Origin of the sequence: Corynebacterium coyleae, from assembly GCF_030408635.1 — a bacterium.
GTDB classification, from domain to species: Bacteria; Actinomycetota; Actinomycetes; order Mycobacteriales; family Mycobacteriaceae; genus Corynebacterium; species Corynebacterium coyleae.
This window is the reverse complement of the sequence record NZ_CP047198.1, coordinates 287,611-342,621: the sequence shown is the minus strand read 5'-3', so window position 1 is coordinate 342,621 and position 55,011 is coordinate 287,611. Positions and strand designations below refer to the sequence as shown.

The 55,011-nt window shown below is 60.9% G+C and carries 58 protein-coding genes and 5 pseudogenes (1 of these 63 only partly in view); 25 read left to right on the top strand and 38 right to left on the bottom strand.

What is annotated here, in order from left to right; translation table 11 throughout:
- The 3 genes from CCOY_RS01620 to CCOY_RS01610 all read left to right on the top strand — a co-directional run.
- A protein-coding gene (locus CCOY_RS01620) for an ABC transporter ATP-binding protein/permease (RefSeq protein ID WP_070510587.1) crosses the window boundary here: on the top strand, positions 1 to 2,386 show its 3' portion. The gene continues 161 nt to the left of window position 1, outside the view; the window shows 2,386 of its 2,547 coding nt (coding positions 162–2,547); its start codon lies off the left edge, out of view; it ends in the stop codon at positions 2,384 to 2,386.
- Positions 2,383 to 4,116, top strand: coding sequence for an ABC transporter ATP-binding protein (locus CCOY_RS01615; RefSeq protein ID WP_049157408.1), 1,734 nt, complete (start codon positions 2,383 to 2,385; stop codon positions 4,114 to 4,116). The genes CCOY_RS01620 and CCOY_RS01615 overlap by 4 nt, the downstream gene beginning before the upstream one ends.
- Before the next feature lie 779 nt (positions 4,117 to 4,895).
- The gene (locus CCOY_RS01610; protein WP_244268669.1) at positions 4,896 to 5,324 is read left to right on the top strand and encodes a GmrSD restriction endonuclease domain-containing protein; all 429 of its coding nucleotides are present in this window, start codon (positions 4,896 to 4,898) and stop codon (positions 5,322 to 5,324) included.
- Here the strand turns inward: CCOY_RS01610 and CCOY_RS01605 are convergent.
- The 3 genes from CCOY_RS01605 to CCOY_RS01595 are packed head-to-tail and all read right to left on the bottom strand — an operon-like array spanning position 5,321 to position 8,600.
- Positions 5,321 to 6,934 carry a recombinase family protein gene (locus CCOY_RS01605; protein ID WP_049157410.1) on the bottom strand — a complete coding sequence of 538 codons (1,614 nt, stop codon included), beginning with the start codon at positions 6,932 to 6,934 and terminating at the stop codon, positions 5,321 to 5,323. The genes CCOY_RS01610 and CCOY_RS01605 overlap by 4 nt on opposite strands.
- A complete protein-coding gene (locus tag CCOY_RS01600; protein WP_092101388.1) occupies positions 6,935 to 8,371 on the bottom strand; it encodes a recombinase family protein in 1,437 nt (478 codons plus the stop codon). It abuts the gene before it with no gap.
- 19 nt (positions 8,372 to 8,390) lie between these two features.
- Positions 8,391 to 8,600 carry a dihydroorotase gene (locus CCOY_RS01595; RefSeq protein ID WP_244268668.1) on the bottom strand — a complete coding sequence of 70 codons (210 nt, stop codon included), beginning with the start codon at positions 8,598 to 8,600 and terminating at the stop codon, positions 8,391 to 8,393.
- Between the two features lie 50 nt (positions 8,601 to 8,650).
- Here CCOY_RS01595 and CCOY_RS01590 point away from each other — a divergent pair, with 50 nt between their 5' ends.
- A complete protein-coding gene (locus CCOY_RS01590; RefSeq protein ID WP_143028449.1) occupies positions 8,651 to 9,202 on the top strand; it encodes a hypothetical protein in 552 nt (183 codons plus the stop codon).
- A 292-nt stretch (positions 9,203 to 9,494) separates the two neighbouring features.
- On the opposite strand, the gene CCOY_RS01585 is transcribed toward CCOY_RS01590, so the two are convergent.
- The 4 genes from CCOY_RS01585 to CCOY_RS01570 all read right to left on the bottom strand — a co-directional run bounded on the left by CCOY_RS01585 (position 9,495) and on the right by CCOY_RS01570 (position 12,045).
- A complete protein-coding gene (locus CCOY_RS01585) occupies positions 9,495 to 9,869 on the bottom strand; it encodes a hypothetical protein (protein ID WP_244268667.1) in 375 nt (124 codons plus the stop codon).
- Between the two features lie 136 nt (positions 9,870 to 10,005).
- A complete protein-coding gene (locus CCOY_RS01580) occupies positions 10,006 to 10,170 on the bottom strand; it encodes a hypothetical protein (RefSeq protein ID WP_167594494.1) in 165 nt (54 codons plus the stop codon).
- Between the two features lie 183 nt (positions 10,171 to 10,353).
- A complete protein-coding gene (locus CCOY_RS01575) occupies positions 10,354 to 11,214 on the bottom strand; it encodes an alpha/beta fold hydrolase (RefSeq protein ID WP_280137910.1) in 861 nt (286 codons plus the stop codon).
- Between the two features lie 390 nt (positions 11,215 to 11,604).
- Complete coding sequence (locus CCOY_RS01570) at positions 11,605 to 12,045, bottom strand: hypothetical protein (protein WP_100086743.1); 441 nt, start codon at positions 12,043 to 12,045, stop codon at positions 11,605 to 11,607.
- A gap of 304 nt (positions 12,046 to 12,349) precedes the next feature.
- Here CCOY_RS01570 and CCOY_RS01565 point away from each other — a divergent pair, with 304 nt between their 5' ends.
- Positions 12,350 to 13,243: a GIY-YIG nuclease family protein gene (locus CCOY_RS01565; protein WP_290181247.1), complete on the top strand. Its 894-nt coding sequence runs from the start codon at positions 12,350 to 12,352 to the stop codon at positions 13,241 to 13,243.
- Positions 13,244 to 13,320: 77 nt separating this feature from the next.
- Here CCOY_RS01565 and CCOY_RS01560 read toward each other — a convergent pair whose 3' ends face one another.
- The 9 genes and pseudogenes from CCOY_RS01560 to CCOY_RS01520 form a co-directional block, all read right to left on the bottom strand.
- The gene (locus CCOY_RS01560) at positions 13,321 to 14,127 is read right to left on the bottom strand and encodes an N-acetylmuramoyl-L-alanine amidase (protein WP_092101380.1); all 807 of its coding nucleotides are present in this window, start codon (positions 14,125 to 14,127) and stop codon (positions 13,321 to 13,323) included.
- Positions 14,124 to 14,507, bottom strand: coding sequence for a phage holin family protein (locus CCOY_RS01555; RefSeq protein WP_425284124.1), 384 nt, complete (start codon positions 14,505 to 14,507; stop codon positions 14,124 to 14,126). The genes CCOY_RS01560 and CCOY_RS01555 overlap by 4 nt, the downstream gene beginning before the upstream one ends.
- Positions 14,508 to 14,682: 175 nt before the next feature.
- Positions 14,683 to 14,886 carry a hypothetical protein gene (locus CCOY_RS01550; protein WP_092101378.1) on the bottom strand — a complete coding sequence of 68 codons (204 nt, stop codon included), beginning with the start codon at positions 14,884 to 14,886 and terminating at the stop codon, positions 14,683 to 14,685.
- Positions 14,887 to 14,891: 5 nt separating this feature from the next.
- A complete protein-coding gene (locus CCOY_RS01545) occupies positions 14,892 to 15,323 on the bottom strand; it encodes a DUF1617 family protein (protein WP_092101376.1) in 432 nt (143 codons plus the stop codon).
- Between the two features lie 20 nt (positions 15,324 to 15,343).
- Positions 15,344 to 18,265, bottom strand: a complete 2,922-nt coding sequence (locus CCOY_RS01540; RefSeq protein WP_092101374.1) for a phage tail spike protein — start codon at positions 18,263 to 18,265, stop codon at positions 15,344 to 15,346.
- Between the two features lie 82 nt (positions 18,266 to 18,347).
- A complete protein-coding gene (locus tag CCOY_RS01535) occupies positions 18,348 to 19,034 on the bottom strand; it encodes a hypothetical protein (RefSeq protein WP_092101372.1) in 687 nt (228 codons plus the stop codon).
- Positions 19,034 to 19,156, bottom strand: coding sequence for a hypothetical protein (locus CCOY_RS01530; RefSeq protein ID WP_280137895.1), 123 nt, complete (start codon positions 19,154 to 19,156; stop codon positions 19,034 to 19,036). The genes CCOY_RS01535 and CCOY_RS01530 overlap by 1 nt, the downstream gene beginning before the upstream one ends.
- A 171-nt stretch (positions 19,157 to 19,327) precedes the next feature.
- Positions 19,328 to 20,242: pseudogene (locus CCOY_RS01525) on the bottom strand (IS3 family transposase); the annotation flags it as partial.
- The gene (locus CCOY_RS01520) at positions 20,236 to 20,490 is read right to left on the bottom strand and encodes a transposase (protein ID WP_244268753.1); all 255 of its coding nucleotides are present in this window, start codon (positions 20,488 to 20,490) and stop codon (positions 20,236 to 20,238) included. The gene CCOY_RS01520 and the pseudogene CCOY_RS01525, both read right to left, overlap by 7 nt.
- Before the next feature lie 216 nt (positions 20,491 to 20,706).
- Between CCOY_RS01520 and CCOY_RS01515 the strand changes: the two genes are divergently transcribed.
- On the top strand, positions 20,707 to 20,922 hold the full coding sequence (locus CCOY_RS01515; protein ID WP_082661262.1) for a DUF4411 family protein: 216 nt from the start codon (positions 20,707 to 20,709) through the stop codon (positions 20,920 to 20,922).
- A gap of 151 nt (positions 20,923 to 21,073) precedes the next feature.
- Here the strand turns inward: CCOY_RS01515 and CCOY_RS01510 are convergent, their stop codons facing one another.
- A complete protein-coding gene (locus tag CCOY_RS01510; protein ID WP_092101370.1) occupies positions 21,074 to 21,412 on the bottom strand; it encodes a cupin domain-containing protein in 339 nt (112 codons plus the stop codon).
- A 16-nt stretch (positions 21,413 to 21,428) separates the two neighbouring features.
- Positions 21,429 to 22,241 (bottom strand): class I SAM-dependent methyltransferase, encoded by an 813-nt coding sequence (locus CCOY_RS01505; protein WP_062614292.1) that lies wholly within the window; start codon positions 22,239 to 22,241, stop codon positions 21,429 to 21,431.
- Between the two features lie 230 nt (positions 22,242 to 22,471).
- Between CCOY_RS01505 and CCOY_RS01500 the strand changes: the two are divergent.
- Positions 22,472 to 23,590: pseudogene (locus tag CCOY_RS01500) on the top strand (IS256 family transposase); the annotation flags it as partial.
- Positions 23,591 to 24,011: 421 nt separating this feature from the next.
- Positions 24,012 to 26,180: a type ISP restriction/modification enzyme gene (locus tag CCOY_RS01495; protein WP_224213107.1), complete on the top strand. Its 2,169-nt coding sequence runs from the start codon at positions 24,012 to 24,014 to the stop codon at positions 26,178 to 26,180.
- An 11-nt stretch (positions 26,181 to 26,191) separates the two neighbouring features.
- Here the strand turns inward: CCOY_RS01495 and CCOY_RS01490 are convergent, their stop codons facing one another.
- The gene (locus CCOY_RS01490) at positions 26,192 to 26,323 is read right to left on the bottom strand and encodes a hypothetical protein (RefSeq protein WP_256366010.1); all 132 of its coding nucleotides are present in this window, start codon (positions 26,321 to 26,323) and stop codon (positions 26,192 to 26,194) included.
- Positions 26,324 to 26,486: 163 nt separating this feature from the next.
- Between CCOY_RS01490 and CCOY_RS01485 the strand changes: the two genes are divergently transcribed.
- Both CCOY_RS01485 and CCOY_RS01480 read left to right on the top strand, forming a co-directional pair.
- A complete protein-coding gene (locus CCOY_RS01485; RefSeq protein ID WP_070482101.1) occupies positions 26,487 to 26,795 on the top strand; it encodes a type II toxin-antitoxin system RelE/ParE family toxin in 309 nt (102 codons plus the stop codon).
- On the top strand, positions 26,792 to 27,085 hold the full coding sequence (locus CCOY_RS01480) for an addiction module antidote protein (protein WP_070362126.1): 294 nt from the start codon (positions 26,792 to 26,794) through the stop codon (positions 27,083 to 27,085). The genes CCOY_RS01485 and CCOY_RS01480 overlap by 4 nt, the downstream gene beginning before the upstream one ends.
- Positions 27,086 to 27,189: 104 nt before the next feature.
- On the opposite strand, the pseudogene CCOY_RS12180 reads toward CCOY_RS01480, so the two are convergent.
- Positions 27,190 to 27,387: pseudogene (locus CCOY_RS12180) on the bottom strand (IS3 family transposase); the annotation flags it as partial.
- A 932-nt stretch (positions 27,388 to 28,319) separates the two neighbouring features.
- Here CCOY_RS12180 and CCOY_RS01470 point away from each other — a divergent pair.
- The 3 genes and pseudogenes from CCOY_RS01470 to CCOY_RS01460 all read left to right on the top strand — a co-directional run bounded on the left by CCOY_RS01470 (position 28,320) and on the right by CCOY_RS01460 (position 30,908).
- A pseudogene (locus CCOY_RS01470) lies at positions 28,320 to 29,559 on the top strand (IS256 family transposase).
- Positions 29,560 to 29,875: 316 nt separating this feature from the next.
- Positions 29,876 to 30,652: an ATP-binding protein gene (locus CCOY_RS01465; RefSeq protein ID WP_208856578.1), complete on the top strand. Its 777-nt coding sequence runs from the start codon at positions 29,876 to 29,878 to the stop codon at positions 30,650 to 30,652.
- Positions 30,653 to 30,767: 115 nt separating this feature from the next.
- The gene (locus CCOY_RS01460) at positions 30,768 to 30,908 is read left to right on the top strand and encodes a hypothetical protein (RefSeq protein ID WP_232745367.1); all 141 of its coding nucleotides are present in this window, start codon (positions 30,768 to 30,770) and stop codon (positions 30,906 to 30,908) included.
- On the opposite strand, the gene CCOY_RS01455 is transcribed toward CCOY_RS01460, so the two are convergent.
- Positions 30,909 to 32,138: an MFS transporter gene (locus CCOY_RS01455; RefSeq protein ID WP_092101364.1), complete on the bottom strand. Its 1,230-nt coding sequence runs from the start codon at positions 32,136 to 32,138 to the stop codon at positions 30,909 to 30,911.
- A 91-nt stretch (positions 32,139 to 32,229) separates the two neighbouring features.
- Here CCOY_RS01455 and CCOY_RS01450 point away from each other — a divergent pair, with 91 nt between their 5' ends.
- Positions 32,230 to 32,907, top strand: a complete 678-nt coding sequence (locus CCOY_RS01450; RefSeq protein WP_070462451.1) for a TetR/AcrR family transcriptional regulator — start codon at positions 32,230 to 32,232, stop codon at positions 32,905 to 32,907.
- Positions 32,908 to 33,155: 248 nt separating this feature from the next.
- On the opposite strand, the gene CCOY_RS01445 is transcribed toward CCOY_RS01450, so the two are convergent.
- The 4 genes and pseudogenes from CCOY_RS01445 to CCOY_RS01430 all read right to left on the bottom strand — a co-directional run.
- On the bottom strand, positions 33,156 to 33,335 hold the full coding sequence (locus CCOY_RS01445; RefSeq protein WP_052205466.1) for a hypothetical protein: 180 nt from the start codon (positions 33,333 to 33,335) through the stop codon (positions 33,156 to 33,158).
- A 440-nt stretch (positions 33,336 to 33,775) separates the two neighbouring features.
- Positions 33,776 to 33,913 carry a type II toxin-antitoxin system VapC family toxin gene (locus tag CCOY_RS01440; RefSeq protein ID WP_141758925.1) on the bottom strand — a complete coding sequence of 46 codons (138 nt, stop codon included), beginning with the start codon at positions 33,911 to 33,913 and terminating at the stop codon, positions 33,776 to 33,778.
- Positions 33,914 to 35,059: an ImmA/IrrE family metallo-endopeptidase gene (locus CCOY_RS01435; RefSeq protein ID WP_092101362.1), complete on the bottom strand. Its 1,146-nt coding sequence runs from the start codon at positions 35,057 to 35,059 to the stop codon at positions 33,914 to 33,916.
- A gap of 385 nt (positions 35,060 to 35,444) precedes the next feature.
- Positions 35,445 to 35,672, bottom strand: a pseudogene (locus CCOY_RS01430) (glutaredoxin family protein); the annotation flags it as partial.
- Between the two features lie 85 nt (positions 35,673 to 35,757).
- Between CCOY_RS01430 and CCOY_RS01425 the strand changes: the two are divergent.
- Both CCOY_RS01425 and CCOY_RS01420 read left to right on the top strand, forming a co-directional pair.
- A complete protein-coding gene (locus tag CCOY_RS01425) occupies positions 35,758 to 36,099 on the top strand; it encodes an HAD family hydrolase (protein ID WP_308313697.1) in 342 nt (113 codons plus the stop codon).
- A complete protein-coding gene (locus CCOY_RS01420) occupies positions 36,092 to 36,598 on the top strand; it encodes a GNAT family N-acetyltransferase (protein WP_092101360.1) in 507 nt (168 codons plus the stop codon). The genes CCOY_RS01425 and CCOY_RS01420 overlap by 8 nt, the downstream gene beginning before the upstream one ends.
- Positions 36,599 to 36,948: 350 nt before the next feature.
- Here CCOY_RS01420 and CCOY_RS01415 read toward each other — a convergent pair whose 3' ends face one another.
- Positions 36,949 to 37,806 carry a class I SAM-dependent methyltransferase gene (locus tag CCOY_RS01415; RefSeq protein WP_092101358.1) on the bottom strand — a complete coding sequence of 286 codons (858 nt, stop codon included), beginning with the start codon at positions 37,804 to 37,806 and terminating at the stop codon, positions 36,949 to 36,951.
- A gap of 255 nt (positions 37,807 to 38,061) precedes the next feature.
- Between CCOY_RS01415 and CCOY_RS01410 the strand changes: the two genes are divergently transcribed.
- A complete protein-coding gene (locus tag CCOY_RS01410; protein ID WP_167594490.1) occupies positions 38,062 to 38,217 on the top strand; it encodes a hypothetical protein in 156 nt (51 codons plus the stop codon).
- Positions 38,218 to 38,221: 4 nt separating this feature from the next.
- Here CCOY_RS01410 and CCOY_RS01405 read toward each other — a convergent pair whose 3' ends face one another.
- Positions 38,222 to 38,629, bottom strand: a complete 408-nt coding sequence (locus CCOY_RS01405; protein WP_070421734.1) for an arsenate-mycothiol transferase ArsC — start codon at positions 38,627 to 38,629, stop codon at positions 38,222 to 38,224.
- 9 nt (positions 38,630 to 38,638) lie between these two features.
- Complete coding sequence (gene arsB / locus CCOY_RS01400) at positions 38,639 to 39,718, bottom strand: ACR3 family arsenite efflux transporter (RefSeq protein ID WP_092101356.1); 1,080 nt, start codon at positions 39,716 to 39,718, stop codon at positions 38,639 to 38,641.
- Positions 39,719 to 39,800: 82 nt separating this feature from the next.
- On the opposite strand from arsB, the gene CCOY_RS01395 reads away from it, so the two are divergent.
- Entirely contained in the window at positions 39,801 to 40,148 is a 348-nt protein-coding gene (locus tag CCOY_RS01395; protein WP_070421732.1) for an ArsR/SmtB family transcription factor, read from the top strand.
- Positions 40,149 to 40,169: 21 nt separating this feature from the next.
- Here CCOY_RS01395 and CCOY_RS01390 read toward each other — a convergent pair whose 3' ends face one another.
- Positions 40,170 to 41,009 carry a glycosyltransferase gene (locus tag CCOY_RS01390; RefSeq protein WP_092101354.1) on the bottom strand — a complete coding sequence of 280 codons (840 nt, stop codon included), beginning with the start codon at positions 41,007 to 41,009 and terminating at the stop codon, positions 40,170 to 40,172.
- A 48-nt stretch (positions 41,010 to 41,057) separates the two neighbouring features.
- On the opposite strand from CCOY_RS01390, the gene CCOY_RS01385 reads away from it, so the two are divergent.
- From CCOY_RS01385 to CCOY_RS01365, 5 genes are all read left to right on the top strand, one after another.
- Positions 41,058 to 42,044 (top strand): 1,4-dihydroxy-2-naphthoate polyprenyltransferase, encoded by a 987-nt coding sequence (locus CCOY_RS01385; protein WP_092102931.1) that lies wholly within the window; start codon positions 41,058 to 41,060, stop codon positions 42,042 to 42,044.
- A gap of 9 nt (positions 42,045 to 42,053) precedes the next feature.
- A complete protein-coding gene (locus CCOY_RS01380; RefSeq protein WP_092101352.1) occupies positions 42,054 to 42,956 on the top strand; it encodes an AEC family transporter in 903 nt (300 codons plus the stop codon).
- A 73-nt stretch (positions 42,957 to 43,029) separates the two neighbouring features.
- Positions 43,030 to 44,019: a substrate-binding domain-containing protein gene (locus CCOY_RS01375; protein WP_070840335.1), complete on the top strand. Its 990-nt coding sequence runs from the start codon at positions 43,030 to 43,032 to the stop codon at positions 44,017 to 44,019.
- Positions 44,016 to 45,077: an ABC transporter permease gene (locus CCOY_RS01370; protein ID WP_070569721.1), complete on the top strand. Its 1,062-nt coding sequence runs from the start codon at positions 44,016 to 44,018 to the stop codon at positions 45,075 to 45,077. The genes CCOY_RS01375 and CCOY_RS01370 overlap by 4 nt, the downstream gene beginning before the upstream one ends.
- Entirely contained in the window at positions 45,078 to 45,836 is a 759-nt protein-coding gene (locus CCOY_RS01365) for an ATP-binding cassette domain-containing protein (RefSeq protein ID WP_070421724.1), read from the top strand.
- A 72-nt stretch (positions 45,837 to 45,908) separates the two neighbouring features.
- Here the strand turns inward: CCOY_RS01365 and CCOY_RS01360 are convergent, their stop codons facing one another.
- Entirely contained in the window at positions 45,909 to 46,220 is a 312-nt protein-coding gene (locus CCOY_RS01360) for a DUF4229 domain-containing protein (RefSeq protein ID WP_092101350.1), read from the bottom strand.
- Between the two features lie 39 nt (positions 46,221 to 46,259).
- On the opposite strand from CCOY_RS01360, the gene CCOY_RS01355 reads away from it, so the two are divergent.
- The gene (locus CCOY_RS01355) at positions 46,260 to 46,526 is read left to right on the top strand and encodes a hypothetical protein (protein WP_070421775.1); all 267 of its coding nucleotides are present in this window, start codon (positions 46,260 to 46,262) and stop codon (positions 46,524 to 46,526) included.
- Positions 46,527 to 46,748: 222 nt separating this feature from the next.
- Here the strand turns inward: CCOY_RS01355 and CCOY_RS01350 are convergent, their stop codons facing one another.
- From CCOY_RS01350 to hemL, 8 genes are read right to left on the bottom strand one after another with little or no spacing between them, the layout of a single operon-like run.
- Positions 46,749 to 46,997, bottom strand: a complete 249-nt coding sequence (locus CCOY_RS01350) for a helix-turn-helix domain-containing protein (RefSeq protein ID WP_070421722.1) — start codon at positions 46,995 to 46,997, stop codon at positions 46,749 to 46,751.
- Entirely contained in the window at positions 46,994 to 47,992 is a 999-nt protein-coding gene (galE, locus tag CCOY_RS01345) for a UDP-glucose 4-epimerase GalE (protein ID WP_092101348.1), read from the bottom strand. Before galE ends, CCOY_RS01350 begins: the two co-directional genes overlap by 4 nt.
- Positions 47,992 to 49,002: a c-type cytochrome biogenesis protein CcsB gene (gene ccsB, locus CCOY_RS01340; protein ID WP_092101346.1), complete on the bottom strand. Its 1,011-nt coding sequence runs from the start codon at positions 49,000 to 49,002 to the stop codon at positions 47,992 to 47,994. The genes galE and ccsB overlap by 1 nt, the downstream gene beginning before the upstream one ends.
- A 26-nt stretch (positions 49,003 to 49,028) precedes the next feature.
- Positions 49,029 to 50,690, bottom strand: a complete 1,662-nt coding sequence (locus CCOY_RS01335) for a cytochrome c biogenesis protein ResB (RefSeq protein WP_092101344.1) — start codon at positions 50,688 to 50,690, stop codon at positions 49,029 to 49,031.
- Entirely contained in the window at positions 50,691 to 51,464 is a 774-nt protein-coding gene (locus CCOY_RS01330) for a cytochrome c biogenesis CcdA family protein (RefSeq protein ID WP_092101342.1), read from the bottom strand. It lies immediately after the preceding gene.
- A complete protein-coding gene (locus CCOY_RS01325) occupies positions 51,465 to 52,052 on the bottom strand; it encodes a TlpA family protein disulfide reductase (protein WP_070482082.1) in 588 nt (195 codons plus the stop codon).
- A gap of 9 nt (positions 52,053 to 52,061) precedes the next feature.
- Positions 52,062 to 52,691, bottom strand: a complete 630-nt coding sequence (locus tag CCOY_RS01320; protein WP_224213124.1) for a histidine phosphatase family protein — start codon at positions 52,689 to 52,691, stop codon at positions 52,062 to 52,064.
- Entirely contained in the window at positions 52,688 to 54,010 is a 1,323-nt protein-coding gene (gene hemL / locus CCOY_RS01315) for a glutamate-1-semialdehyde 2,1-aminomutase (RefSeq protein ID WP_092101340.1), read from the bottom strand. The genes CCOY_RS01320 and hemL overlap by 4 nt, the downstream gene beginning before the upstream one ends.
- Before the next feature lie 20 nt (positions 54,011 to 54,030).
- Here hemL and CCOY_RS01310 point away from each other — a divergent pair, with 20 nt between their 5' ends.
- A complete protein-coding gene (locus CCOY_RS01310) occupies positions 54,031 to 54,867 on the top strand; it encodes an NAD(P)-dependent oxidoreductase (protein ID WP_092101338.1) in 837 nt (278 codons plus the stop codon).
- Positions 54,868 to 55,011: the final 144 nt, after the last annotated feature.

The window sequence follows — 55,011 nt, the reverse complement described above, 5'->3', positions numbered from 1 at the left end:
GCTGCGGTTCTGGTTCCCCGATCCGGACGGCAGCGACCAGGAACATCAGCGCGGCTACACCATCGTCGAGGCCGACCCGGATACCGGTGAGTTCGCGATCGACGTGGTGCTGCACGAACCTGCCGGGCCGGCCTCCAGCTGGGCAAGCCAGGCACAGCCGGGCGATACCATCGCGGTCACTACGCTCGGCTCGACGGGTTTCGTCCTGCCCGAGGAACTACCCGACGGATACCTCGTCATTGGTGACGCCGCGTCGCTGCCCGCCATCAATTCAATCCTCGAGGTGCTTCCATCCGAGCTGCCGGTCGAACTGTACCTGGAAGAGCACACGCTCGATGACCACATGCTGGAAATCCGCACGCATCCGCGCGCGCGAGTGCATTGGGTGCCGCGCGTCGATGAGGCGAGCCTGGCGGCGGGACTGGCTGCGCGGGACTGGTCGAACTGGAGCGCGTGGGTGGCGTGTGAGTCCGACAGCTTGAAATATGTGCGTCGCCGCCTGATGAACGATTTTGGCTTCCCGAAGTCCGAAATCCAAGCCCGCGCCTACTGGTGTTATGGGCGGGCATTCGGCAAAAAACGCCCCAAGGATCTGCCCGAGGCTGCCGCCGCGCAGGTACCTGCGGCCGGCGAGGCTGCGCCTATCAGCGGGACGTGGCGGGCTGAGGCCGGTCGGCGCCTGCTCGCCCCGCTGCGCACAACCTTCATCCTGGCGGCGATCGTGCAAGCGCTGGCCACACTCGCGCAGCTGGCCCCCTACGTCCTGCTCGTCGAACTCGCCCGGCTGCTGCTCGTCGGCGCCGGCACCGACGCGCTCATCCGCCTGGGCTGGTGGGCCGGCCTGGTCCTTATCGCGGGCGCGCTACTCACGACCGGGCTGATGACCTGGCTGCACATCGTCGATGCGCGCGTCAGTCAGGACCTGCGCACCCGACTGCTGATGACGCTCGGACGCGTGCCCCTCGGGTTTTTCGATACCCGCAGCGCGGCGCACATCAAGCAGCTGGTGCACGATGATCCGCTGGCGATGCACTACCTCATCACGCATGCGGTGCCCGATGCGGTCGGCGCCATCGTCGCGCCTGTGGCCGTCTTGGGCTACCTGTTCGTGATCGACTGGCGGGTGGCGCTCACCCTGCTGCTGCCGGTGCTCGCCTACCTGATCGGCATGTACATCATGATGACGCAGTCGGGCCCGCGCGTAGTGCAGGCGCCGCAGTGGCGCCAGCAGATGGCCAGCGCTGCTGACGCCTACCTGCAGGGGCAGGCCGTCGTACGCGTCTTCGGGGGTGCAGCCGCCGCGCCCTTCACCCGGAGCCTGCGAGACTACCTCGATTTCCTGCGATCCTGGCAGCAGCCGCTCAGCGGCCGCAAAACCTTCATCGATCTGGTCACGCGCCCCGCGACGTTCCTGTTCCTCAGCTGCGTGGTGGGCACCGCGCTCATCACCGCGGGCATGATGGATCCGATCTCGCTGCTGCCCTTCCTCTTTCTTGGCACGACGTTCGGTGCGCGGCTACTGGGCGTCGGCTACGGTCTGCAGGCGCTGCGCGACGGTATGCTCGCGGCACGCCGAATCCAGGTCATGCTCGACCAGGAGCAGCTGTCCACGCTGCCTGAGGTCGAGCATGCGGCGAGCGCGCCGAGGCCCGCTGGTCTCGTCGAGTTCGATGATGTGAGCTTTGGCTACGACGCGTCTACCCCCGTGCTGTCGGGCGTCTCGCTGCGCCTGGCGCCCGGTACCATCACTGCGCTCGTGGGCCCGTCCGGTGCGGGTAAATCCACCCTGGCGAGCCTGCTTGCCCGGTTCTACGACGTGACCGACGGCGCAATCCGCATCGGCGGCCACGATCTTCGTACGCTCGAGGCATCACAGCTGTATTCGCGGGTTGGCTTCGTCTTCCAGAATCCGCAACTGGTGCGCGCCAGCGCCCACGAGAACATCGCGCTCGCCCGCCCGGATGCCAGTCGGCACGAGGTGGAGCAGGCTGCCCGCGCCGCTCACATTCACGAGCGCATCCTCGCCCTACCGGACGGCTATGACACGATCCTGGGCGCTGACATCGCCCTATCCGGCGGTGAACGCCAGCGCATCACCATCGCCCGTGCGCTGCTGGCCGACTGCCCAATCCTCGTGCTGGACGAGGCGACGGCATTTTCCGACCCCGAATCCGAATACCTCGTCCAGCAGGCGGTCAGCCGCCTGACCGCCGGACGCACCGTGCTGCTCATCGCTCACCGCCTGCACACCATCACTGGCGTCGATACCATCGTTGTGCTCGATGGCGGCCAGATCATCGAGCAGGGTCGGCACGAGGAACTGCTCGCACGCGGCGGTCGCTACGCCGAACTCTGGGCAGCCGCCGAGACGAAGGCCACCTCATGATCCGCACGCTCATTAACCTGCTGCCACCGGCCCAGCGCCGCCATATCACCCCCTACCTGGCGCTCACGGCGCTAAGTATCGCGCTACGCGCCGCAGCGGCGCTCGCCCTCATTCCGCTCATCTCGGCCCTGTTCAGCTCGCAGCCGGGTGATGCCTGGCGCCCTCTGGCCATGATCGCGATCGCTACGGCGCTTGGCTGGGGGTGCGATAGCGCCGCGGCCCGCCACGCCTACGCTGTTGGCTTCGTGCTGCTGGATCACGCTCAGCACACCGTCGCCGAGCGCATCACCACCATCCGATTGCAGTGGCTGACCGGCGATAACCTGGCCACCACGCGTCAGGCGGTCGCTGCCACCGGTCCCGAACTCGTCGGGTTGATCGCCTACCTGGTGACGCCGCTGCTGAACGCCCTTATTCTTCCGGCCGCGATCGGCATCGGCCTGCTGTGGTTTTCTCCGACGCTCGGCGCTGCAGCGCTGGCGTTCCTGCCGCTGCTGCTTGGCGCCCTCGTCCTCTCGATGCGCCTGGCGCGCAGCGCCGACGCCGCCGCGGATCGCGCCCACGCCCAGCTGTCCGAGCGCCTCCTGGAGTTCGCCCGCACCCAGCAGGCGTTGCGCTCCGCCCGCCGCGTCGATACCGAGAGCAGCCATGTCGGCCAGGCACTTGCCGCGCGCACTCATGCGATGAGTCGACTGCTCGCCTACCGCGCGCCCGAGCAGCTGGTTTTCACTCTGCTGACCCAGCTCGCCCTCATTGCGCTCGGCGCCCTCGCGGTCAGCCGCGCCGTCACCGGCGAGGTTTCCCCCGCCGCCGCGATCGCGCTCATCGTCGTCATCGTCCGCTTCTTGGAGCCCCTGGCGCTCGTGGCCGATATCACCGCCGGCTTGCAACTGACCACGAACGCACTGCGCACCATCCACACCGTGCTTGCCGCACCGCGCGAGCACCCCGGAACCGCGACACCAACCCTCTCAACCGCTCCCCAGATCGAGGTCGCCGACGTCACCTTCGGTTATGACGCCACGCGCGAGCGCCCCGTGCTTGACGGCCTGAACCTCACCTTCCAGCCGGGCACCACAACCGCGATCGTCGGGCCTTCTGGCTCGGGCAAATCCACCCTGCTGTTCCTGCTGGCCGGGCTCCACCAGCCCACCTCCGGAAGCATCCGTATCCAGGGCACGGACCTCGCCGAGCTCACTCCCGCCGCCCGCCGCGCCCTCATCGCCGTCATCTTCCAAGACCCGTACCTGTTTGACGGCACACTGCTGGACAACATCTCCATCGGTAATCCCCACGCCACCGGCGAGCAGATCGAGCGCGCCACCGCACTCGCGCGCGTGGATGCCGTTGCCGCGCAACTCACCGACGGCATGGCCACAATGGTCGGCGACGGTGGCACGCTGCTATCGGGCGGGCAGCGCCAGCGCGTCTCGATCGCCCGCGCCCTGCTCAGCTGCGCCCCCGTGCTGCTAGTCGATGAGGCCACCAGCGCGCTCGATACCGAAAACGAACGCGCCGTCGCCGCTGCCCTGAGCTCGGAGACCACGCCCCGCACCCGCATCATCGTCGCGCACCGCCTGTCCTCCATCCGCCAGGCCGACCGCGTCATCTTCTTCGATGCCGGCCGCGTCATCGAGGACGGCAGCATCGAGGACCTGCTCGCCCTTGATGGCCGCTTCGCCGCATACTGGCGCCAGCAGCAGGCCGCCAGCGCTTGGCGCGTGCGCTAGTGCTCCCGCCAAGCCCTACGGTAGATTCAACGCCCTAGCCTACGTGACCCAGCTCACCGCCGGGTTGAAAGGATGGCATCAAGAAACGCTGTGCAGCAATGGCTCTGGTTTTTGCAGCTACGCTCGCCGGTTGTGGCGACGAGACCGCACCTGAGAGTTCGGCCTCGCCTGCCACGAGATCACCCCCCGACCACCTCAGCTCCTTCCATCAGCGCAAAGCTCAGCGTTGACAGCACGGATAAGCCCCTGACATCTGCCGCGTGCGCCACGATCGACGGGGAATCAACGATGTCATTCGAAACACCGGATCAGCCGCAGTCGTTGCTCACCGTCAAGGTTGCCGATGGCGCCGTCAAGGATGTGATATGGCAAGCCGGCAACACCCTGCACTCCTGGGGAGGCGACTACTTTGGACGTGACCCGCTCGTGAGTGTTGACGCAGACCGCTGGCGGATCGAGGCCTCCGTGCGTGAAATCAGCGGCGACGGTGCGGCCGAACTCAAGGCTATGGAAATCCAAGCGGAGATCGACTGCACGTCTGACGAGAGCCATCATCGCGACGACCCGTATCAGTCGGTAGCCAACGGCCAGTACGCACCGAGCCCTGAGCGCAAAGCTCAGCTCGAGCCACTCGATGCTCTATTCGCCAAGACTCAAAGCGAGGTGATAATCGACGGGCAGGCAGCGACCGTCACGAAAACGTCATGTGACCCCAGCTTCGTCGCTAAAACCAATGTGAGGGCCGATCTTGAGATCGGCGGAGAATCAGCATCCCTATCGTGGGACTTCACCGATCCCGCCGTGCCAAAAGCCGTGGAGTTGCGTCTAACGGGCAACCAGCTTGGCTGGCAGCACGAAAAAACGTCCTACCCGCACACCGGGTCGAGGGCAAAGCCCACGCACTGCGCGGCACGGTCTATTCCGATGACCTGTCCAAAACCAGCACCATCGAGCCCGTCATTTTCTGCGAAGCAAAATTATGGACACATCGTCTTGGGAACCTACTGCTGCTCAATCGCCGGAAAAACTCCAGTGCTTGCAATTATGACTTCGATGTTAAGAAGGAGAGGTACTTCAAGTCGGGGAAAGGCGTGGCGGTGTTCGCACTCACCACGCAGGTACTTGGAGAACCGGTGTGGACTCCGAGTGTTATCGAGCGACGTCAGAAAGAGCTTTTGGAGATCTTGATTAAGGAGTGGCAACTCTAATCACACCCTGGCGCCTGCCCAATGTCCGCCTTGATGGCTACTACTTGGGTGCTGCCGTCGCGGAAGTGGAAAGTCACCGTACCGTCGATGTTAACGGTGCCTTTGTCGAGCAAAGCTACGCAGAGGTATGGGTTGAAGGCCAACTGTTCAAGTTCAAGGTTGGCGGTCTCTTGCCTGTAGTAGTGGTAGGCGGCTAGTCGGTTGTGCTTGTTGTGGATTTCGTCGACCACGGCAGCGTGCTCAGCTAACAGCGCCTGGTGCTGTTCGTGGCTAGCGTTGAACGCCTTCTCGTAAACCTGTTGGTCTTGCGCGACGCGTGCGTTGTGGGTGATTAGTGATTCGAGCTTTTTCGCTACCTGGTCGATCTGGGCGATCAGTCCGGCTGCTTCGACTTCGAGGTCGCTGGTGTCGAGCGCGTCGAGTACGGCGTGGTTGACGGTGTCATCGGCAGGTGAGCCGAAGCGGAGGCGGATAGCCTCGAGGAACATGTACTTGAGTCGTTGATCGCTGATGTGCCCGGTGGCGCATTTTTCCTGGCCTGCGTATTTGTGGCCGCACCGCCAGATGACCTTTTCGTACTTACTGCCCGCGTGCCAGGTTTTCGAGCCGAAGAAGTGCCCGCACTGGCTGCACTCCAAGGTCGATGAGAAGGGCCTGGTGCGATGCTGGGTTCGCTGATCTCTAGCCCCTTTAGCTATTTCGGCTTGGACGAAGTCCCACACTGCCGGGCTGATGATCGCCTCATGGCTGGCGGTGACGTAGTACTGGGGTACTTCGCCTTGGTTGATGACTTGACGTTTCGTCAGGTAGTCAGCGACGTACGACTTCTGCAGGAGAGCGTCACCCTTGTATTTCTCGTTGGTGAGAATCGCTCGTATGGATCGGTAATACCAGGTCTTGTTGCCTGCGGCGGTGAAGGTCTCTGGTTCGTCGGTGAGGGTGCGGGCGATCGTTCCGATGGACATGCCACCTAAGTACATGTTGTAGATCCGGCGCACGAGTTTGGCTTGCTCGGGGTTGATGACGAGGCTGCCGTCTTCGCCTTTGTCGTATCCGAGGAACCGAGAATATGGGACGGTGACCTTGCCGTCGGCGAAGCGTTTGCGGTGCCCCCAGGTGACGTTTTCGGAGATGGAGCGGGCTTCTTCTTGCGCCAGCGAGCTCATGATGGTGATGAGGAGCTCGCCTTTTGCGTCGAAGGTCCAGATGCCTTCTTTCTCGAAGAAGACCTCCACGCCTTTGTCTTTGAGGGCTCGAACGGTGGTGAGCGAGTCGACGGTGTTGCGGGCGAACCGGGACACACTCTTGGTGATGATCAGGTCGATCTTGCCGTCGAGCGCGTCGATCACCATCTGCTGGAACCCAGCGCGGTGTTTGGTTGAGGTGCCTGTGATGCCTTCATCGGTATAGACCTTCACGAACTGCCAGCCCGCGTGATCGCTAATGTAGCGGGTGTAGTAGTCGACCTGGGCTTCGTAGGACGTCACCTGATCGTCGTGGTCGGTGGACACGCGGGCATACCCGGCGACCCTGCGCAGGGTTGTCTGTCCAAGTGGAGCACCAGTGTGGAGCGCTCGGGTGGCGGGGATTGCTGTGACGGTGCGGGCCATTTAGCGTTCGCCTCGCTCGGCGCGCAGGCGCTCAGCCTCTGCCTTGGCCACGGCCCGGTACTTCACCAATGCTTCTGGTGGTGTTGGTGCTTGCCGTGGGTTGTCCAACCCGAGCCTTTTGGCTTCGGCCCAGCGGGCACGCACGAGTTCGCCCCAGGCGGCTTTTCTTGCTGGGGTCCACGAGCTCTTCTTCAGGTTTGGTCGCCACGTGTGCGAGCTGCTGGTGCCATCGGTGTAATGAAACGTGTAATGGTCTTTTCCCTGCACTTCGATGTGGTCGATACGCTCGTTGAACACCTCTTGGTCGAAGGTATCGATACCCAGGACTCGCGCGATGAAGCCTTTGAGTGCCGTGTCAGAGATCTCGCAGGTGTCGCATCCGGTTTTGCGGCCTTTCTTGCGTTCGGTGCAGATCCAGTGCTCGGTGGAGATCGAGTTTTGGGTTTTCGGATTGCGTACGTTGCGCACAAACGAGCAATCGCAGGACACGCATTTGATCTTCGACGTCAACGCCACAGTTTCGATGGACCAATTCGCGCGGGCACCGAGCTCGCGACGTCGAGCGATCTCGGTTTGTACAGCGGTGAAGGTGTCGCGGTCGATGATCGCGGGGATCGCGTTTTCCACCAGGTATTGCGGCAACTGGCCGGTGTTGCGTACTGCTCGTCCAGGCCTGCCTTCCGGAGTCGACCAACGGCCCAACAGGAGGTCGCCGGTGTAGTGCGGGTTCTTCAGGATGTGACGGACCCATTCGCCGGGCATCTTGTTATCAGCCAGGTGCGGAACCCTACCGTCAGCGATGAGCTGCGCGGCCATCTTTTCGCACGAGGTCTTCTTCATGTACTGGGCGAAGATCCAACGCACCACGGCTGCTTCTTCTTCGATGATCTGCACGTCGGTGCCGTCAGCGGAGTCGGTATAACCGTACAAGTGGAAGCCGTTCGCTTTGCCTTCTTCGAAGCCTTTCCAAATGCGCCACTTCACGTTTTGGCTGATTTGCTCTGATTCTGCCTGCGCGAAAGAGGCCAGCAGGGTGAGCATGAGTTCTCCGTCAGCGCTGGTTGAGGAGATGTTCTCTTTTTCGAAGCGCACCTCCACCCCGAGGTCTTTGAGTTCGCGAACGGTTTCGAGCAGGTCGACGGTGTTGCGAGCGAAGCGCGAGATCGACTTGGTGAGGATCAGGTCGATTGCCCCTTTCCGGGCGAGGGTCAGCAGTTCTTGGAACTGGGGGCGATGCGTGGTGGTTCCAGAGATTCCAGAATCGGCGAACACTCCGGCGAACGTCCAGCCAGGAGTGTCGTGAATGAGTTGCTGGTAGTAGGAAACTTGGGTGGACAAACTCAGCGGTGTGCGCTCGGTTTCCATGCTGATGCGGGCATACGCTGCCACTTTCACAAGCGGAGAAGTGCTGATCGGTGGCGGGGTGATTTGCTCCATTCTCTTCAAGGTATTTCTCCTAGTCAGACAGGGTTTCAGGTTGTATCCATACATCACTCAAACCCTCGAGATAGTCAACGAAACAGGCTCTTTGTAGGGCGGCCAGCGGCGCATCGGGGGCGTCGAGGCGCTGGCAGACGGTGATGGCTTCGCGTGGGGTGAGGATGCCGCGTTCGAGAAGCTTCTTGACCTGCGTGAGCTGGTGATGAGCCGTCAGCTCGGCTGCCATGTTCATCGTTTACCGCCACGTGTGTTGAAGCGGTGCTGGATGTAGCACGGGTGGCAGCAGTACTTGCGTTTCACCTGGCTCGTGCGAGTAACAGTGACCTGTCGGTGGCAGTTCGCGCAGACCAGTTCTTCGGTGACCACGGTTCGGTGGGTGGCCCACCAGGCTCGTCGACAGGCAGTGGAGCAGAACTTCGATCCTTGCCGGAGCTCGATTGGCTTGCAGCAGTGCAAGCACCACACTCCAACTGGGTCCGTGACCTGCTCAACGGCAGGATCGACGGTGATGCCGTGTCGCAGACAATAGGTCTTGACACTGTTGGCGGTGAGATCCAGGTGCGCGGCGATACGAGAGTAGGCAACTCCTGCAGCGCGCATCATCTGGATGTGATGGCGATCAGTCTGGTTCAGAGCCATGAGCAGGCCCTCCTGGCAACGAGGCGAAAGGTGGTCGCCTATACGCCGGTTGCACCAGACGAAACCGGACAGCAGAAACAATGCTCCCTGCCGCGTTCGCACCCGTGGCTGGGTTTGCGCCTCTATTCGGATAAGGCGGCTATTCTTTGCTCAATTCACAATGTGGAGCGATCGACGTGTGAACCGTGACAGAGCAAGGGCGGGTGAGGATGACTGACGACGACGGTGAACTCCCGGTGTTTGTCGACGACCAGTCGTACTGAACCTGTTCAGAATGCGGCTCAGATTGTGTCCCTGACCCGTTTATTGCGGGCGAAGGTGAAGGCATCCGTATCGCGTTCATCTGCCCGAGCTGTGGAGTGCAGTCCGTCATCGACCCGTTCGAAGACACGCGGTAAACACCAGCTGCGCAAACGCAGAAAAGGCCCCGCCACCACCTCGATGAAGGTGATGACGGGGCCAAGGGTTGATTTCGCGTGGGTTAGCTGATGCCGAGCTTGTCGTTGACGCGTTTTTGCACGGCCGCGTAGTTGGCTCCGAGGCGACGCTTGCGTTCCTCACCGTTGCCATAGTCTCCACGGATCACCGCATCAGCCAGGGCATCGATGTTGACGGAGGGCTTGGCGGGGCTACCACCGGTGAGCTTTTCGTTGACGCGCTTTTGCACGGCAGTGTAGTTGGCTCCGAGTCGGCGCTTGCGCTCGTCCCCGTTGCCGTACTCGCCTCGGATCACCGCATCAGCCAGAGCGTCGATGTTGACGGAGGGCTTGGGTGCGGGCGGTGTGGGCTTTGCCGGTGGTGTCGGGGCGGGCTTGGTGCCGCTCATGCGGTCGTACCAGTACTGGGCGCGTGCCATGTAGGCCGCATGCTGGGAGCCTGCGAGCGAGGCCGGGCATTCGGTGGAAGCGATACAATGAGTGGAACCATGACGACGGCGTACATTGCCCAACGGCGATTCTGGTTGAAAGGAATCTTCGCGTCGTTACGGAACACTACGGTGTAAAGTACGGTGGCCGTCGCCAACCCGAGCAGGATCCAGAAAAATGTTCCAGGAACCCAGGGTCGGAGTACCCCACGCCCTTGACGTTTTTGACGTAGGCCTTCCCTGCACCCATCACCGCGGTGTATAGCACGGCAAGCCAAATTGCCTTCTTCATTAGCTCTCCTTGAGTGGGCCAGGCCCGTTAGATTAGATGTTTCCTCGGGGCATTGGCCCCGGGATATCTGGTGGCTGAACGATAGCGGAGGATACCAGTGTGGCGTCCACCGTGGCCACGATGTGACGATGAGGGACGCCGGCTCGTGCTTCCTGTAATAGACGTGCCAAGGTTGCGATGAGCTCAACGGTTGAGGTCTGCTGCGAAGTGGTCCCGATCAAAGAGAGCGAGAGCCGCGCGAGCGACCACCTCCGGCTCCGTAATCGGGATGGCGTGACCAGAATCACGTGCCACGATGAGCTGGGCACTTGCTGTCCGAGCGGCAGATAAGTGGTGGGCCTCGCGGATTGCCGCACGCATCTTTTCGCTCTCGCCGACCATCGCTTGGGCGCCACTGATCACGGTCACGGGAGAGCCGTAGTGCTGATCGTCGGTTGCTAGCTGCGCGAGACCAGTACGCAACGATCGCAATTCGGCAGCGGCCTCACGTGCTGCTGAAACGGTCGTAGAGTCCTGAAGCACTCGTGTCATCACGTCCGGCGGCAGCCCTCGGAGAATGGGGGTGTACATCGCAGAAAGCAACCGCAGCCGAGCAAGCGACACTAGACTCAGGCGCTGCAGGGCCAAGGACAGCGGGCGGAACTTATCCAAGAGGTGTTCATCGCTTGGATCGACGAGCACAAGTCCTGCGACGCGCTCGATGCGGCCCGCCGACATGCCCTGTGCAGTACGTACGATGGGACCGCCCCAGCTATGTCCGACGAGGACGACAGACTCGTAAGATTGAGCTTTAACGACACACGCTAGGTCGTTAGCGAGTCGTTGCAGTTTCCGCGTAGCTGGATCCGGATCGCTGTCGCCGATGCCCGCTCGGTTATAGGCGACCACGCGGCAGTGGGGCGCAAGGTGGCGCATGACCGGAATCCAGTAGTGTGCGCTCATCCCCAGGCCAGCCTCACACACGACCAAACGCGGCCCCTCGCCGAGGCTGATCGATGCTAAGCGTCTACCGTCAGGAGTCACGACCACATCACGGGTGGGCATCGGCTGCATAGGTGTGCCTTTCTCGCGGTGACCGGTGTGGGCTCGAAGGGCGTGATCATACCAACGCCGCTCACACAGACAAAGATAGGCTACCCTAATTCATCCTGACCGAGGAAGCCGTGAAAGCAGGATTGACCGTAGAAGGATCTGACCCCCGTGGGGTAGACACCTGATATTCAACCCTGTCGGGTTGGGAAGAAAGGTAATCTACCGCCATGCCTAGGTACTCCGAAGAGTTCAAACGTAATGCCTTGGCTCTCTACGAAGATAACGAGGCCCTTTCTCTAAAGGCCCCGTCTGCCGAACTCGGAATCAACCTGAAGTGCCCCGAGTTTTGTTCCTCCTTGGTCACGTCCATACACGCTCTAAAACCGTTATTTATCCAGTCGATCAGGCCGACTGCTTCACGGTGTACACCGGCTGGCAAAGGTCGATGAGAGCGGCCTCGAGTCGAGCTTTCTCATCGGCGTCCATGTGGCCGTTCTCACCTAGCGCGTGAAGGCGGGCACGGTCGATGAGGAAGCCGAGTTCGCGGGCGAATGCCGTGGTGTCAGCCATCTTGTCGGGCTTGTCCAGAAGCGGGTGGGCGATCACCTGCGCCCTCCGCGAGTCCCGAACCGAGTGCGCGCATAGCAGGCGTGCGAGCAGTACTTCTGGCTTTGCTTGATCCGAGAGAACGCGTTTCCACAGCCCAGACAGGTTGCCTGGCGCTGACCGCGTTCGTTCTGCTTGTGTTGCCAGGAAGCCCACCGGCACGTCGGCGTGCAGAATCTGGCCCGCCCGGTTCTTCCCTCTAGAGCCCTGCCGCACCAGGCGCACACACGCTTGCACTCCGGTGAGCCTTGAGTGAGCTCGTAACGAAGACAACACGAGCGCACCTGATCGCGGGTCAATCCGCAGAAGGCAGCAATGGACTTATATCCCCAGCCTGCGGCCCTCAGGTTCGTGATCCGCCGGATTGTCAGTGGAGTCATTGAACACACCGTCCTTTCACTCCACTGCCGACGAGTGCGGATGTGTTTAGTCCATGGACGCTTTTCGAGAAACGACCCGCGAGAATCTGGCAGCGAATAGTCTTGAGGTGTATTCGTAGGTGTTGGTGACAAGGAGGTGGCTCGTGGTGGCACCAAGGACTGTGCAGCTGTTCTTGATGGACGGCTCACCTAACGGGCGAATCAAATGCTCGTTGGATAACTGGGTGGGCAAGGTTTACCTGATCCCCCGCACGGAGATCACCCGATCAAAGGATCGCCCCGAGCTTGCACAGACCGGCATCTACTTGCTGTTCGGCACTGACACCGAAACCGGCGAGGAGCTGCTCTACGTTGGGCAGGCTCGCGAACGCAAGAACGGTAACGGCGTGCTGGCCCGGGTAGCTGAACATCTGGGTGAAGAGAAACTGGACTATTTCACCCACGCAATTTTGATCATCGATTCAGATAACTCCTTCGGCCCCACCGAGATTTCCTATCTGGAAAACGCCTTTTACCAGCAAGCCTTGGCAGCTGACCGGGTCAAGGCTGTCAACAGCAACGACCCGTCCCCGGGCAATGTGACTGAGGAAAAGAAAGCCGCGCTTGATGAGTTCATCTCCACAGCGAAAATCCTCATCGGTTCGCTGGGCTACCGGGTTTTTGATGCCGTCGACGACGCAAAAGCCGCCACACAAACTTCCTCTGAAACAGCGCTCCCGAGCGTGGAACCGTTGCTGTTTCTGAACTCGGCTGGCGCAACTGGTAGCGGGCGGCAGACCACCGACGGATTCGTCATCCTGAAAGGTGCACAACTGCGGGCAGACATGACCCACTCAGCACCAGAATCAGCGCGCAAGAACCGAGAAAAATTCGCCGACCGAATCAGTGACAGCGGCGTGCTGATGCGCGACACCTTGTTTACGTCTCCGTCGGCCGCCTCGGACTTCCTCACTGGCTCATCCACATCAGGCAAGGTCTACTGGAAAACCAGTGATGGCATTACACTGCGTGACCTCGAACAAGCCGAACTGAAAGCCGCTACCACCGGCCTATAGACACGAAAAATGGCCCCGCCACCACCTCGAAGCGAGGCAGCAGCGGGGCCTAGTAGTCAGCGGATCGTTGGTTGGGGTTAGTAGCCGAGTTTCTGATTCACACGTGCTTGGACGGCGGCATAGTTCGCACCAAGGCGGCGTTTACGTTCGTCACCATTGCCATACTCGCCGCGAATCACAGCGTCTGCCAGCGCATCGATGTTGACGGAGGGCTTGGCCGGGGTTTTGCCTGCGAGTTTCTCGTTGACGCGCTTCTGGACGGCCGCATAATTCGCCCCGAGGCGGCGCTTGCGCTCATTGCCGTTGCCGTACTCGCCTCGGATGACCGCGTCGGCGAGGGCGTCGATGTTGGCGGAGGGCTTGGGTGCGAGAGCCTTGCCGGTCATCTGGTCGTACCAGTATTGGGCACGCGCCATATATGCGGCGTGCTGTGTACCTGCGAGTGAGGCTGGGCATTCGGTTGGCGAAAAATGCTTATGGCCGAACACGTTCTTTCCCCACTGGGGTCGGCCGAGGCCGTAGTACTTGCAGACGGCTGCGGTCAGATGCGCGCCTTCCTCCAAGCACTTGGCGGAGATCTGCCACGGGTTGCTTGAGATGTCGGCGTGTTCGATGCCGATGGAGGTGGTGTTGGCGTCCCAGTTGCCTGCGTGCCAGGCGGTGTCGCGGTCCCACACGAGCTGGCCGATCCGGCCGTTGGAGTCGACCTGGTAGTGGGCGGATGCTTGGCGGGTTTGCCACACGTCCCAGATGGATTTGATGGTGAGGTTGCCTGCGTTGTGGTGGATGATGACCTTGTTGATCTTCCGGCCGCTTCGCCCGGCACTGTAGTGCTTGTTCATCAGCCGGTTTTCGTCGGCTTCGAGGGTGGCCCAGTTCTTCATGAGAGGTTCTCCTTTTCTGCTGAGGTGGTGGTTTGGTTGGGGTGGTGTTCGAGGTCGGGTTTGCCTGTTACGTCACGGGTGATCAGGTCCAGGGCGCGGCGGATGTGGGCTGGTACGGGCAGCCCGAGCCGGGTGGCGTTTTCGATCAGGCTGATGCCTTCGTTGGACAGGTAGAACACGACGGTGGCGGTGCGTAGTGCTCCGGGTGTTCCGATGACGTGCACGTCGAGCAGGTGGGCAAGTCCGATCAGGGTGAAGATGAGGATCTTGCGGGAGATGCCCCGGAATCCGATGGCTGAGGAGACGCGGCGTTCGGCGATCGCGGCGAGCACGCCGGTGATGTAGTCGAATACGACGAAGGCGATGAGCGCGTACACCAGGCCGTCGAGGCCTCAGAGGAACGCGCCGATGACAGCCCCGACCCCGGCCAGGCCGGTTTGGATCGTGGCCCAGATAGCTTTGAGCGACATAGAAAGTGGGTTCCTTCCCGTTTGTGGGCACACGACAAAGGCCCGCACCGAAGTGGTGTGGGCCTATTGGCAGTGCAGTTGGGCGTTAGAGTTCCGGGCTGGTGAGGATCTCCAGGATCGGCTCGTACAGGTCGATCGTCCCGGTGTGTTCGGTGGGCGCGGCAGGCGGTTGATCCGTGGCTGGGGTGGCCGAGACAGTGTGGAGGGCTTTCGGGCCGCTGCCGATGACCTCGACGATCCCTTCCTCGTCGTCCTCACCGGTCACGGGTGTGGTGGTTGGGGTGCTCATGGGTGCTACTCACCCCCGGCGAGGGATTCGGTGATGGCGTCGTAGAGCGCGTCGTAGGCAGCTGCCGCGCTGCCAGTGAGTTCCATCTCCGAGGCGTCGAGGAAGCTGAGGACGTCGTGGCCGTGATGCTCGTAGGTGGGGCCTTCGACTTCGACGCGCTGGGCCAGCAGTGCCTGGTGCTGGGCGTGGAACCCGGTGGCGTGATCCGGGTCGGCCAGGGTGAGGGTCCCGTCGTTATCGATGACGGGTTGACCGTCCTCATCACACACGGCGTGGGCGCGCACGAGCTCGTATTCGTCTTCGGCGAAGCTGGCATAGGTCTGTTCGAGAAGCCGGATGAGTTTGCTGCGTGCCCTGGACGCGCCACCTGTCAACGGCATGTCGTCAAGCAGCGCGATCGAGGGGCGGATCTGGTGTGCCGGTAGGAGGAAACGCATAGGTGGTCCTTTCTGTTCGGTTAGCTCAACGTGGTCGACATGGACGACAGCCCGGTGTTGCTGAAGTAATTCCAGGTGATGTTGCCGTTTGCGCCGCTGTTGATGTTTTTCACCCAGCCTTGGTTCAGCAGTGAGATCAGTGAGTTCATCCGCGACATGAGGTCTTTGACTCGGTTGAACACGCTGGTCATGTTGTAGAAGGTGTTGCCGCTGATCACGTACAGGTCGTTGGTGTGGAACACGACCTTGGACCTGCCACTGCTTCCTGCCCAGCCCGGGTAGGTGCCCACCCCGGTGAGGGTGCAGTCTTGCGGGATGATGATCCGGTTGCCTTGGGTGTAGAAGTCGTGCCCGTGAGTGCGTAGCGCGGCACCGAGGTGGATACCCGACTTGCCGTAGAACTTGCCCCTCGGATCCAGGGTCAGCATGGTCGTGTACGTGGTGCTCGTCGACGTCGTTTTGTACGACCAGCTGATGTAGTCGCCGGTGTATTCCAACGAGTTCGAGATACCACGGATGTCCGCTGCACCGGCTTTCGATTGCTGCCCGGTCCATCCGATGAAACGGGAACCGTAGTAGAACCGCATCCCCGACGAGGTGATGTTCCCTTCCAATGTGGCCCCGTTGTACCAGGCGATCTGCGTGGGGCTGATGCGAATGGAGTTCGTCCACCCGGCAAGCCCTACCTGGATGGCGTTGGTTGCGAGTTTGTCCGCTGTGATCGACCGCGCCCCGATACGCGAGGCATTAAGCACGCCGGTGGTGATTTTGCCTGCGTCGAGTGCACCGATCTTCGCCGAGGTGATTGCCGCATCCGCGATCATTCCGGTTTGGATGAAGCCGGTTGCGATCGTGAGCTTGTCGCTGGTGATCGACCCGGCCGCGATCCGCGCCGCAGACAGGGTGCCGGTGGTGATCTTCGAGGCCGACAACGAGCCGATCTTTGCGTCCGTGATCGCTGCGTTAGCGATCATCGCCGTCTTGATGAACCCATCAGCGATCGTGAGCTTGTCACTGGTGATCGATCCGGCCGCGATCCTGGCAGCCGCGAGTGTGCCGGTGGTGATCTTGGCAGCCGACAGGTTGGCGATCTTGGCGTCGGTGATCGCCGCGTTGGCGATCATTGCGGTGGTGATCGTGGCGTTATCGATACTGGTTTGGCCGGTGATGTGTATGCGTTTACCGTCAATCAAGATGATTTCGGGTGAGATGTTGATCTGGGAGATGATCTCGCTTGAGCGCACGCGCAGGTTCAGGTCGCTGGCCATCATTGAAAGTGACGAGGCGAGGCTGTTATCCGCGTTCGTCAGCTCAGTGAACCGGGCCTCGCTGCTGGTTTGAACCTGCCGTGCCGTCTCGTAGGCCGTATCGGCACGGTGTTGTGCTTGGGAGACTGAGCTCTCAAGCCCGGCTACCTTCATGCCAGCCTCTCCGGCTACCGCCTCAGCTTCCCGTGCTGTGGCTTCGGCCTGGCTGGCTGCCTCGCGTGCCTGACTGATCTCGGCTTCGGCTTCGGTGAGACGAGCAGCGACAGCGGCAGCGGCAGCTTGGGCATCGTCAGCAGCGGTTTTCGCAGCCTCGACCTCGGCGCGGGCCTCGGCAAGCTCAGCGCTGACCTGAGCATGGTTGAGATCGGTGGCAAGGGCAACCCAGCCGGGCTCGCCGGTGTCGGTGATTTGGTAGATCCAGATCTCGATGCTCTCGCCATTGTCCCTAAACCACGTGTCCCCGAGGCGGGCTGCAGCGGGCTGTTTCGGCCCGTAATGGTTGGTGGATTTCCCGTCCGCTGATGCCAGCGCCACGCCAGCGAGATCAGCGGCCATCTGGGCGGCCGTCTGCGCGGTGGTGATCTGGCGGGTGATCTGGGTGAACTTCCCTGCAACCGACCCGAGCTCCACCGAAATATATGTCTGTCGGAGCGGGTCGTACTCGTAGCCGACAACCCGCGCTGACAGGGACACGCCCAGGTCGGCGTGCTGTACCGTCACCGTGTCTCCCAGCAGGACGGTCTCCAGCTCGGCGAGGTCGGCGTACTCGCTCGTGGAGGCAAGGTCGACGAAGGAGACGGTGTAGCTCGCGGCAGGGGTATCAACGTGGTTGGTGGCGTACTCGGCCTTGGCGGCTTGACGCAGAAGGGCGTGTGCTTGCGGCAGAGGTACTTCGTCCTCGCGGGGGTTATCTGCGTCGGCGATCGCTTTGATGTCCGGGTAGCGCATCACCTTGATATGCGGGATCGCGTAGGCATTCAGGTGTGGCGAGTCGACGTAGAGCTCGGGCAGGGTGATCCCATCAAACCCGACCGGCACGATCCGGGTGACCACGCTCGTCAGATCGATGGTCGAGGTGTAGCCGGTGAGGTTCTTGCGATCCCGGATCACGACCCCACGATCCGCGCCGCGTGTGGCGGCGTGGTGGATGTGCCAGTTATCGCGCGTGAGCTCTCCGGCCCACCGGGAGGCGAACGTGTTATCCGAGGCCTGGTCCATGATCGCGGCGGCGAGATTCATCCGCACCACGCGCGCAGAGGCCCTGGTGGCCGTATCGGAGCTGGTCGCGGTGAACCGGTGCGGCGTGCTCGCAGACCTAAGGAGCTGGTCGAGGGCTGCCTTGGGGGTTTTGTTGACCACGAAGGTGTCGGCGATGAAGTTGCCTGCCAGGTCGTAGAACAGGTGGAAGGCCGTGATCTCGAGTAGCCCATCCAGGGTTGTGGTGACCTCGTGGATGCGAAACCCTTGCCGGATGGTGGTGCCGGGCACCGGTGCTGCGATGATCGCCTCGACTGCGAGCTGTGATGCCAGTGGCCCGTCTGCTGGGTAGGTGACGGTCAGCTGGTAGGCTCCGCCGAGCTCCTCCATAACCCGGGCGTCGAGGAGTTCCGGGTCGAGGACACCCTCGCCGGTGGCGGTGAACGTGGTGGCAGTCGGGGCATGCACGGTGAGCATCGGTGGGGTTCCTTTCACAGACGTTTCGCCCGCAGCCAAAGAAACGGCTACGGGCGCACTTAGAGCAAAGTGATGGGCCAGGTTAGGGGTTTCGCCAGTTCCCGGTGATCTCGACTTTGGAGATGCCACTACCCAAAGTGACCCGGTTGACCCCTGGGGTGAGGATCGGGAACGTGCCAGTGACCGCGTCGGTTTGCACCCGGCCCGCGACGTGCGCGACAAGCCGGGCCGAGTCCAGGGTGATCTGCCCTGCAGGTGACTGGACGCGGTAGGTAGTTCCGTTGATCGTCAGCGTCAACGCCCCGGTGCCCTTGATCGTGATGATCGGTGCCGCATCCACCAGGCCAGGGTTGGTGATCTGCCCGGAGGCGGTGAGCGTGTGGGTGGTCAGCCCCGAGTCGAGGTAGCTAAACGGCTCGCATACAAGGTGTGCCTCGAAGAATCCCCACGAGGACATGTCCGTGCGCAGTGGGCTGATGGAGGCGTGTTTGATCTTGTGGAAGGCCCCGGGCTGGTGGGACAGGTCAATGGTTGTTGCCCGGGTCAGCGCCAGTGTGGCCTTGTGGTAGGCGGCCAGGTCGCCTTTGATGGCGAGCGGCAACGTGATCGTCGTGTCGTGCCAGCCGCCGAGGCGGGTCAGCGTCCCGGACCTGCCTGCCACCTCAATATCGTCTGTGACCCGCTCGGCGACCGGTAGGTCGACCGGGCCGGTGAGCCTGAGGTCCAGCGACGTTGAGGGCACAGTTTTGTCGAGTGTGAAACCGTGCATCAAACGCCTCCTCCTGTGGCGAGCACCGTGTGGTGGGAGTTGATACGTGCCAGCTGGCGGTTGATGCCCGGGGCGAGTTTGCCCACCAGTGTGCCGTCGTTGAGCACGACCTTGATGTCCATGGCCTCCAGCAGTGTCCGGGCGGTCTGGTCGACGATGCCCGCAACCTCTCCTGCGCGCCCTGCCTCCTGGCCGACAGCGCTACTGCTGGTGGTTGCAGGCGGTGGTTGCAGGTGGGTTGGGCTGTGTCAAATTTTGTGGACGGGTAAACCCGTTGTGTTTGGTTGTGGGGGTTAGGCTGCGGCGGCGTGTGTGTCGGCGCAGCGGGTTTTGAATTGGCGCATTGCTTCGGCGGGGATCAGCCCGGTGGTGGAGTGGATGCGGCGGCGGTTGTAGTACGCCTCGATCCAGTGTCCGACTTCGTAGCGGGCGTCGAACTTCGACGCGAACTGCTTCTTTTCGTACAGCAGATGCAGCTTCAACGTGGAAAACATCGACTCCGCAACCGCGTTGTCCCAGCACACACCGACCGCGCCGGTGCTTAAACGCACATCGAGTTTCTTGGCTGTTTGCGCGAACTGCTTCGAGGTGTACTGCGAGCCGCGGTCGGAGTGAAACACCGCGTTGCCCGCGACGAAACCGGCCGCGTGCGCCATGGTCAGCGCGTCGACGACAAGTTGCGCACTCATCCGGTCTGCGATCTGCCACCCGACAACCATCCGTGTGCTCAGATCGATCACGACGGCCAGATACATCCATCCCTGCGCGGTGCGCAGGTAGGTGATGTCGCCGCACAGATAGGTTGTCGGCATCGCGGGGTAGAAACGGCGCCGAAGCAGATCAGCTCGTGCGCTCGCCTGCGGGTCTTGGATCGTGGTGCGTTTAAACGCGCGACGGTACTTGGTGTGCAGCGTGTTGTCAGCCATGATCTTTCGCACCGCATACAGCGTGGTTGCAACGTTTTGGGCCTGAAGCTGCCGGTAGATAGTGCGCGCCCCGGCAAAACCGTTGTGCTCGTTGAAGATCTCGATAACCAGATCGGTAATCGCCGCGCGTTTCGCCCGCGGTGTGCCACCGGCCGGCGGAGTATCTCTACGCTTGCGCCAGGCGTAATAGCCGGAGCTGGATACTTCCAACACACGGCACATCATTGACACTGGGTAGCGGGGGCAGGGGTTGCCTTCTTCGTGGAAGTGGGCAATTACCGCGAAGAGGTCCTCGTGGTGTGCTCCGTGGCGAAGAAGGCGGCCGCTTTTTTTAAAAACTCGTTTTCACGCTCGAGCTCTTTGATCCGCTTTGCCATCTCTGCCGGGTCCTGCGACGCGGCATCAGCAGCGCGCATGTGGCTGCCGGAACCAGTGCCCAAGGTGCCTTCGGCTTTGGCCACCCAGCGTCCCAACGACGAGGACGACACCCCGTACTCCTGGGCCACGGCACCACGAGTCTTGCCGAACATCAACACCTCATCAATGCACTGCTGACGAAACTGATCCGAATACTTACGTGGCATGATTCAATCCTTCCAGATCGGTGGGTTTCACCGTCCACCGGAATCATGACACCCCACCAGCAGATCATCCAGATAGGTTGTCGGGTCGATAGAATGCGGTGCAGCGGTCATCGTTACGTGCCTTTCGGTGAGATGTGGTAGTTGAGTCGAAGATTACTGACGATGGCCGCCCCACTATTTCCGGGGCCCACCATCAGCAAGCGTTACACCACACTAAGGGACGCAACCCATAGCAGAAAGTGTCTTGTAGTTACTTCAGAGCAACCGGCGCCCAACTCGAAGAGGAAGATTAAGATTCCGGATGCCTGTGATGCCATGAACGTGAGTTACTTCGGCCCGTTCGATCTCTATCGGAAACTGGGGCTTCGGTTCCATTAGGAAGTAAGACCTAACGAGATGCTGAGCACTTAGATGGGAATATAAGTTTTTCTCACGACTAGTAGGTTCTGAACCTACTAGTCGTGAGAAAACCGCGTGAATAGGTTTAGGGACGGGCGCGAGAGACTGTGCCCCCGAACTGCCATCCGCTCTACTTGAGCATGTAGAGCACCATTTTTGCCCTGGTCAGGGCTTTTACCGCGTGGGGGAGTCTCGTCGTGAAGTGAACCAGGCCTCCTGGCTTCAATATGACGGTCTTGCCGTCGCCGGTGATTTCTAGTTCGCCTTCTAGGGCTTGCACTATTACGGGCATGGCCGCGGTGTGTTCCGAGAGCTCCTCGTCCTTGTCGAAAGAGAACAGCACGACGTTAATGCCTTCTGCCTGCATAAGCGTCTTTGAGACGGTGGAATTTTCTGCGTATTCGATGCGGTCGGCGAGGTTGTCTATGAAGCCGAGCATGGCCGTCGGGAGGGGTTTGGGGTCACTCATTTCTGGTGTTCTTTCTTCAGTCTTCTTGCGTCTTGGGTTTGCGGGCAACGACCGCGATTCCGGTGAGCTGATCTTTGTATTCGTTGAACGTGGCGCGCATGGTCAAAATACGCTGGCGTAGATCCTTGTCGCGGAGAACATTCTTGATAATGCGCGCTACCCCGAGCAGCCCTTCGTCGGCTAGATTGCGTCGCGGCGATAGCAACGCCATCGGCTCGAAACCAACCCATTCGATGGTAAAGCCAGCGTTTTCAAGCACCTTGCACCATTCGTTTTCTGTTAGCGGGCGGGCGTTGACGCGAATCGTCTGGGCCAACTGCTTACGCAAGTTGTCGGCAAGCTGGGCGTCAATATCGTTAGGGGTGAGCCCAAGCTCGTGGATCGCGTAGCAGCCGCCTGGAGCGAGCAGCCGAAACGCTTCGGCCACGATCTCGTCCTTGCCCTTTTCGCCCTGCATCGTCAGCATGGCTTCGCCAATCACTACGTCAGCCGAGGCGTCTGGCAGGCCGGTGTTCTGGGCTTGCGCGTTAATAACCTTTCCGCCATGCGGGGTGACGACGTCTTGCACGTTTGCGACGGCATCGGGATCTTGGTCGACTCCTACATATGAGGAAACGCCGCGGTCGACTATGAGTTTCGCTGTTCGCCCCAAACCTGGGGCGAATTCCACCACTTCGCGGCCGGAAATATCTGCTTTATCCAGCATGCGCGTGGTGAGCTTCAGGCCACCGGGACGCAAGACCCGTTTCCCGGCGCGCGCCAGCACCCAATGCCCGGCGGCGGTTTTTGTAGAGCGATCACTTTGCGGAATGGAAGGATTCTTTGACACAACAAAATACTACCTGAATTAGCTTAGGTGAACCTAATTATTCAATTAAAAAACTCGCAACCGGCTAGTTGGGTCAACTTTTTGCCTACGCGGCATGGAGATATTCCGGGCTGCGTTTGCTTTGAGCGCGAATGATCGACGGCAGTAGCCCTTAGACAGTTTTGCAGTCAAAAAGTTTGCTAAAACTAGGTCGAACCAGGTGTTTGCGCCCACCAAACCGTCGTTTGCGTGCGGTTGCAGGTGCCGAGTACAGCCGCCCAGATCCTGACCGACGGGCCCAGCGCAACGGCTACCGCCACCGGCCTCTCGATACCCGTGTTGGGACCTTGGACATCGCGGTCCCGAAACTACGCCAGGGCACCTATTTCCCTGAGTGGCTGCTGGAGCGTCGCAAGCGCGCCGAGTCCGCATTGATCACTGTTGTTGCCGACTGCTATCTCGCTGGAGTCAGTACTCGCCGGATGGACAAGTTGGTCAAGACGTTGGGAATCGACCGGCTATCGAAGTCCCAGGTCTCTCGCATGGCCGCCGAGTTGGACGAGCACGTCGCCGGGTTTCGACACCGCCCACTAGGCGATGCTGGGCCGTTCACGTTCGTGACCGCCGACGCGTTGACGATGAAAGCTCGCGAGGGAAGTCGTTTGGTCAACGCGGTCGTCATGCTCGCGACCGGGGTCAACGCCGACGGGCATCGCGAAGTCTTAGGGATGCGGGTCGCCACGAGCGAGACCGGCCCGGCCTGGAACAAGTTTTTCGCCGATCCGGTCGCCCGAGGACTGTCCGGGGTCCGGCTGGTCACCTCCGACGCCCACCAAGGCATCGTGGAAGCGATCGCGGCGAACCTGCCCGGTGCCGTCTGGCAGCGTTGCCGCACTCACTACGCCGCGAACCTGATGAGCATCACTCCCAAGAGCTTGTGGCCGGCGGTCAAGGCCATGCTCCACTCCGTCTATGACCAGCCTGACGCCGATGCTGTTCACGCCCAGTTCGACCGGCTACTGGACTACACCGCCGAGAAACTCCCCGACGTCGCAGACCACCTCGATGCCGCCCGCGCTGACATTCTCGCGTTCACCAGCTTCCCGACCGAGGTCTGGCAGCAGATCTGGTCGAACAACCCCACCGAACGGCTGAACCGCGAGATCCGGCGCCGCACCGATGCGATTGGGATCTTCCCAAACCGGGAAGCAATTGTCCGGCTCGTCGGCGCCGTCCTGGCCGAGCAAACCGATGAATGGGCAGAAGGCCGCCGCTACCTCGGCCTGGAAGTCCTAGCCAAGAGCCGCCTCAACCTGATCACCACACCCACAACCACGACCGATGCCGACATGCCCGCACTCGCAGGCTAAAACCCCAAACGAGAGGAAAACACCGTTACACCACTACAAGGGACTTGACCCCCAACTTGCTAAAAGCTTTGTAGTTGACTAGGAGTGCAGATGGTCGTCGGCCCACCTGCAAGAACGAATAGCAAGCGGTATCGTCTACAGGTTGAGGTGCTACCCGCATCATTTGTCGAGACCCCGCGTCTATTCTTGCGCGCGAGATCCCGACTGGTTCACCCCCTCTACGGACGCCAGCCGGGTAGTGACGTGCCAGATACTCAGCGGTACAGCAGGCTAATCTCCAAACGTCCGCGGCAGCCGGAAATCCCAGTTCATAGCCGGTATCGAAGCTGTTCGATGGCCCTGCTCCGCACTGGGGTCTTGTATCCATCGTGACCAGTTGTGCGATCCGTTTACGGGCACTGGCACGTTTATGGTTCGCCTGTTGCAGTCCGGATTGATCGATCCGAAGGATCTGGCCCGCAAGTACGCCAATGAGTTGCACGCGACCGAGATCATGCTGCTGGCGTATTACGTGGCTGCGGTGAATATCGAAACGACGTTTAACGCGTTGCAAGCCGAGACGGCGCAGCGCGAAGACCTACCGGAGCCGGAGTATGTGCCGTTTGAGGGCATTGCGCTTGCCGATACCTTCCAGATCCACGAGGACGGCGACATCCTGGATCTGGCGGTATTTAAGAACAACAACGAGCGCATTGTTCGTCAGAAGAAGGCCCCGATCAATGTCATCGTGGGCAACCCGCCGTACTCAGTAGGTCAGACGAGCGCGAACGATAACAACGCGAACCTGAAGTATCCAACACTGGACGCACGCATCGCGGAGACGTACGCGGCGAAGTCGACGGCGACGAATAAGAACTCCCTGTACGACTCATATCTGCGCGCGTTCCGGTGGGCCACCGACCGGATTGGGGATCAAGGTGTTGTGGCGTTTGTGTCGAACGGTGGTTGGGTGGATGCCAACACTGGTGATGGTGTCCGCCTATCGCTCGCTGAAGATTATTCAGACATCTACTTGCTGAATCTACGGGGAAATGCCCGTACCTCAGGAGAAGAACGTAAGAAAGAAGCCGGAAACGTCTTCGGTGGCGGCTCACGCACGCCCATTTCAGTAGCGATTTGTGTCAAAGATCCAAACAAGTCGGGATTCGTTCTGCATTACCGCGACATTGGGGACTATCTGTCAGCGGAAGAAAAGCTTGCGATCGTGAATACGTCGACGATTGAGAATGTTGATTGGCAGTCAATTGTGCCGAATCAGCATGGAGATTGGTTGAACCAGCGCAGCGACGAGTTTGCGACCTGGCCGGTTATTGGCGAGAAGAAGGACACCGTCACGACGTTCTTTGGCGCCTATTCCGCAGGGTTAAAAACTGGCCGTGATGCTTGGTCGTATTCTTCTGCAACCGCCCAACTCGTAGAAAACATCGGGACGCACGTTGCGAACTACCGCCAAGCGCAAGACCTGTTGCGAAACGAAGGGTTTGAGGAAAGCAAACGGGGCGTAGACGCATTGTTTACACAACACCCGGAATTGGTGGATAGCACGCGAGGTTCATGGAATGTCAACCTGAGGCAGGAGTTAGCCCGCGGAACCGAGATCGCGGTTGATACGGACCGTGTGTTCACATCGTTGTACCGCCCGTTTTTCAAACAGCGGAATTATTTCGCGAAAGAATTGATCGACAGACAGTATCAATTGCCTTCGATGTTCCCGACGCTGCACCATCACAACATCGGGTACGTCACCACCAGCCCAGGCGATAGCGTGCCGTTGGGAACGCTGGCGACAAACATCATGCCTGATCTTCACACCCTCGCGACTTCTCAGTACTTCTCACGTTTCACCTGGGAGCCAGTAGAGGCGTCGGATGGTGGGTTGTTCGGCGAGGGGGCGTCGATAAGCGAAGGCGAGTCCTCGATTTATGGGCAGGTTGGCGAGGTCGTTGCGGGTTATGTGCGCAAGGACAACATCACCGACGAGATCAAGGCGCTCTACCGCGACGCGCTGGATGCCGATGTCACTGGTGACGACATCTTCCACTTCGTTTACGGCAAGCTGCACGATCCGAACTATCGGGAGGCGTATGCGGCGGATTTGAAGAAGATGCTGCCGCACATTGAAACGCCGGGTTCGCGTGAAGAGTTCGACAAGTTGGCGCGTTCCGGCAAGGAACTGATGGACCTGCACGTCGGGTACGAGGATGTGCAGCCGTACCCGCTGGATATCGCGGTCAAGGGCGACGAGTCCGACCCGGAGACCTGGCGTGTGTTGAAGATGAAGTGGGCACGTAAGAAGGACCCAGAGACCGACAAGAACGTCAACGACGTGACCAAGTTGATTTACAACAAGCGGGTCACCATCGCGGGTATCCCGGCTGAGGCTGATGAGTACATGCTGGGGTCGCGTTCCGCGTTGGCGTGGCTGATTGATCGCTACCAGGTGAAGAAGGACAAGGCGTCTGGGATTGTCAACGACCCGAACGATTGGGCCGATGAGGTTGGCAACCCGCGCTACATCGTGGATCTGATTGGCAAGGTGACCCGGGTTGCGGTGGAGACGGTACGGATCGTGGAGGGGCTGCGAGAATAACGCCGTTCGGTTCATTGCCAGTTGAGGCTCGAGAGCGTGGCTTCATCGCGGATGATCGAAAAGCGGTGCGGTGGCCCCTCAGCCGCCAGGTTGACCTTGAACACCTCACCGAAGATCCGGGCCATAGCGGACGTGTCATCCACCTCGACCTCAACTCATCAACCGCACCCTCAAGTCTGCATGCGTCTTTAGCGTCTTTAGACGCTTTCCTGGCGTCATCACCAATCTTCAAACCGAAAGAGGAGTCAGCCATGAGAGGCGTATTCCCCACTTGAGCCATGTAGCTTTTAGGCTACACTTGGGCGTGTGGAGATCATTTCCAGCAGCTTGTTTGACGCCTGGTTAGGTGAGCTAAAAGACAAACATGCTCAGCGACGCATTTTGTATGCAATAGCCCGATGCGAAGCACACGGAAGAATGATTGGAGACATCAAACCCGTTGGCGAGAAGGTTAGCGAGATGAGATTTCATTTCGGGCCCGGCTATCGGGTGTACTACACCCGACTAGGCGCAATAACGGTTTTCCTGCTGGCCGGAGGAGATAAATCCAGCCAGGATAAAGATATTCGAACAGCTCAAAAGCTCGCACAACAGGTAAGGGAGGAACAGTCGTGAAGGAAGTAACATTTTCAGCGTTCGATGCAAGCAAATATCTCGATAGCCAAGAAGCAGTGAACGATTACCTGGCTATCGCACTCGAAGACGGCGATACGAAAACCGTTCAGGTGGTTTTGCGTGACATTGCAAGGGCACACGGCATGAGCCAGCTCGCTAAAGAGACTCAACTCAACCGTGAATCCCTCTACAAGTCACTATCAAAAGACGGTAACCCGTCCTTTGCGGCTATCACGAAAATCATGAAAGCCCTGGGACTCAAAATAACTCTCGCTACACAAAATGCCTAGATACCTACTGGAATCACATCACCAATAAACCAAACGTGCCTCTGCTCAGCCCGTCCGGCCTCTATCCGCCGATCAGTGGTGGATCGCGGAGCCTGCGACCAGGCCCGTTGAATACGATCCGGGAAACGCTCGGCGGAGGGATCAGCAACGGTGGTGCGTGTGGTCTTGCGCCGGAGTACACCCGCGATTCCAAGGATATTCATGAGGCGTTGCACCTGGTCACGGCCGATGTTCCAGCCTGCCCGGTGGGCGGCTTTCCATAGTTTTCGTCGCCCGTAGACCCGCCGATTGGCCTGCCACAGCTCAAAGAGCCGGTGCGCGGTGTAAGCCTCATCCAGCTCGGCAGGGGTGGGCCCGAAACCACGGGCCTGGAAGCGGTAGAACGTTGCTGGTGTCGATTTGGGGTAGTTGGTACCGCGAGTCCGCGTAGTTGGTACCGGTGTTCCGCGTACCCGGTACTGCGAGGGGGTTTCTTTCATAGTTGATGTTGGCGGCACCGTACTTCGATGGTGCCGCGTCAACTTCTACTTGGAAGGAGCCGGTCTTTGTGGCCAACTTCAAACAAATCGTCGCGATGTGCCTTGACGGTGCTTGTTAAGAAGAAGAAAATGGTAGCGGTGTGGTGAGTATCTGGTAGCGCCTGAGTGAGTATCCGGTAGCGCACTTTGCTACCGTGATTTGCGCCGTCGACCTTCAGTGTGTCGAAATATTCCGAACAACAATCCAACACCCCGTAGACAGAGAATCACACCAATAGCCCCACACCAGAACGGAGGTATTGGTCAGGGGCTGTCTCTTGCATCCCTACTAGAAGTTCGAGGAATGCGCTGAGGTTACGTTCCGCGACCGTGACAAGGCGCAATACTGTGCTGCTACCCGATACTCACTGAAGCGCTACCGGAAAGTCACGCCACTGCTACCAGATACACGGTCGCAACAGGTGCTAGCTACGCACAGGTCACACATGCATTGGGGTGTTCACGACGAGAAGTATCCCGCGCAAAGAAGATCATCGCTGAGGAGTCACTGAGTTTAGAGACGTTCCGTCAGCTTCCACCGGGATGGTTCGATGAGCGATTCAGCGATGGCCGCAGCAAGCGCACACTGTCCTACGAGGTTGCGTCCCTTAGTGTGGTGTAACGCTTGCTGATGGTGGGCCCTGGAAAATGCAGGGGCGGCCATCGTCAGTAACCTTTCGACTCAACTACCACATCTCACCGAAAGGAACATGACGATGACCGCTGATCCGCATTCTATCGACCCAACAACCTATCTGGATGATCTGCTCGCTCAAGCCTCTCCGGATTTGATGCGCCAGATGCTGCAAGGGTTTATCAACCAAATCCTCTCCGCCCAGGCCGACACCGTCTGCGGCGCCGAATACGGCGTCGCCTCCACCGAGCGGGTCAACCACCGCAACGGGTATCGCCACCGCGACCTTGACACCCGTGTCGGCACGATCGACGTAGCAGTGCCGAAGCTGCGCCACGGAGCGTTCTTTCCGGACTGGCTGCTCGAGCGACGCTCACGAGCAGAACGAGCCTTATCGACCGTGATCGCGACGTGCTATCTCAAAGGAGTCTCCACCCGCCGAATGAACGATCTGGTGGCAACCCTTGGCATTTCCAACATGTCGAAATCCCAAGTCTCGCGCATGTCGGAAGAACTCGACGAAATGGTCGCAGACTTCAGAAATCGCCCCCTGGACCCCGGCGGGTACGCCTACCTGTCCTGCGACGCGTTGACAATCAAAGTGCGCGAAGGCGGCCGGGTGGTCAAATGCTCCGTACTGCTTGCCACTGGGGTCAACGCTGACGGCTACCGCGAAATGCTCGGTATGCACGTCGCCACCGCGGAATCCAACGCGTCGTGGAAGGGCTTCTTCCAGGACTTAAAAGCCCGCGGACTTCGCGGCGTCTTCCTTATCACCAGTGATGCCCACGAAGGCATCCAGCACGCCATTTCCGAAGTGCTGCCCGATGCATCCTGGCAGCGCTGTCGCACCCACTTCGCGAAAAACCTCTACGAAAAAGTCCCGAAAACCCAGTGGCCGATGGTCTTAAGCGATGTTCCAGACAATCTTCCAACAACCCGACGCCCAATCCACCTGGCGACAAGCCCGCGAAGTCGTCGACCTGTTAGAACCAAAGTTCCCCCAGGTAGCGGCGTACTTGGAGGAATCACTCGATGAGGTGCTGGCGTTTACCGCAGCACCGAAACCAGTCTGGAAGAAAGTCTGGTCCAACAACCCCACCGAACGGTTAAACCGGGAGATCCGCCGGCGCACCGACGTTGTGGGCATCTTCCCGAACCGTGAATCCATCATCCGGCTTGTCGGCGCGGTGCTTGCCGAGCAGCACGACGATTGGATCCAGCAAAAACGCTACATGTCACTATCCGCACTCGAACACACCAAACACCTCATGCACCAAACTGGAGGTGAACATGGCGAACATCACCAGCTAACCGCCTAACAAAACCCTGAACTTCATACCGAGCCGAAAGCACAAACGGCTACACCACTACACGGGACTTGACCCTGGAACAAGCCTGTGCACGCCTGATCGCACCTGATGGCACCAGGAGAGCTGTGTCGTATACCGCGGTGAAAAACATGATGGCCGCGGTGCGCAAAGACCAATCAACCCGCCCGACAGGCCATGATTTGCCAGCCACAACAGCGCCTGAAACACCACCGGTGGAACACGCACGCGATACCCGCGGCGCATATCTGGGTGGGTCTGCCCAGTTCAGTATGGAAAACCTCACGAAGAAAGGACCCCTACAGTCATGACACAGCCACAACCAGCATCAGCATCAGCGCGCTTTCTTGATGAATCGATCCTGCCTGTCTTTACCGATCTACGTATGACGGCTTTTGGCCGAACCGTGATTGATATTGCAGCAGATCCCATCTTCGACTCGTGGAGCTTTTCTGACAAAGTGCTCTACGCGCTCGATAAAGAAGTCGCGGCCAAGCGTGAACGACGAGTCAACAAATTACTCAAAGCATCCCGATCGCCAAATCTCGATGCGTGTATCGAAGACATCACCTACGCACCCGGCCGCAACCTCAACAAAGAGCAAATCACCAGACTCGCTCACTGCCAATGGTGTCAAAAAGCGCAAAGCATTGTCATCCTCGGCAAATCATCCGTCGGCAAAACATACCTGGCCCAAGCACTCCTTACCGCTGCGTGCAGAAACGACTACTCTGCCCGTTTCTTCCGCACAGACACCCTGGCCAACCAGCTAATGGTGCTACGCCATGATGACACAGCACGCATGGAGTTTCTTCAAGACTTACACCTGGCAGACGTACTCGTGCTTGATGACTTCTTAACAACGCCGATTGATGCTGCCACAGCACACCAGCTGCTCAACATTCTTGCTGAGCGTGAACACCGGGGATCAACCATTGTCACCTCCCAGTTCACACCCGATGAGTGGCACAAGTCCATCCCGGATGCTGTCATCGCCGAGTCGATACTGAATCGGCTTGTCGTTGGCGCTGAGATCATCACACTCGAAGGACCAAACATGCGCCTCGAAGCCAATACGCAGTAGCGGCTCATAGTCAACGCCCGAGTGTTACCCGATACTCACTCGGGCGTTACTGGATACTCACCACAGTGTTATTAAATCCGTGGTCCTAACAGCTATCGCGTCCCCATTCGTGGCCATGTCTCAGTCGTTTAGCAAGCAGGCGAATACGCTCTGGTACGAGATTTTCGATGTCGTCAAAGCCAACTCGCTGGTGGACTACTCGGGGCCGACTCCTGCGGATAACGTGATGGAACGGCTACTTCAGGCACGCTCATAGTTATTGGCGTAGTGCGGGTGCGGTGTGGGCGTAGATGACGACCACTGCAATCAAGGCGATACAGACGGCGAAGGGTGCCAGCGGGTTCCACCCGTAAAGGGCGGTCGAAGCCAGCGGGGCAATCGCGTACGCCAACCCATTATTAGCGTTGATGATGCCAGCCACTGCGCCTTGCTCATCTACACTCATCTTCAAGGTTGGGCCAGTGTTGTACCCGGGCATCGCCAGTCCCATACCTACCCCCAGCACGATACACCCGACAACCAGTAAAGCGTGCGAGGAGGTAGGCCAAATGAGCACAGTTGCAACTAGTGTAATGGCCAGACCAGTACGTAAAAGCTTCGCTGCTCCCCACCCTGTCTTTGGAGCAATCACCGCTTGGGCAATGATCATGGTCACGCCCATGATGGTCAGGTAAATCGCGGAAATACCTGCGGTCGCAGTTGCCGACAGGGCGAAGCGGTCTTGGACAGTGAATCCAAAAATCGTAGCAACAGAAGAAAACACAAGAAACATCACCAGACCAGTTGCTAGCCAGGGAGCTACACGCGGATCAGTGAAGCGAATCCGTTGAGGCTTTGCAAAAAGTTGCCCTCGGCTTTGAGGTGCGAAACTCACCAAGAGAACAACCAGACCAATCACCATCACAACGGGCATGACCACCAAGGGCAAGAGCAGGCCACCAGCAGCGGCTAACACACCTCCAGTAACACCTCCAACAATGGAGGCCATCCCTTGAGCCGCTCCAATCATGCCCAGTGCTTTTACCCGCCCGTTCTCGCTGGCAGCATGCGTGACCAGGTGGGCTTGCGCGGTCGGGGCGATCGCTGAAATCCCTCCACCATAGAGCAAACCACGAGTGATCACAACACCAAAAACTAGTCCGACACCGCCAACTACCTGGTTCATCCCCAGGTAGGAGACAATACCGAAGGCGCTCAAAGCGATGATCGCGATCACAAGCCCGGCCGCGAGTACACGTTTAGCGCCGACACGTTGGGAAGCTCGCCCCCAATAAGCACTCAAGCTCGCTAGTACAATCGCTGCCAAAGAGATAGTGGCGCCAATATGCCATTCCCGCAATCCCATCTGTCGTGACAGTGGCGCGATGATCGGATTGAGAATCATTTGCCCCATAAAGGCGAGAAAAACGATTCCCACTACCAGGTTCGCTTGCGCTCCTGGATCAATAGAGCTCTGTGTCGGCTTATTACTACGAGGGGCGGGCATCACTACACTCCATTACTAGAACACTGTTTCACTTAGGGATATTGTAGAATGGTGTTCTAGTAAGGGTCAAGTAATAAGTTAGGGTCACCTTATGAACACTGTGCTAACGGGGCGAAGGGCTGGGCTATCACGCGAGCTGATTGTCAAACAAGCTGTACAGTTAAGCGCGATCAGTGGCGTTGAGGGATGGTCAGTACGGGACATTGCCCGTGAACTGGGCGTGGTTCCCTCAGTGATTTATCATTATTTTCCAAACAAGGAAGCCATTTGTGATGCTGTTGTAGACCGGGTATGTGTCGGGATTGAAGTTCCCGACCCGGACCTTGAATGGAAAGCCTGGTTTCGAGCTATGGCTCACAATCTACGCCCCGCATTGTTAGCATATCCGGGGATTACCGACAGGTTCGCGCGGGGCAAGTTCACCGAACAGTTTTTGCCGATGATCGATGGAGCCTGGGCCAAACTACAAGAAGCTGGGTTTGGTGACAATTCGCCTGTGGCCTACACAATTATCGCGAACTCGATCATCCACACGATCGGAGCGAGAAACCTGCGCGCATCCAATCAAATCCAGCCTCGCCACAACCTGCACGAAATGCTTGTCAGGCTTGAGCCTATGATGGCTCAATCTGTTGGACTGACCAGTATTGTCAACTCTTACCTGGAGCCTCTCTCACACCCTGATGAAGAAGAAGCGATGTCCGAGGAATACTACGACCTCGTCATCGATGTGATCCTAGACGGCATCGAACACACCCTGCTGCCTTAACTCTGACCCACTTCTCAATCATCGTCTTAGTGAGCGTCCGCACAGCTGTGTACTTCAACACAGCGGATGTAGCCCAGTTGATAAGCCGGGTCAGTTCACGTTCACCCCTCGCGTTCTCATGGTCACGGAGACGGTTAAGTAGTTCTTCCTGATACGGATTATTCATGGTGTGCCCTTCATCCAGGTATGGGTAAAGGGAGCCAAGGCACACACCCTGACCCCCTTCGCTGCCTGCTACGGGCTAGCGTCTACTCGGTAGCACCCGCCGTGGTCGGCTCCACCACATCCTGTTCAGCCGTCGCCAGCACCTCCGGGCGGAACACGGAACCGCCGTACACCTGGAGGCCCGTAATCGCACGGGTGAAACGGAACGGCAGCATGGACGATTCCGCCACCTCCGTGATCTGGTAGCCGAACGCGGTAGCCATCGGGTGGCCCACAATGACACCTCACGGCCCGCCACCGTCGGCACCGTCGGCGCGGAAATGATGCGGAACCCGAGCAGGCGACCAATCTCACCGTTCAAGAGATTGCTGTTGTTCACTGCCTTGTCCAGGCGCTCGTCGTACAGCAACGCCGATTCCATCTCGGGGCCAACCATCACGAAACGGTCAGTCTTCGGAACCGAAGTGGCGTTGAGTTTCTTACGCAGCGCCACCAGCGTCTTGTACGCGTCCTTCTTCTCAATGTCGAGCGGGAGGGTGCCCACCTTGTTGGAGTTCTTCACTCCGTCCTTCATGAGCTTGCCGATGTAGGTATCGACCTGCTCGGACATGCCTTCCACTGCCTCGCTGACTGCCCCCGGCTTCACGTCCAGAGCAGACTGGACGGAAGATACCAGCGGAATCTTGAAGTTAAAGTAATCGGCCTAGTCGATCTTGAACTTGCGGTCGCCGAACTCAAGGTCTTCAACAACCATGTCTTCGGACTCGTCGTACGATTCAAAAATGTCTCGCGGACGGTGATTGAACGCACCGATCACGATATTCGTATCGATGAGGTACACCTATGCGACCTCCTGCATACGAGTAACCGCATTCTTCAGCGTCGCAGTCTTTGCAATGCCCAGTTGGCGCGAAGCTTCCTCTTGAGAAATTGCGCCATCTGCATATTCGCCGGTTACTGTGTCCAAGAACCGGCCACCCAGCCGAGACTTCAACGTGACGAAGAAGTCACCGCCTCCACTAACAATCGGAGGCGTAGGGGTCGAGGGACGTTGCCGAAGGAATTCCTGCACTTGTGGTTTGCCAAGGCGGCGCTGCCCCACAAGGGACCACAGTGTCGTATCCGCGCTTACCCGGTACGCATCGTATGCCCATTCAGTGATGTGTTTCAGATCGGGATTTCTGTCCCATTCCTGCAACAACGCATGCTGCGGCAGAAGCAGGGCAGCTGCAAACCTGTTACACCATCGCTCTACATCGTGATGATCGTTCATGGCTCCAGTGAGCCCTTCTGCAGCGAGTAGCACGTGGCCTAGCTCGTGAGCAAGGCTAAAGTACTGCCCAACTTTGTAATCACTGCCGTTGATGAAGATCAAGGGGTAAGCACCATCGAGCAGTGTGAAAGCACGAAACTCGTCGATGTCGAGTTTGCGGTGGTTGTTATTTCCAAGTACGGAGTTTCGCATCACCAAGACACCGCAGTGCTCAATTGCCTCCGCTAATTCCAGCACATTCTCTCGACCAGTAGCCGCCCTGCCTGGCTTCCATCCAGCATCGGCGAGCTGAGGAAGTAATGCACGCACGGCATCGTCCGGGTTATCACGTAATGTCCATTCGCCACCGAAGCATGGGGGCTCAATGCCTTCTGCACGAGCAAATTCGGCGTACCAACCCAAACGCCGCTCACAGGCGTAAATCGTTTCCTTCAATTCCGGGCTGAACTCGGTTACTTTCTTACTGTCTACGGTGCGGAAATCTGGAAAATCCGGTTGGTCATCCGTGGGGTCGTCGAGAAGCAAGTATCCAAACGGGATACAAGCAAGCGATGCCAAGTGCTGGGCCTGACGCAACGTCGGGGATACCTCCCCTTCCAGCCATTGCCGGACCAACCGAAAATCGCTTTTTTGGGCAAGTTCTTCAACCGTGACGCCGGTCCGCTGTAGGGCCCAACGCAACGTCGGTGCTGCAATGTCGATTCGAACAGTCATCACTCACCTCCCGCTAGTTACGTAGTTTTTACCTTAGCGGAGGAGCCCAGCAAACATCTCCGGGGAGCTACAGCTATCAAATTGATACAAACGAGTTTTCATGCCTGCGGAACTAGCCTCGCTCATGCTAGGGTTCATGTCAATCGTTCAGCCCGCCTCCGAGCCAAGCTCAGAGTGTGGGCTGGATTTCTTATTGCAATCTGGCGGATCCCTTCGTACTCCGGCGTCGCCCGCACCGTCACCGCGCTGACCTGAGTTGGTCGACGGGAAGGGGTCGATGCGAAGCTCGGCCCCACCCCCGGAGTGCACTGCTACGCCCGTCATCGACGGACCGGGAACGAACATAACAACATAAAAACGAAAGAACCCCCAGCGTTGGAAAGAGGAGCTCGGCTTCAAGGTCTGCGTTGTCTACTTCCCAGCATGCAAACTCCTCCTCATCAATGACGACAACCGGCACGCGATCGCCGTATTGGGCGGCGTTGTCGGGGTCCAGGTCGACGTCGACAAGCACTAGCTCCGTGTCACACTTCTCCACCACCGGAGCGATCTGCGCCTCCACCCGCTCGCACGAACCGCACGTGGAGCGCACCATCAGCTCGACCGTCTTCATCGCAACTCGTCTTCATCGTGCCTACGTCGCTCGCCCTTGTATGATTGCTCACGCTAACACCGCCACCGAAAGAGTCACGATTGCCATGTCAGAACAGCGGGAATTCCTTGCACAATGGTCAGTCTCTCAAGGAAACCTCCGCCGCTTCCTTGAGGACCTACTGCAGCAACACGATCTCAAGCAGTGCACCGCCTACTCCGACAGCATCAACGACCTCCCCATGCTTGAGATGGTCGGCTCCCCCGTTGCCGTCAATCCGGACCGTGCGCTGCGCCGCCACGCGAAAGCCCAAGGCTGGGCCGTCCGCGACTACCGTCCGGTGCGCCGCGCCGTACGCCTGTCCACCCTGCCGGTACTGAGTGCCGCGGGTGAGTTCTCTTTGTGGCGGTTGTGGAACAAGCGGCAGGAAAGGACTCACCATGCCTGATGCGTTTGCCCTGCACACCCCGCGGCTTGAGTTGTCGGTGCCTACACATGCGGATATCGATGCCATCTTTGCGATTCACTCAGATCCCCGCACCTACGAGCACCGCCCCGAGCTGACAATGAAGACCCGCGATGAGGCTGTCGAGCTTGCGCGCTCGTGGCAGAACAATTGGGCCGATCAGCAGTTGGGCTACTACACGGTACGCACCCTCGACCGCGCGACCATCGGCTTTACCGGGGTACGACACAGCGAGGAAGCCGACGAAGAAGTCCTGAACCTCTACTACCGGTTCGCACCCGAATCGCAAGGCCAGGGCTACGCCAAGGAAGCCGCAGCCGCCGCGATTGCGAGCGCCCGCGAGCGCTTCCCGACGTTCCCCATCGTTGCCATCATCGACCCTGTGAATGAGGCGTCGATTGGCCTAGCTGTGAGGCTCGGACTTGCGCATGTTCCCGGAGCGGGCGTTCCCGGCGACTACGAGGTGTACCGGCTTTCCTAGGTGGGAAAGTCCGCGTTGGTTGGGACTGTTCGGTGGGTATTGGGGCACGCACGGTTATTGATACTCAAAACCACCGGCGAGGGCCCCTCCTCAACAGAACACTAGCTAGATACCGAGGAAGCCTCTTCACGTTGGTGTCCACTCTTGAGTGGTTTGCTATGAGCTGAGTATAACGAAAAACTGCAGTCCTCGGCTCTCTCCTGATTTATGGAGGGTCAACGGCTGCAGTGTGGACACGAGAATATCGCAGATGGTTTTTAGATACAACCCTTCGGTGAACCTCGACTATCGCCTCCCGTGTCCTTTTGGGTTTGCCTGCCCACCGAAGGTTCGTCGATAGGCAAAGGCTCTTAGGGCTTTGTTGCGGTAATGGCGAATTGGAGTGGTAGGCGCTCGGGATTATCGCGGAGGATGAAACCGCGGGAGTCTTCGACCATCAGCTCCGGCCACGGGCACCACGCGGAGTACGGAGTTTCCTCAAGAGCGGTGACGGTCAGCCCCGCGTCGATGAGCGCAGTAACAATTTCGCCGAGAGAGTGGTTCCACTGATGGTTGCGTGGGCTAGCAAGTTTTGGCGCTCCTGGAGTGGTGACGTAGCTTTCCTCGTCCTCCCAGGTGAGCGGATCAGGCATTTCAAAATACGGCTGCTCAATGCGCAGACCTTGGGAAACGTCCTCTCCGATTGTCATGAACATGGGGTGGTCGTCGCGGATGAAAAACATGCCGCCGGGAGCGAGCAGCTTTGCGACGACCTCCGCCCATCGACGCACCTGCGGAAGCCAGCACAGCACACCTGCGGAGGTGTAGACGAGATCGAATTCGCCGTCGACCGCTTCTCGAGCGTCATAGACGTTGCTCTGGATAAACTCCACGTCCGCGTCGGCTTGGGCGGCGAATTCGCGGGCGTATTTGAGTGACTCCGCAGAGAGATCCACGCCGATGACTCGGAAGGCTCCGCGGCGGGCAAATCCGATGGTGTCGGTGCCCACGTGGCATTGCAGGTGACACACGGACTTCCCGGTGAGGTCGCCGAAGCGGTCAATGTCCACCGCGAGGACATCGCTAATAGCTGCCTTGTCCGCGATCAACGCATCTTTACCGCCGTAGTTGCTGAACATGTGGGTGTGGGCCCGTGAATCCCAGTTGGCTTGGTTATCCGCGAACCAGGAAGCGGTCTCGGACCGCGGTGAGTTAGTCTCCGCGTGCATCGTTACTCCCTCCTACGTCTCATTCCGTTGCCTGAGTTACGCAACTTTAGTTATATTGAAATCAATCGAGACCCCCTCCGAGCTTCCCGTAAGATCAGCGTCATATGAGAGGGGGGCTTTTACCTCGCGGTTACGGCGGCTTCACCCTCATACCGGAACGGTATCGCACGTCCTAAACATTCTTGAGCTTGCGGCTTCGCCCCCGCTTTCCACTCACAAAGCACAACCATGTAATTCGTGCCACAATGCGGCGGTGTGAGGATCGAGAAGCAACGCTCCCGAAAACCGTCTAGTAATCCGAAGTACGCAACCTCCCCCTCCACCACCCACTACCGCGGCACGTCGCCGGCGCGCATGCAGGCGACGAGGTTGCGCAACAAGCAGCGAATCCCGATGATCCCGGCGTACTAGGGCGCTACAGGAGTTCGTCGATAAGCGAGCGCACGCGATTGTCAATGTCGTCGCGCACAAGACGCATGCGCTGCATGCCCTCGATGCCGCGGTGCGAGGGTTCGTCGATACGCCAGCGCTCCAGCGTGCCGCGGGCGTCGTCGGGCATGTCTACCTGCGCGTCTTCGCCGAGCACCACGACGCGATCAACGCTGCGCAGCAGTTCGGGATCGATGGGTTTGGGCGTGCCGTGCGACATATCGGCGCCGGCCTCCGCGATCGCCTCGACGGATTCCTGATTCAGCGACGTACCAGGTTTGGTGCCAGCGGAGTGGATGCCGAGCTGGCTACCCGCGTGCTTCTCTGCGAGCGCCGCCGCCATCTGGGACTTGCCGCCGTTGCCGACGCACACAAACAGGACTGAGGGCTTCATAACGCCTCCTTAGGACAATTTGGGCAAGGTGGGATCGCCCGGGAACAGTTTCGGGCCGATCCCGCGCATGAGGTAGACGAGGCCGACGAGGATGGGGATCTCGATAAGCGGTCCAATCGTGCCCGCCAACGCCTGGGCGGACGTGGCGCCGAACGTGCCGATCGCAACGGCGATGGCCAACTCGAAGTTGTTGCCCGCCGCGGTAAAGGACACGGACGCGGACTGGGCGTAGCCCATCCCGGATGCCTTGGACACCACGAGTGCGATAGCGAACATGCCGACGAAGTAGCACAGCAGCGGGATCGCCACACGTGCCACCGTCCACGGTTGAGAGAGGATCTGGTCGCCTTGCAACGAGAAGAGCAGGACGATTGTGTACAGCAGGCCGATCAGCGCGAGCGGGGAGATCCGGGGCAGGAAGGTGTTTTCGTACCAGTCGCGGCCCTTGGTGCGCTCACCGATGATGCGAGACAGCAGCCCGGCGAGCAGCGGTATGCCCAAAAAGACCAGGACAGAGGACACGATCGCCCAGAAGGAGAACTCCACCGAGGTGGTCTCCAAACCCAGCCAGCTCGGCAGGATTTGTAGGTAGAACCAGCCGAGTACCCCGAACATGAGAACCTGGAACACCGAGTTGATGGCCACAAGCACTGCGGTGGCTTCACGGTCGGCGCAAGACAGGTCCGACCACACCAGCACCATGGCGATGCAGCGGGCGAGGCCGACGATGATTAATCCGGTGCGCAGCTCCGGCTCATCCGGCAGGAAAATCCAGGCGAGCGCAAACATGAACGCGGGGCCGACGATCCAGTTCAAGATGATGGACACGGTCATTAACCGTTTGTCGGTGGCAATCTCGCGGGTCTTGTCGTAGCGCACCTTGGCCAAGGGCGGGTACATCATGACCAGCAGGCCGAGCGCGATCGGAAGCGAGATGCTTCCGACTTCGAGGCGCTCGAGTGCGCCCGAAAGTCCCGGCACTGCCCGTCCAAGAGCGAGGCCCGCCGCCATGGCGAGCATGATCCACACTGGTAGGAAGCGGTCAAGAAACGACATACGCTCTACTGGCTGAGAGGTTGTGTCTTCCATCTGGAATCCTTATCTATTGACAGCATTCAAAACGAACACTAAGCCTCATATTTATCACCGTCAATATGACGAGGTAGGAAGCATGAAGGATTACGTCGCCACTACAGAAAACACTGACCTCGACTGCTGTTCACTGGGCTCCGGCTTGCTCTCCGAAGACGACGCGACGCGCTACTCAGCCCTATTCAAAGTTTTAGCGGACCCCGGACGGCTACAACTTCTCTCCAGAATCGCCGAAGAGGGCTGCGAGCCGATGAGCGTGGGCGAACTCACGCAACGCTCCGGGCTAAGCCAACCGACAGTTTCCCACCACCTCAAAATGCTTACCGAGGCCGGCCTCCTAGAAAAGAGCCGCCAGGGCAGGACGGTCATACACCGGCTGCGCCCGGAGCTGTTCCAGGAACTTCGCACCGTGCTGCAGATGGACTGAGACTAACGGGCGCAGACCTCGTTACACCGCGGCGCGTAGCTTGGTCACGTCCTCTGCTGAGTACGTCGCCGCGATCTGGGTGTCATTACCGCCGGCGAGGTTGTCGCGCGACAACCGCACGCGTTGGGAGCCGGGTACCAGCGGGAACGAGGCGGGGCGGTCCGCCACCTGGCGGACGGGGAACCCGGCGCGAAGCGCGCAGTGGTTGAGCCAGACGTCGTCGGCGCGCGGGGAGACGTCGAGAAACGCTGTGCCACGGGAGGCGACGAACTCCACCATGTTCGGTGGGTACAGCACGCCGTCCACACCGGTGGCGAAGTTCAAGTGCGATGGCTCGGTGGTGCGGACGGGGCGCCACTTTTTGTACGGGGCGATGACGTCGCAATCAAACGTGATGCGGTGGGCGCGAAACGCGGTGACGTTGGCGGGGTCGGCTGCGTGAGTAAGGGTGGTGGCGAAGTTGCGGGGGTAGAGGACGTCGTCGTCAACCGTGATCACGCTGTGGCCGGGCAGTTCCTGGAAGGTGCCGAAGTACTTCGTGTGGGGGCCGAGGCCGCCGGGGGACTTATGGACGTGCAGGCCGCGGTCCACGAGCCCGCGCAAGGTAGCGGGCCACGGTGCATGAAAGTCCGCCGGGTCGAGCCACAAATGCACCGGCAGGCGCTTCGTGCCCACAAGAAGCGAGGCGATCGCGGACGCTGCCGACTTCACCCTCGAACCATGTGTGGTCAGGGAGATGACGGTATCTCCGCTGGTGGGGAAGGCAATATCGGCGTGTTGCGCGGCGTGGTTCAGGATTGGCAGCCGCCAGAACGCGCTCGTCGCCACGAGCCCTTGGCGCACGGCATAGTCAATCCACATGGCGAACTACCCTAGCCCACCGCAACGCAAGGGTGCATGATGGAGTGCATGACTGATTCCGCCGCATTGCACCACTGGTGGGAGGCCGCACGCCCCCACACTTGGCCGAACGCCTTCGCCCCCGTCATCGCCGGCACCGGCGCCGCCGCCCTCTACGGGCTGGCGGACCTGGAGTACGCAATCCTGGCGTTCATCGTCGCCTGGGCGCTGATCATCGGCGTGAACTTTGCCAACGATTACTCCGACGGCATCCGCGGCACGGACGAGGATCGCACCGGCCCGACGCGCCTGACCGCAGCCGGGCTGGCGGAGCCGGAGCATGTGAAGCTCGCCGCGTTTGCATCATTCGCGGTGGCTGCCGTGTTTGGCATCATCCTCTCCATCGCCTCGGGCGCGTGGTGGCTCATCCTGGTTGGCGCGCTGTGCATCGCCGCGGCCTGGTTCTACACCGGCGGCAAAAGCCCCTACGGCTACTCCGGCTTAGGTGAAGTGTCCGTGTTTATCTTCTTCGGACTGGTCGCCGTGATTGGTACGGCGTTTACGCAGACCGGGTTCGTGTCGTGGGAGGCACTCCTGTGCGCCATCGCGGTGGGTGCGATCTCCGCGTCGGTGAACCTGGCCAACAACATCCGCGACATCCCCACCGATGCTGAGGCCGGGAAGCGCACGCTTGCAGTGCGGCTTGGCGACGACAACTCGCGCCGCCTCTTCACCTTCCTGACCCTGGTCCCGTTCGTGATGTCGATCGTGCTGGCCATCTCTGCAAAGCCTGCGCTTGCGGCGTTTATTGCCCTGCCATTTGCGGTAGCGGCAATTATGAAGGTGCGCAGCGGCGCTGAAGGCAAGGACCTCATCCCGGTGCTGGGCATGAACGGCAAGGCGATGCTGATCTGGTCGGTGGTGACAGCCCTGGCCATGGCGTCGGTGGGCTCAGCGATTTTCGGCGGCGCGGGCGAGCCCGTGCCGTACACCTCCGACATGCCGAACGAGAGCGATTTCGGGTGGAGTGAGTACGTCCCGAAGGAGACGTTCTAAGGTAACGGCATGCTTGACGTCCTTACCGGTTTTGCCATCATCTTCACTGTCATCGCAGCGGGGTGGTGGCTTGCTCACAAAGGCGTCATTGGACCGGGCGAGCAACGTCTACAGCTCAACCGCATCGCGTTCTACGTGGCCACCCCGGCGCTGATCTTCTCCTCAGTGGCGGTCTCGGACACGGACGCGTTTTTCTCCCCGGTCATTTTGGTCATCGCGATTGCCACGGTGGCCACGATGATCATCTACTGGATCATCAGCGCCGTGTGGTTCAAGCAGGACACGGCGGAGACGATGGCGGGTGCGGCGTCGTCGAGTTACTACAACTCGGTCAACATCGGCCTGCCCATTGCCACGTATGTGCTGGGCGATCCGACGTACGTCATCCCGGCGCTGGTGCTGCAGATGGCGGTGCTCTCCCCCATCGTTATCGCAGGTCTGGACCGCGGCGCGTCGGGCGTGCTCAAGTCGGTCCTTGCTGGTCTGACCGCCCCGGTTGTTGTTGCGGCTTTCGCCGGCTTCGCGGTGTCGGCCTCCTCGTGGACCGTGCCCGAACCAGTGCTGGCCCCCTTGGAGATCCTCGGCGGCGCCTCCATCCCGCTGATCCTCATGAGTTTCGGCGCGTCGCTCACGGGCGAGAAGGTCCTCCAGAGCCACCGCTTACCGACGATCACCGCTACCGCCCTCAAACTCATCGGCATGCCGGCGGTGGCGTGGGTCGTCGCTACGCAAACGGGCTTGACCGGCAGCGACATGTACGCCGCCCTGATCCTGTGTGCGCTGCCGACCGCCCAGAACGTGTACAACTACGCGGCCACGTACCGCTCCGGCGAAGTGATCTGCCGCGACACCGTCTTCCTCACCACTTTCCTGGCGCTACCTGCAATGTTGCTTATTGCGGGAGTCTTCTGAGTCGGCCCGCGGCGCTGCCTGTGACGCTGCCCATGACCTTGACAAATAGGGTGCTTTGGATCACACTCTTGTAATGCTCAAGGCACGGAAAACACTCGTTGCCGCAGCGCTGATGGCTGCGACGATGCTCGCCGGGTGCTCGTCGACAGGCGGCGCCCCGCGGGCAGAAAACACCGAAGGCACCGCCGGCGGCGTGGACACTCCGCGCTACGTCGTCGCCATGGTCACCCACGGCGCACCGGGCGACACCTACTGGGACCTCGTGCGCAAGGGCGCCGAGGACGCAGCCAAGAAAGACAACATCGAGCTGCGCTACTCCTCCGACCCGCAGGCCCCCAACCAGGCGAACCTGGTGCGCTCTGCCGTGGACGCCGGTGTGGACGGCATCGCCGTGACCATGCCGAACGCCGAGGCCATCGGCCCGGCGGCCCGCAACGCCGTTGATCACGGCATCCCCGTGGTGGGCCTCAACGCCGGTATGAGCAAGTACCAGGACTACGGCATGACCGGCTTCTTCGGCCAAGACGAAACCGTGGCGGGCAACGCCGCCGGCGAGCGCCTCAAGGAAGAAGGCAAGAAGAAGGTCCTGTGCATCATCCATGAGCAGGGCAACTCCTCGCAGGAAGCGCGTTGCGACGGCGTCCGCAACGGCCTCGGCGGCGACGTCGAACTGCTCTACGTCAACGGCCAGGACCTCACTTCCGTGCAGTCCACGATCACCTCGAAGCTGTCGCAGGACAAGAGCTTCGACACTGTGTTTGCCCTCCAGGCGCCGGTGGCCATGCGTGCGACGGAGTCTGTGAAGCAGTCCGGCTCCGAGGCGCAGGTTGCCACCTTTGACACCAACGCCGAGCTTGTCGACGCCATCGCCGACGGCCGCGTCGCCTTCGCCGTCGACCAGCAGCCGTACCTGCAGGGTTACCTTGCCGTGGATTCACTGTGGGTCGCGAAACGCAACGGCGGCACCCTCGGTGGAGGTCGTCCGGTGTACACCGGGCCGTCGTTCGTCGATAAGTCGAACGTGGACAAGGTCGCTGAGGCCGCAAAGGCAGGTATGCGATGAGCACTGCCGTCACAGCCGACGAGTCGCGCGAGGAATCGACCTCCGGCGACGACCGACTACGCACCCACACCGGCCTAGCCAAACTGATCCGGCGGCCGGAGTTCGCGTCCCTGCTCGGCTTCATCGCCATCTTCGCGTTCTTCCTGTCAGTCGCGCCCGCATTCCGTTCCTTTGAAGCGTTTGCGACCACGTTGTACGCGTCGTCGACACTGGGCATCGTGGCACTCGCCGTCGGACTGCTCATGATCGGAGGGGAATTCGACCTGTCCTCCGGCGTCGCCGTGACCACGGCCGCGCTCGCCGCTACGATGCTGAACTACAACCTGCACCTCAACTCGTGGGTCGGCGCCTTCATGGCTTTGGGCATCTCCCTGGCCATCGGCGCACTCAACGGCTACCTGGTCACACGCACCGGCATCGAGAGCTTCCTGATCACCCTGGCGGCCTTCCTCATGCTGCAGGGCCTCAACCTCGCCTTAACTAAGTTCATCACCGGCCAGGTGGCCACGCCGACCATCGCCGACATGGAGGGCTTCCCGTCCGCCCGCAAGGTCTTCGCCGGCACCTTCAACATCGGCGACGTCACCCTCAACGTGACCGTCCTGTGGTGGATCCTGTTCGTCGCCATCGCATCGTTCGTGCTATTTCGCACCAAGTTCGGCAACTGGATCACCGCAGTCGGCGGCGACCAGGACGCAGCCCGCGCCGTCGGCGTGCCGGTTCGCCGCGTGAAGATCCTGCTGTTCATGGGCGTCGGCTTCGCCGCCTGGTTCGTCGGCATGCACACTCTGTTCGCCTTCGACTCCATCCAAGCCGGCCAAGGCGTGGGCAACGAATTCCTCTACATCATCGCCGCCGTCATCGGTGGCTGCGCCATGACCGGCGGCCGCGGCACCGCAGTGGGCACCGCCATCGGCGCGCTGATCTTCGGCCTGACCAACCAGGGCATCGTCTACGCCGGCTGGAACCCCGACTGGTTCAAGTTCTTCCTCGGCGCAACGCTGCTCTTCGCCGTGTTCACCAACACGTCCTTCGCCAAATACACCAAGGGGCGCTAAGTGGCTGTCATCGAACTGAAAAACATCACCAAGTCCTACGGCAGCTTCGACGCTCTGCGCGGCGTGAACCTGACCGTCCGTGAAGGCGAAGTCACCTGCGTCCTCGGCGACAACGGCGCCGGCAAATCCACGCTGATCAAGATCCTCGCCGGGCTCCATCAGCCCACGTCGGGCGAATTGCTTATCGACGACACCCCCACCACCTTCACCTCCCCCCGCGACTCCATCGACACCGGCATCGCCACCGTGCACCAAACGCTCGCGATCGTCGACGAGTTAAGCGTGTGGCGCAACTTCTTCCTCGGCCAGGAACTCACCGGTCGCTTCGGTGCACTCCGCGACACCGAAATGAAACAGATCTGCGCCGAACAACTCCGCGAAATGGGCATCGACATCCCCGACGTCGACGTCGATGCCGGCAACCTCTCCGGCGGCCAACGCCAGGTCGTCGCCATCGCACGTGCCGTCTACTTCGGCGCCCGCGTGCTTATTCTCGACGAGCCCACCGCCGCCCTCGGCGTCAAACAATCCGGCGTGGTCCTACGCTTCGTGGCGGCCGCCCGCGACCGCGGCATCGCCGTCGTCTTAGTCACCCACAACCCCCACCACGCCTACCTGGTCGGCGACCACTTCACCATCCTGAAACTCGGCCGCCAGGAGCTCGATGAGCCCCGCGAGAACGTCACCCTCGACGAACTCACCCACCAAATGGCCGGCGGCGGCGAACTCGAGGCGCTCAGCCACGAACTCGGCCGCTAGCGACGGCTATCGGCGCCCTGGCTGCTAGCGCCGGCTAGCCCCCGCCGCCGGCACCGGCTGTCGGCGCCCTATCTAGCGGTCCGCGAGCTCGCTCTGGATCCACTCCTTGCGAGCATCGCGCTGACGCTTCAGCTCCGCCACCGCCGCGTTCGCCTCCAACCGCTGGCGCTTAAACACCAGCATGGACAGCGGGAACGCCACGATAAGGGCGAGGAGGGCGGACATGATGACGGGCACGGGGGCGTCGATAAGCACTGCGAAGAGCTGAATCACAACCGTCAGCACGATGAACAACACCAGCCGCAACACGCCATACACCGCGACCGCCCTATTCGCGCGCGACTTAGCCTGCGGATCTACCTGCGGAGAAGTTTCCTCATTCACATGGCTAACCCTAACCGGCGGGCAAGTATGTTTAAAACCATGGGAAGATTGCTACTCCTTGCATTGATCATCCTGGCCGTCATCCTCATGTGGAAAGCGTTCGGCCCCGGCTCCGCGCAGCGCTACGGCAGCCAGCGCGGCCTCCAGGAACCCCAAAAGCCGGTCATTAAAGGTCCTGACGATGACGAAGAGTTCCTCTGGAACATCGAGAAGAACCGGTTCAAGGAGCGCCGCGCCCGCGAAGAAGCCGAACGCAAGCGCCGCGAGGATGAAGAACGCCGCCGGCGCCGCGGTGAACTGGACTAGGGGCGGGTTTGCAAATAGTTCCCCGCCCGGGAACTTTCTTGGGTTTGGGAGGAGAAATATTTCACTTCCCCCAGGTCGGTTTTTGAGATCGCGCAAATAGTTCCCGGGTTCCGGCGCGGGCGTGGAACTATTTGTCCCTCCCTGACAGATTTTGCGAAATCTGTCAGGTCCGATTTCTGACCAGGCGCAATGCGGTGCGCTGACAGATTCCGGCAGAAAGTGTCAGTCCGACTCCGCCAGGACAACCTTCAGGCCCAGGGTGTGGGCCACCGAGATGACCTTCTCCCACCGAACGCCGGCGCCGCCGTGCTCGATGGTGTGCAGGGTGGAGCGGGACACGCCGGCGGCGTCGGCGACGTCCTGCTGCAAACGCCCCGAAGCGCGACGCCGGGAGGCAATCTGCTCGCCGAGGGCGATGAGCACCGGATCGTCGCTGGCGGGTTTACCCTGCTTGTTGCGGGGTTTGGTCATCGGTTGGCCTCTTGTTCCAGAACGGCGGGGAGTTTCTCAGACCAGGCCAGGGAGTCGCGCACCCCGTCGGCGATGGAGCGTTCGGGGGTCCAGCCCAACACGTCGTGGGCTTTGTCGGTGCGGGTGGCGCAGCCGACTACGTCGCCGGGGCGGGCCGGGCCGGTGGCCACGGACAGTGGGGTGCCGGTGGCCTCACCGAAGGCCTCGGCGAGTTCGAAGACGGTGGTGCCCTGGCCGGTGCCGAGGTTGATGACGTCGTAGCCGGTGGAGATGTCGTCGAAACGCTGCAGGCAGGCGACGTGGGCGCGGGCGAGGTCCCAAACGTGGATGTAGTCGCGCAGGCCGGAGCCGTCGCGGGTCGGCCAATCAACGCCGGTGACGGTGAAGGTCTCGCCGGCGTGGTAGGCGGAGATCATCTTGCCCAACGCATGGGACGGGACCGGGTTCTGCAGGCCTGTGCGCAGGGCCGGGTCGGCGCCGATGGGGTTGAAGTAGCGCAGGGCGATGGCGTTGAGGTGGCCGGTGGCGGTGTCGTCGCGAAGCACTCGCTCCAACAACCACTTCGACGCGGAGTAGGGGCTTTGCGGGTCTACAGGGCTGGTTTCGTCGACCATGTAGTCGGGGCCCGGCTCGTACATGGACGCGGTGGACGACAGGATGAAGCGGCGCACGCCGAAGCGCTCCATGACGGACAGCAGCGTGATGGATTTGGCCACGTTGTTGTCGTAGTACAACAGGGGGCGCTCGACGGACTCGGGGACGACGATCTTGGCGGCGCAGTGGATCACCGCGAAGATATCGGGATGGTCCGTGAACACGCGCTCCAGCAAGACAACATCAGCGACGTCGCCCTCGTAGCAGGCGAAGCGCTCGCCGAAGGTGCGCAGGCCGGTGGAGAAGTCGTCCAGAATTACCGGCGTGATGCCGGCATCATCGCAGCAGGACGCAATTGTGGACCCGATGTAACCGGCACCGCCGGTGATTAGCACCTTCACTAGTTCAGCCCTGCGTAGGAGTGCAGGCCCGCGATCACGGTGTTGACGTATGTCATGTTGAAGATTGTCATCGCCATGGCGAACACATTAATCCACGCCGCTGCGGTGGACTTCCAGCCGGCGGTAGCGCGGGCGTGGAGGTAGGCGGCGTAGAGGATCCAGGTGATCATGGAGACGGTTTCCTTCGCGTCCCAACCCCAGAAACGGCCCCAGGCTACCTCGGCCCAGATGGCGCCGAAGACGATGCCGATGCCGAAAAGCGGCAGGGTGACCACGGCGGTCTTGTAGGCCATCTGGTCAAGCGTCTTCGCCGACGGCAGCGGGCGTGCAATAGCGCCGAAGAAGCCGTGCTCTTCGCCGCGGGGCTGCCACATACGCAGCAGGTACAGCAGGGCGAACACACCGGAAACCAAGCCGACGGACGCGCCGATGGACACGGAGGACACGTGGACCGGCAGCCAGTAGGACTGCAGAGCCGGCACCACCGGGGCGGCCTGCATGTGGAACACCGTGGAGTTGAGGAACATCGTGATGACCATTGGGAACAGCAGCCACGGCCAGATGGTGTGCCAGCCCTTGCGCTGCACCACCACGGCGGCAACGACCATGATCACAGCGGTCATGAACAGGATGTATTCGTACAGGTTGCCCAACGGGAAACGCTTCGCGCCGAGGCCACGGGTGATAAACGCCACCACGTGCAGCGCCACGCCCACCCAGACCAGCGCCTGGGTCATGCCGGCCCACTTGCGGGCGCTGGCCACCTTGGCGGTGTACTCCGAGTCGTCGAGCGCCGATTGCGTATCGACGACATCCGGCCCGCCAGCTCCCACCAACACCTTCTTCTCTGCCTTTTCGGCCTTCTCCGCCAGGGCTTCGCGGCGGACATCGATGACTGCCGTGACGCGTCCGTAGTAGATGAAGGACATGATCAGCGCCACGATGTAGATGATGAAAGCGGTGCGGAATGTCAGGTCGGACAGCTCCGCCATGGTGGTGTTGACAAGCATAGGTCTTAACCTACTCCACCAGGCACCTATTTTCCAAGGTCATAGGGGTCAAATTCTTCCTCGTCTTCGCGACGTTCGAGGTGTGAATCGTCGCTAAGAAGCTCTGCTGCGAGCTCGTCGAACTCGCGTCCCCACCCCGCGCGGTCCGTTCGGGCGAGGCCGGCGATTTCCACGGCGGTGTGGCCCGGCGTGTCGGACGGGCGCAGGCGGATCCAGATGCGGCGGCGTTTAATCGCCAGCGACCCGGCGAGTGCGAGCAGCATGACGGTGGAGGCGATCAGCGCCCAGATCTGGGTGGTGTCGCGCGAGATTTGGTAGTTGGCGTATTCGGCGGCGCCGTCGAAACGCACCTTCACCTCGCCGCCGTCGGTGTCCACGGTGGCTTCGGAGCCCGGGGTCAACTGGACGCGGGTGACTTTCTGCAGCAGGCCTTCGGCGACGAGCGCCTGGTCGAGCGTGAAGATGTTCTGCGGGCGGCCGGTATCCAGGCCGGCGTCACCGACGTAGACGTCGACGGAAATCGCCGGGTCATCCATCGTGGGGAAGGCGGACTGCAACTGGTCGCCGTTCGGGCCGGTCCAGTTGGCGGTGGGCGCGAAGTTGCCCTCGATGGCGATCTGGTTCTTGCGGCGCTCCCCCAAATCCGGGTACATGCCGGCCGGTGGATCGAAACGCATCACGCCAGACGACAGGAACGTGGTCACGTCCGTGGGGCGGAACTGCACCATCTGGGTGCGGGTTTCCCCATTGGGCCAGGTGATGGTGATCTGCGGGGCGAAGCCGTGGCCTTGCAGGTAGATGCGGTCGCCGTTGATGCGCAGCGGGCCGTTGACGGTCAGGGTGGCGCGATCCCATTCGTCCTGCGGCGCGTTGAGGTCGTCGGTGTAGGTCACGTCCGAGGAGAACTCGTTGGCCTGGCCGTTGTTGAGGTATTTCGCCTTGAAGTCTTGTGATTCGAAGCAGAAGGGGGTCAGGCCGGTGCCGTCGAAAAATGGCCCGGCGCGGAACACGTCGAAGTTGGCGGGCGAGGTGTTGCAGAACACGCGGGGCTGTTCGACGGGGATGGCGTTTTCGTGCTCGGAGTTGGTGATCACGATGGCCTGGCCTTCATAAAACACCATGCGGCCTGCGGCGAAGGCGACGATCATGCCGACGATGCCGATGTGGAAGATCAGGTTCATCAACTCGCGCGTGTAGCCGCGTTCCGCCGAGATGGAGAACACGCCCGCGCGGTCTTCGTCGGGTTGGTATTCGGCGACGTGCCAGCGTTTGAGCTTGTCGCGCACTTGCTTTGCGACGACCGCCTCGTCCCCCTCAACCACACCCTCCGTATGCATTGGCATGCGGGAGAGGTAGCGCGGGGCGCGGGTCGGCTTGGCGTTGTAGGCTCGCCAGTGGTCCATGGAGCGCGGGATGATGCAGCCGATCAGGGAGATGACCAGCAGGAGCACGATGGCGACGAACCAGGTGGAGTTGAAGACGTCGAAGAGTTGCAGGCGGTCGTAGATGGGCCCCATGGTGGGGTTGGCGCGCAGGTAGTCGTCGACAAGCGTTGCGCTGACTTGGCGCTGCGGCAGCAGAGCACCCGGCACGGACGCGAGCGCGAGGATGAACAGCAGCATGAGTGCGGTGCGCATGCTGGTGAGCCAGTGCCACGCCTTGCGCAGCCAGGTTTGTGCCGTCTTCATTTAGATGATCGTCCCTCCGAAACCGTCGACGAGTTGGCGCGACCAGCCGATGAACGCGTCCCATGCGCCGGTGAGCAGCATAAGCCCGACGAGGATCATGGCGATGCCGCCTGCGATCTGGATGGCGCGCGAATGCTTGCTTAGAAAGTCGATGGAGCGCACAGCTTTCGACGACCCCAACGCCACCAGCAGAAATGGCAGGCCTAGGCCGATGCAATACGCGACGACAAGCAGCACGCCGCGGGCTGCGGTAAGCCCCTGGGTGCCAACCGACACCGAGATGATCGACGCCAACGTCGGCCCCAAACACGGCGTCCACCCCAGCGCGAACACACCGCCGAGCAGCGGCGCGCCAAGGATCGTGGTCCACTTTTTGGGCTGCATGCGGGTGTCGTTTTGCAGCGCCGGCACCGCACCCATGAACACCAGGCCCATGAGGATGGTGACCACCCCGCCGATGCGGGTGAGCGTCTGGGCGTTGAGCGCGATCGCGCTGACCGCGCCGAACACCGTGACCGTGGCCAGCAGGAACACAACCGTGAACCCGGCGACGAACAACGTAGCCGCACCGGCGACCGCCCAGTGTTTGCGGGCCACGCGCGGGCCATTGTCGTCCATGGTCATCTCGCCGCCGACCACGCCGGTCAGATACGAGATGTAACCCGGCACCAGGGGAATCACGCACGGGGATGCGAACGACACCAGCCCGGCCAGCGCGGCGGCAAGCAGGCCGAACAGCAGCGGGCCGTCGGTGACGATGTCGGCAAGGCCCACCTAGGCCTCCTCAGCCAAGCGGTCAACAACCTCGATGATGTCATCCGCGGTCACACCGCGCAGGAACACCGCGGCCGGACGGTGCTGCTTGTCCAGCACGATCGTCGTCGGGATCACCGAGGACGGCACGCCGCCGAGCGATGCGGCGGTCTTAAACGGCGGGTCGTAGATGGACGGGTAGGTCACGCCGTTGTCTTTGACGAAGTCCCGGGCAATCTCCGCATTGGAGTCGCGCACGTTGATGCCCAGCACGGTGCCCTGCCCGTTGGCCTGCAGGTGCTGCTGGATCTCCTCGAGGTCATCCACCTCCGCACGGCACGGCGCGCACCACTGGCCCCAGGCGTTGAGCACCACGATCTGGTTCTCAAAATCCGACAGTGCGATCGTCTGGTCTGGCTCCATGAGGGACTCGCCCTCAAAACCGGCAAGGGGCTTGCGCTCCGCCTCGTCGTAGGTGATCTCCGTCTGGCCACCTGGGGAGTGGAACGAGAAGGTTCCGCCCTGGTCCGCCGACGAGCTTGAGCAGGCCGAAAGCGCCAGCGCCGCCGCGCAGCACGCAGTGGCGATAAGCTTCCGCTTCTTCGTCATGGTGTCTACCTAGATCTCCTGGGCTGGGGTGTTGTAGGCCCAGTCAACAACACGGCCACCTTCAAACACAAGTGACGTCACGCTGGCCAGGTCGCACTGGCGGCTCATGTGCGCCAGCGTCTTACCCTGCACCTGGCGCTGCACCATGACAATGGGCAGCTGGTGGCTGACCATGACGGCCTCGTGGCCGTCGGCGATGTCGCGGGCGTCGATCACGGCCTCCCACATGCGCTCCAAGATGGCGTCGTAGGACTCGCCCCAGCTCGGTTTGAACGGGTTGGTCATGTGGCGCCAGCGGATCGGATTGGCCAACTGGGTGCGCCAGCCCTTGGTACGTAGGCCCTCGAAGGTGTTGCCGGCCTCGAGGATGTCCTCGCGGGTCTGGATCTCGCAGCCGGTCACCTCCGCGATCGGTTGCGCCGTTTCTTGCGCGCGCTCGAGCGGGCTCGCCGCCAGGTACGTCACGTCGCGGCCTTCAAAGAACTTCGAGGTGACCAGCGCCATGGACTTGCCTCGCGACGACAAGTGGTAGCCCGGCATCCGCCCGTAGAGGATCTTCTTCGGGTTGTAGACCTCCCCGTGGCGCACCAGGTGCACAATCGTCCGGGACTGCCCGCCCGGGTTCAACGCGTCGCTCACTCCGGCGCCACCGCCTGGGCAGCAGCCTTCGCGGCCACCGCAAGGGCGTCCTCGATGCGACCGAAGTCCTCGTCGGTCAGCGCGGTGGAGACGAACCAGGTCTCGAACGCGCTCGGCGGTGCGTACACGCCAGCGTCCAGCAGGGCGTGGAAGAACGGTGCGTAACGGAACGTGTCCGCTGCCTGCATGTCGGCGAAGTTGTGGCCCTCGCCCTCAGCAAAACGCACGGACAGCATGGTCGCGGCGCGCTGGATGTGGTGGGCGACGCCTTCACGGGTGAGGGCGTCGTTAAGCAGCTGCGCGAGCGTATCCGCGTTGCGGTTCAGCGTCGGGTAAATGTTCTCGTTGGCCAGACGCAGCGATGCCAGGCCGGACGCCATGGCAACCGGGTTACCGGACAGGGTGCCTGCCTGGTAGACGGGGCCGTTCGGCGCGAGCTTCTCCATAATGTCGCGGCGACCACCGAACGCGGCTGCCGGCAGGCCGCCGGAGATGACCTTGCCAAAGGTGGTCAGGTCGCCGGCGACGTTATCCACGCCGTACCAACCGGAGTAGGACGTGCGGAACCCGGTCATCACTTCGTCGAGAATCAACAGCGCACCGTTGAGGTGTGCGACCTCCTTGAGCTTCGCGTTGAAGTCGTTCTGCGGCGCGACGGTACCCATGTTGCCGGCGGCGGCCTCGGCGATGATCGCGGCGATCTGGCCCTCGTTTTCACGGAAGGCGCGCTCGACGGCCTCGATGTCGTTGTACGGCACGACGATCGTGTCTGCCGCCTGCGCACCGGTTACACCCGGCGAGTCCGGCAGGGAGAACGTTGCAATGCCGGAGCCCGCAGACGCCAACAGCGCGTCGACGTGACCGTGGTAGCAGCCCTCAAACTTCAGAATCTTCGGACGGCCGGTGAAGCCGCGGGCGAGGCGCACCGCAGACATGGTGGCCTCGGTACCGGAATTGACCATGCGCACCTCATCCACGGACGTGCGGGCCACGATGTGCTCGGCGATCTCGATCTCAGCCTCCGTCGGCGCACCGAAGCTCAGGCCGTTAACCAGGGCCTTCTCTACCGCCTCGATGATCTCCGGGTGGGCGTTGCCGTGCACCATCGGGCCCCAGGAGCAGACGAGGTCGACGTACTTGTTGCCGTCGACGTCGATAAGTTGCGAGCCGTGCGCACTCTGAATGAAGCGGGTCTGGCCGCCAACCGAGCCAAACCCGCGCACAGGCGAGTTCACCCCGCCCGGTGTGAAACGTTGCGCGCGCTCGAACAATTCTGCCGAACGCTGCGTATTGCCTGAAGTCGGGTTCTGGGAAGTCATGGTTGTCTATCGTAGGCCATATGAATATTGCGTTTTTAGGCCTTGGCCGTATGGGAACTGAGCTCGCGCTCAAACTTGTCGACGACCACTCGCTGACCGTGTGGAACCGCACCGCCGAAAAGACCACTCCCCTGGTCGAACGTGGCGCGCGTGCCGCCGAGACGCCGGAGGAGGCCGTCAAGGGCGCGGACCTTGTCATTACGTCGTTGTTCGGCCCGGACACCGTCCGTGAGGTTGTCATCGAACCGTCCCTCATCCCCGAGGGCGTGACCTGGGCCGACTCCACCACGATCTCCCCGGAGGACGCCGCCGAGTTCGCCGCTGCCGTCCCCGGCTACGTCCACACCCCGGTGGTCGGCTCGCTGCCGCCCGCCCGCGCAGGCAAGTTGGGCGTCTACGTCGGCGGAGCCGATGCTTCTCGACGATCCACCGTCGCCGACGTCGTCGCCCCCTGGGCCGCCGCCAACCCGGAGCGTTTGAAGGTTGTCGATTCGGCCCCAGCCGCCGCCACCGGCAAGCTCTTGGCAAACCTGGCGTTGGCCGTGACCATCCAGGGCTTCAAGGAGGCGTTGGTTTTGGGCGAGTCGCAGGGCCTGGCCCCGGAGCAGGTTGTGGACATGCTCGGCTCGACCGGCCTCGAGTTCATCGTGAACATGAAGAGCCCGTTCCTTCTGGGTGAGCGCTCCACTTCGCCTGGCGACTTCACCGCCGACGCCATCGCCAAGGACGCCCGCCTCATGCTGGCCACCGCCGACAAGGACCTGCCGGCCGTCGCCGCAGCGCTTGCCTCCCTGGAGGAGCAGCAGGAGGCCGGCCGCGGCGACGAGGACTTCTCCACCGTCGTGGTCAACCGGTAGGGGCGGGTGCCTCCTGCCCTCCGTCGCCTCCGCCTCTGTCCTTGCTCCGCCCCTCGCCCCTGCTCCGCCTCTGTCCTTGCTCCGCCCCTCGCCCCTGCCCTTTAAGTGAAGAAAGTTCCCGCTCAGGGAACTTTCTTCACCCCG

Bases quoted from the DNA above. Each gene is read 5' to 3' on its own strand.
- CCOY_RS01605 (WP_049157410.1), bottom strand. From the start codon at position 6,934: ATGGCCCGCACCGTCACAGCAATCCCCGCCACCCGAGCGCTCCACACT.
- CCOY_RS01405 (WP_070421734.1), bottom strand. From the start codon at position 38,629: ATGAAGCCCTCAGTCCTGTTTGTGTGCGTCGGCAACGGCGGCAAGTCC.
- CCOY_RS01455 (WP_092101364.1), bottom strand. From the start codon at position 32,138: ATGCCCGCCCCTCGTAGTAATAAGCCGACACAGAGCTCTATTGATCCA.
- CCOY_RS01310 (WP_092101338.1), top strand. From the start codon at position 54,031: ATGAATATTGCGTTTTTAGGCCTTGGCCGTATGGGAACTGAGCTCGCG.
- CCOY_RS01385 (WP_092102931.1), top strand. From the start codon at position 41,058: ATGACTGATTCCGCCGCATTGCACCACTGGTGGGAGGCCGCACGCCCC.
- CCOY_RS01540 (WP_092101374.1), bottom strand. From the start codon at position 18,265: ATGCTCACCGTGCATGCCCCGACTGCCACCACGTTCACCGCCACCGGC.
- CCOY_RS01445 (WP_052205466.1), bottom strand. From the start codon at position 33,335: ATGGCTACCGCGTTCGGCTACCAGATCACGGAGGTGGCGGAATCGTCC.
- CCOY_RS01515 (WP_082661262.1), top strand. From the start codon at position 20,707: ATGGCCGCCCCACTATTTCCGGGGCCCACCATCAGCAAGCGTTACACC.
- CCOY_RS01450 (WP_070462451.1), top strand. From the start codon at position 32,230: ATGAACACTGTGCTAACGGGGCGAAGGGCTGGGCTATCACGCGAGCTG.
- arsB (WP_092101356.1), bottom strand. From the start codon at position 39,718: ATGGAAGACACAACCTCTCAGCCAGTAGAGCGTATGTCGTTTCTTGAC.
- CCOY_RS01425 (WP_308313697.1), top strand. From the start codon at position 35,758: ATGTCAGAACAGCGGGAATTCCTTGCACAATGGTCAGTCTCTCAAGGA.
- CCOY_RS01585 (WP_244268667.1), bottom strand. From the start codon at position 9,869: ATGGCACGCGCCCAGTACTGGTACGACCGCATGAGCGGCACCAAGCCC.
- CCOY_RS01420 (WP_092101360.1), top strand. From the start codon at position 36,092: ATGCCTGATGCGTTTGCCCTGCACACCCCGCGGCTTGAGTTGTCGGTG.
- CCOY_RS01595 (WP_244268668.1), bottom strand. From the start codon at position 8,600: ATGGCAGCCGAGCTGACGGCTCATCACCAGCTCACGCAGGTCAAGAAG.
- hemL (WP_092101340.1), bottom strand. From the start codon at position 54,010: ATGACTTCCCAGAACCCGACTTCAGGCAATACGCAGCGTTCGGCAGAA.
- CCOY_RS01535 (WP_092101372.1), bottom strand. From the start codon at position 19,034: ATGCACGGTTTCACACTCGACAAAACTGTGCCCTCAACGTCGCTGGAC.
- CCOY_RS01465 (WP_208856578.1), top strand. From the start codon at position 29,876: ATGACACAGCCACAACCAGCATCAGCATCAGCGCGCTTTCTTGATGAA.
- CCOY_RS01395 (WP_070421732.1), top strand. From the start codon at position 39,801: ATGAAGGATTACGTCGCCACTACAGAAAACACTGACCTCGACTGCTGT.
- CCOY_RS01335 (WP_092101344.1), bottom strand. From the start codon at position 50,690: ATGAAGACGGCACAAACCTGGCTGCGCAAGGCGTGGCACTGGCTCACC.
- CCOY_RS01550 (WP_092101378.1), bottom strand. From the start codon at position 14,886: ATGAGCACCCCAACCACCACACCCGTGACCGGTGAGGACGACGAGGAA.
- CCOY_RS01375 (WP_070840335.1), top strand. From the start codon at position 43,030: ATGCTCAAGGCACGGAAAACACTCGTTGCCGCAGCGCTGATGGCTGCG.
- CCOY_RS01615 (WP_049157408.1), top strand. From the start codon at position 2,383: ATGATCCGCACGCTCATTAACCTGCTGCCACCGGCCCAGCGCCGCCAT.
- CCOY_RS01460 (WP_232745367.1), top strand. From the start codon at position 30,768: ATGTCTCAGTCGTTTAGCAAGCAGGCGAATACGCTCTGGTACGAGATT.
- CCOY_RS01415 (WP_092101358.1), bottom strand. From the start codon at position 37,806: ATGCACGCGGAGACTAACTCACCGCGGTCCGAGACCGCTTCCTGGTTC.
- CCOY_RS01520 (WP_244268753.1), bottom strand. From the start codon at position 20,490: ATGTTCGGCAAGACTCGTGGTGCCGTGGCCCAGGAGTACGGGGTGTCG.
- CCOY_RS01355 (WP_070421775.1), top strand. From the start codon at position 46,260: ATGGGAAGATTGCTACTCCTTGCATTGATCATCCTGGCCGTCATCCTC.
- CCOY_RS01350 (WP_070421722.1), bottom strand. From the start codon at position 46,997: ATGACCAAACCCCGCAACAAGCAGGGTAAACCCGCCAGCGACGATCCG.
- CCOY_RS01530 (WP_280137895.1), bottom strand. From the start codon at position 19,156: ATGGACATCAAGGTCGTGCTCAACGACGGCACACTGGTGGGCAAACTC.
- ccsB (WP_092101346.1), bottom strand. From the start codon at position 49,002: ATGCTTGTCAACACCACCATGGCGGAGCTGTCCGACCTGACATTCCGC.
- CCOY_RS01435 (WP_092101362.1), bottom strand. From the start codon at position 35,059: ATGACTGTTCGAATCGACATTGCAGCACCGACGTTGCGTTGGGCCCTA.
- CCOY_RS01370 (WP_070569721.1), top strand. From the start codon at position 44,016: ATGAGCACTGCCGTCACAGCCGACGAGTCGCGCGAGGAATCGACCTCC.
- CCOY_RS01380 (WP_092101352.1), top strand. From the start codon at position 42,054: ATGCTTGACGTCCTTACCGGTTTTGCCATCATCTTCACTGTCATCGCA.
- CCOY_RS01510 (WP_092101370.1), bottom strand. From the start codon at position 21,412: ATGAGTGACCCCAAACCCCTCCCGACGGCCATGCTCGGCTTCATAGAC.
- CCOY_RS01325 (WP_070482082.1), bottom strand. From the start codon at position 52,052: ATGACGAAGAAGCGGAAGCTTATCGCCACTGCGTGCTGCGCGGCGGCG.
- CCOY_RS01545 (WP_092101376.1), bottom strand. From the start codon at position 15,323: ATGCGTTTCCTCCTACCGGCACACCAGATCCGCCCCTCGATCGCGCTG.
- CCOY_RS01575 (WP_280137910.1), bottom strand. From the start codon at position 11,214: ATGCCCACCCGTGATGTGGTCGTGACTCCTGACGGTAGACGCTTAGCA.
- CCOY_RS01390 (WP_092101354.1), bottom strand. From the start codon at position 41,009: ATGTGGATTGACTATGCCGTGCGCCAAGGGCTCGTGGCGACGAGCGCG.
- CCOY_RS01560 (WP_092101380.1), bottom strand. From the start codon at position 14,127: ATGAAGAACTGGGCCACCCTCGAAGCCGACGAAAACCGGCTGATGAAC.
- CCOY_RS01600 (WP_092101388.1), bottom strand. From the start codon at position 8,371: ATGGAGCAAATCACCCCGCCACCGATCAGCACTTCTCCGCTTGTGAAA.
- CCOY_RS01580 (WP_167594494.1), bottom strand. From the start codon at position 10,170: ATGAAGAAGGCAATTTGGCTTGCCGTGCTATACACCGCGGTGATGGGT.